Source organism: Sphingobacterium siyangense, from assembly GCF_007830445.1.
Taxonomy (GTDB): Bacteria; Bacteroidota; Bacteroidia; order Sphingobacteriales; family Sphingobacteriaceae; genus Sphingobacterium; species Sphingobacterium siyangense.
In genome coordinates, this window is the sequence record NZ_VLKR01000018.1 from 1 (window position 1) to 57,671 (window position 57,671).

Below are 57,671 nucleotides of genomic sequence, written 5' to 3' on the forward strand. Positions count from 1 at the left end.
CTTACATGATTGTGTTTTCTTAAAGAACTTTTGCCGCTTCAACTTCCGTATCCGCTTTATTCCGATAGGCATTGCGCCCCTCTTTATCGTTTTGTTTTTCCCTTCGTTTCCGTTGGGACTGCAAAGGTAGAAATCTTTTCTGAACTTCCAAAAACTTTTTGAAGTTTTTTTTTCTTTTCTCTTTTTTCGATTTCCGCGTTTAACTCTCGTTAAACCCTTCTTTTTTCAGGATTCCCTCTTTCGAGGTAACCGTCCCTCCCTTGCGGAGTGGTGCAAAGATAGGGAGTTTACTAACAAACTTCCAAGCCTTTTGTTCTTATTATTTTCATTTTATCCTTAACTGCCTGTAACGGTGCGAGATTCTTTTTGTAAAACAGGTGATCGGAAGGCTGAAATGGCTGATCCAGCCGCAAGATTGGGCCTTCGGAGAACCCCAGGTCATCATATAGCGTATGGAGGCAGGCTTCGCAATGGATCTATTACTAATTTCGTTCAACTTTTGTTAATAATTAATAGGGGTATTACAGGGGTATTACAGGGGGTTAACAGGGGGTTAGCGGGGGTATAACCTCTATTAACCCCCTGTTAAAACGGTGTTATAATGCTGTTAATTACAAATCAGTATACAATTTGAGCCTAAGCGGGGTAACAACAGACCTCCCCTTTTGTCAAAACTGCCGCTGAAACAAGCGAAAATAGCAATATGAAAAGCCAAATGGTCTTTGACAAACAATATGTAACTGAAACCGTATATTCGTAAATAGCAAATTAAAATCTTCCTTATTTTGAACGGACTTTTCAAAATTTACAAAGTTGACGCCGATGAGGCACTGCGCATACAACAATCCAAAAACGAAATACATCAACATGATTTCGAGGAATTGATTATTGGTGTGGCAGGAAAGCTCGAACATTTTATCGATTTTAAAACAAAAACCTACACCGCTCCATTTATAAGTTTTGTCACTCAGGGCAAAACCCACCGCGTCAAACCTCTTTTGCATAATAATAACATTGAATTTTGGGTCATTCGATTTAAAAGTGAATTTATCCCCGAAACGACTTTCCAGCTCTACGCCCACTTTCATGAAAATGCGACATTGACCTTCGCCAGCCCCAACTGCTTCGGGAGATTGATAGTCTTGTGTGAGCTAATGCAACAGGAATGCTTACAAACTAGCGTAGATTATGCGGTTATCAAGCAGCTATTGAGCACCATCTTTACTATGATTGAATCTGAACGAAAAAGGCAATTTCCAGACAGCCAACAGCAATTGAAAAATCAGAGTACAACGTTCACAAGCTTTCTATCTATACTGGAAGAGAACTACCGCCGTCCTGAAGGCGTTAATTTTTACGCGGAGAAGCTTTTTATGTCGACACGAAACCTAAATTTAATTTGTCAGAGCATATTACAACAAAGCGTTTCTGAGATTATCGAAACACGGAAACTTATTGAAGCAAAAAACCTCCTGTTGACAACGACTAAAACGATCTCGGAAATTGGTTTTGAACTCGGTTACCAAGATAAAGCCTACTTTACCAATGTCTTCAAAAAGAAAGCAGGCATGACGCCTTCGGAATTTAGAAATGAAATCCAAAAACTTATTTCCGAATAGCGTATAACAGATTTCCGAATAGTACAACAGATTGACAGGATAATGATACCGCCTAGCTAAGCCCATCCCCTACCTTTGTAATAAAAATTGACGCAGCCACATCATATCAAATGCGTAGAAAGGATTTTATTAAAATTATGGCAACATTACCATTAGCTGGAGTAGCTCATAAAGCAAACTCTTTATATAAATTTTCCGAGGAACTGGAGGCAACGGACAAATTTCCGGTCTTATTTTTAGGACATGGAAGTCCCATGAACGCCATAGAGGACAACGAATTTGTCCGGGGATTCAAAAAAATTGGCCAAACTTTCGAAAAACCGAAGGCGATTCTTGTTGTCTCGGCACACTGGGAAACACGTGGAACATTTGTCACAGCGATGGAGCATCCCGCCACCATTCATGACTTTGGCGGTTTTCCTCAGGCATTATTTGATGTCCAATACCCAGCTCCAGGCAGCCCGGCGCTCGCTTTAGAAACACAGCATATCGTCAGCAAAACAGAGGTTCATCTCGACGACAAATGGGGGCTGGACCATGGATCATGGTCTGTCGTCAAACATCTATACCCTGATGCAGACGTGCCTATTATTCAAATGAGCATCGATTACACACAATCTGCAGCATACCATTATGAAATTGCACAGCAATTAAACGCGCTAAGAAAAAAGGGGGTACTCATTATCGGTAGCGGCAATATGGTGCACAACTTACGGATGGTCGCCTGGGACAAACTCGATACGGCAGGCTATGCGTATGAGTGGGCTACTATAGCCAATGAAAAAATGAAGAAATTTATTCAGAATGGTAATCATCAGGCGCTCATAGATTTCAGAAAACAGGGCAAAGAGTTCGACTTGGCAATTCCAACTCCTGAACATTACCTCCCTTTAATCTATACCTTGGGTTTACAGGAGAAAAATGATGAGTTGTTTCTCTTCAACGACAATTCAGTGGCTGGATCACTGACCATGACCTCTTTGAAAATCGGTTAAGCCTCCAGCATACCTATCAGGAATATCCAACAATACCAGCCCATTCCATTAACCGAGAAAAAGGCCAATGGAATGGGCTTGTTGTATACAGTACTCCGCTGAGTCGGAAATAATCTCGAAATTTCCATGACAAAAAGCGTTAGGATTGCAGCGCTAGGATTGATAAATTTGTTTGAAACAAAACAACGTACTTGAACTTAACTCATGGCAACAAAACCTGTTATTGAAATTGAATATTGTCCAAAATGCAATTGGATGCTGCGCGCCGCCTATATGGCGCAGGAGGTACTGAGTTCGTTCACCGATGAGATCCATGGAGTGATGCTGGTCCCCAGCGAAATTGCAGGCCGTTATACAGTACGGGTAGCGGATAAGGAGATATTCGATCGAAAAAGAGCCGGTCGATTCCCCGAAATAAAAGAACTCAAACAACTGATCCGTGATCTGGTCGCACCAGATAAATCCTTAGGTCATTCGGACAAATCTCCTTCATCCAACATGTAATTTAGCATAAATCGGATTTTAAAGACTTCTTCTTATTAGCAACTTTGTATAAATTAAATGAACAATCATGACTATTCAACAAGAAGTAGATTTTCAACGTATCGCCAAGGCCATACATTTCTTACAGGAAAACTTTAAGTCTCAACCTACATTGGGTCAGATCGCTTCTCATGTTTACATGAGTGAAGCTCATTTTCAACGCATGTTTACCGCATGGGCAGGTACAAGTCCCAAGAAATTCTTACAGTACGTAAGTATAAATTATGCAAAATCATTGCTCAAGGAAAATAACATTGCTGAAACAACATTCCAGCTTGGCCTTTCCAGCAGCAGTAGACTTCATGAACTATTTATCAACATTGAGGGGATGACTCCCGCTGAATATAAAAATGAAGGCTCCAATTTATTGATTTCCTACGCGTATTATCAGAGCTTATTCGGCACAATGCTAATTGCATCCACCTCAAAAGGTATTTGTCATATTGCCTACGCGGATGATAACATAACAGCTTTTGACGCTCTTCAGCAACGATTTCCGAACGCAACATACCTACAACAGGGGAACAGCATGCATGAGAATGCACTCAGCGCATTAAATCCCCAAGATAAAGATATCCGTCAGGTAAAATTACATTTAAAAGGCACTGATTTTCAATTGAAAGTCTGGGAAGCTTTATTAAAAATCCCTATGGGTAACTTAAGCACTTACGGTGCTATCGCTTCTCAAATCGGAAACCCCAAGGCTTCCCGTGCTGTCGGCACAGCTGTTGGAAGCAATCCGATAGCTTACCTTATCCCCTGTCATCGTGTTATACAAAACAGCGGTATATTTGGTGGTTACCGATGGGATCCAATGCGGAAAACAGCGATGATCGGATGGGAGACTTTGCATACGGCTATTTAGTAAACACACACAATACGATAACATGGAACTTTTCGACAATCTCTTCGATGGCAATAGAAATCTACTCCCTTACGATGGGACTGTCAATTATTATGGTAAAATACTACCTCCACAGGAAGCAAACCACTATTTTGATAGACTCATGGACTCGATCGAATGGGTAAATGACCGTGCCATTATTTTTGGAAACGAAATCGTCACCAAACGAAAAGTGGCTTGGTATGGCGACCAGGCTTTCGAATATAGCTATTCCAACACCACTAAAAGGGCGCTTCCCTGGACAAAGGAACTTCTTGAACTGAAAAAGATTGCCGAACAACAAACACAGGAGACGTATAATTCCTGCCTGTTGAATCTTTATCACAATGGCGACGAAGGAATGGCCTGGCACAGTGACGGTGAAAAAGACCTCAAAAAAAATGGAGCAATTGCTTCTTTAAGCTTTGGTGCTGAACGAAAGTTTGCCTTTAAACATAAAACGAGCAAAGAAAAAATAGACATCATCTTGGGCCATGGAAGTTTATTGGTGATGAAAGGTCTTACACAAACGTATTGGTTGCATCGGCTTCCACCGACAAAAAAGGTGTTCAGTGCACGAATTAATCTGACATTTCGATGCATCGATCAGCTGTAATCTTACAGCCCCAGGGTAAGGCTTACAGGAATGGACACCTAGTTGTAGGCAGACTTCAACAGCATTCAGTCACCAATCGTGTCAACCTTTTCAAACATAAAGGCTGACACGATCGATCGGGTTATTTAATAACGTCCCAGCTGTTGTCCTTGGCTGTGTAATCCATAAAAATGCCACCGTCCAAGGTAATATTTTTCACCTTTTTAGTCGAAGTCCAAGTCAGGATTACCTGTTTTTCATTGTGTTGCCAAATTGACGGAGTTTGATGTTTTGTCTCCACCGATCCATCCGTATAGGTAATCAACACATCAAACGGAATTGCAAATCCCCCGATATTGGTGATCGTCAGTGTATTTTTACCAGCAAGCTGTTTAAAACCATTCACCTTAAGGTCAATGTAATTATTGGTGAAATACCAATTTTTCCAATACCAGTTTAAATTCTGCCCAGCTCCAGCATTGATGCTATAAAAGAAGTCCCAAGGCGTCGGATGTTTTCCATGCCATAGCTCCATGTAATGGTGTAGTGCTTTTTTAAACAGTTCATCACCCAGGTAATCCCGTAACGCAATATAAGACAATGCGGCCTTGATGTAGGCATTGTTGCCGTACCCTAAACCACTCAACTGAGAGGTCATGGTAATCAAGGGTTGGTCTTCTTCGGTAGAGGGGTCAAAGATATAGCGCTTTACACGGGCATCTTTGAAAAGTTCTTTATTTTTTTCGGCACCAATCTCCGCATTTCCAATCCAGAATTCCAATGCAGTAGCCCAGCCTTCATCCATATAACCGTATCGCGTCTCATTGATACCCATGTAAAAAGGGAAATAGGTATGTGCAATTTCATGGTCTGCTGTTTGCCGTGCATCCACGAGATTATCTGGGACACTCGAATCGTTAATCATCATCGGATATTCCATATCTGCAAACCCCTGAACGGCTGTCATTGTTGGGTACGGATAGGTGACACCAGGCCAATTTTTAGAAAACCAGTCAATGCAATATTGCTGCCAACCAATGTATTGTTCAAAATCTGCTGTTCCAGCGACATAGCTTGACTGCACACTCACGCGCTTACTTCCCAAATCTACACTCCCGCCATCCCAGATATAATTATCACTCACACTGAAACAAAAATCAGGCACATAGGTTGCTTTAAATTTCCACTTATTCCAGGCTTCTTGTGTTGTCACTTTCCCCGCTTTCATTTCGGCATCTGTCGCGATATGTATTGGCGTATCGCTGACTTTTGATTTTTCGAAACGGTCCAGAATAGGTTTCTGCAGTACATCAGCCGCATTTGTCAATTCACCTGTCGCCCAAACAACAAAGTTCTTCGGAACAGATATCTCAAATTGATAATCGTTGAAACCATTGTAGAATTCTTGTCGGCCATTATGTTCCAGAAGATCCCAACCATTATAATCGTCGTATACAGACACACGCGGATAAGCGTAAGCACAATAAAAGGTGGAAGCATTCAACAGCCCTTCACGGTCGCTTTCGACAGATAACGGATATTCCCAGCTAATGTCCAATGTTGCAGTCCTTCCCGGAAGGATTTTCTGCCCAAAATCACCTAACTTCACCGTTCCCCAGTCCTTGCTGTTTACGTCGTAAACTTGACCATTCAGTTTAAACGATTTAATCTTTAGGCCCGAAGTCAGGTAGTCGTCCGAAGCGTATGCAGCACGTACCGCATTAGGTTTGTGCACATTGTTCACAAATCGGATAGCCAAGCGTTTCAATGTATCGGGACTATTGTTTGTGTACAGAATAGTCTCTGTTCCACTCACCATCTTTGTAGCCGGATCCAATTGCACCCGCACATCATACTTACCAAAATTCTGCCAATAGTTTTTCCCTGGTAGACCCGTTTTGGTACGGGTTCCCTTCTCGATCGCTTGCTGAATATTTCTTGGGGTATACAGTTCTTGCGCATGAGCTACCCCTGTCAATAAAAGCAAAGTCAATCCATAATTAAATATAGTGCGTCCTATCATATCCTAGTTTAAATAATCAAACTAAGATAAATTTGCTGTGATTTGCAAGTTTAATTCTCCTGCTTCGCAAGAAAAATAAACTTCTTCAACACAATACCACATTTGCATTTGTTCAGAGATCAAAAAAAGACAGGCTCCGAGTACTTGAGAAAACATTTTATTTTTTTTGACGTTTAGTTTTAAGATAGACCCGAATGTATGCATCAACTTTTACGTTTTAACGATTTCTTCCGACATGCTTTTTTAGGAATACTTTTAATTTCAATCCCTACGCTGCTCGCTGCCCAAACCGATGCAAAAACAGACTCTCTTGCACAGTACAAACATCAGCGTGACTCGGCCTTGGCCAGTCAATACGATATATCGGATCTAATCGGAAGAATAATCCATCCCAAACGAAAAAAGGAACATGCGAGTAAACGCTCTCCCATCACCTTAATGCCCAACATTGCCTACAACCCAACCATTGGTGGTCAGATCGGAATCAAGGCTGTCGCGGGGAAAGTATTGGGTGACCCCAAAACAACGACCATGTCGATCGCAGCGACATCCGCCTCAATCACCACAAAAAACATCATGGTCTTCTATATTAGCCATAATATCTTTACCCCCAACAATAAACTAAATTTTCAGGGCGCTTTTGCACTTGTCAAAATGGTCGCTTTAGATGCGGGTTTGGGCATGACTCCCCATGGAAAATGGAACAATGCCGATGAAGAGATCCTTGCCAACCCCGACCATAAGAAATACGGAGCAAAATATAACGCGTTTACATTTAATGAAAAAGTCTATAAACGAATCGCCGACGGACTATTTGTTGGAGCCGGATTGGCGTTTGACTTACGACGAAAAATAACCAGCAGCGGCCCCAATGGCAACATTACTCCCAATACCATCTACACCGAAAAACATGGCTTCGAGCCCGACAGTTATAATTCCAATGGACTATTGCTCAATATGCAATACATGACAAGAGACAACCCCAATAGGCCTTACAAGGGTATCTATTCGGATATCGGTGTGCGATGGAACACAACGCTGTTGGGCAGTAGCAAAAGTGCTGTACAGCTTACCACCGACTTTCGAAAATACTTTAGTTTATCTCAGTCCGACCCGGCTCATGTACTTGCCTTCTGGTATTGGGGCTCCTATAAACTCGGTGGTACACTCCCCTATTTTGATCTCCCCGGAACGGGAAGAGACGTAGCCGTCAGAAGCGGCCGCGGTTACACCATTGGTTATTTCAAAGGAATTTCTTTCGGTTATGCCGAAACAGAATACCGCTTCCCAATTTTAAAGAATCGCTTTTTGAGCGGAGCTGCTTTTTTTAACCTACAGACTGCCAGCGACGAACTGGGCACCAAACTTTTTGAAAGGTGGCAACCTGGGGGTGGTGCCGGATTACGGGTACTCTTTAACAAAGCAACACGCACAAATCTATGTCTGGACTATGCCTTTGGAAAATATGGTTCCCGTGGTTTCTTTTTGGGGCTGAATGAAGCTTTCTAATTCCAGATTGCGACAGCTTTGTTTGCCATAAAATAACTAAATTAGCCGATGTTGTTGCTCTTTCTATTCACGAAGAGTGACTGAATTGGCATTGACGATATTTCATCATGAATTTAAAAACCTTTTTTCTATACATTGTATTATTATCAGCTCTTGTTTCCTGTCATCAGACAAAGACGTCAAAAACAACGAAAAATGACGAACAAAAGAAAGAACAGGTAGTCCCTCCTGCATCACCACCACTCCCATCGGATACTTCGAGCTACGATAGCCCGCGTTTTGCAGACAGAATAAAGGAACAAGCGCAGCAGTTAATGAAAATGAACGACGCCGGCCTCTTCGATAAACTGCACCAGAAGTTAACGACAACACTAAGTGCAGACCAGAAAGATTATTTTCTTGGGCATCCTAACTTGGCTGTTTTAGCGATCGCGAAAGGGAATATCTTCGAAAATGGCCCCGGTGACCTTGGGTATACGGTATACAACAAAGGTAATCATCCCATCGAGATCACCTTATTCGATCATAAAAGCAATACATACAACACACTGTATAAAGAGTTAAAAGTTGTCAATACCCTTCAAAATTTGGATTGTTCATCCAGCTTTGGATCGCTCGATTATCTCGTTGCTTCCGAACTGATTGATCAAGAGGATTATATTCGATTAAACAATTCAAATTACCTGATTGACGACAATTCCTTTGATGTGACCGATATTTCGACGAACAAAAACTTTGATTTGCAGCAGGGATGTCTGAACAAAAAATTCTCAAAAGAAGCCATGGCCAACAGTCTTTGTGTACCGACCAGCTCCGTATATGCGAATTTTCAATGCCTAAAATACAATAAGAAAAAGCAGATTTTTGAAATTTATTTCAGTCAGGAATTTGCAGACTAAGCCGACCAAACCTTAACGATGAAAAGATATTACCTACTTGCTACCCTTGGTTTATGTAGCAAATTATATGCGCAGGAAGTGGATACTACGACTAATCGGCTAGAACAAGTCGAAGTTAAAGCCTACTTCAATAAACAACCGCTATTGCGATTGACATCTTCTGCGGCTGTGTTAAGCAGCCAAATGATCCAATCCCAGCAGTCGCCCTCCTTTGTTTCAGCAATGAACAGGGTGCCGGGTTTACGCATGGAAGAACGTTCCCCTGGGAGTTACCGGCTAGCACTCCGTGGGAGTATGGTCCGTTCACCTTTTGGTGTTCGCAATGTCAAAATATATCTGGACGACTTTCCTTTTACTGACGCAGGCGGGAACACCTACCTTAACTTGATAGATCCATCCGCAATAGGGCAGATAAATGTATTGAAAGGTCCAGATGGATCGATCTATGGGGCCAATTCAGGCGGTGTACTCTCCTTTTATAGTAAAGGATTTGATCGATCTGACAAACCTGAAGTCAACCTCCAATTAACGGGGGGCTCCTACGGTCTTTTCCAGGAACAGTTCAATGCAATATTACCCATCAACCAGACTCAGCAACTTGCTATCAATCAAAGTTGGACAAGAAGTGACGGTTATCGCCAGAATTCAGCCTTAAACAAAAAGAATATCCAACTCAATTACAATTGGCAATATGCAAAAACATCCGAATTAAAATTCACCGGTTTCTATTCGGATCTCGGTTACCAAACTCCGGGAGGGCTCACCGCAGCACAAATGGAGAGCGACCGCAGGCAGGCCCGGCCTAAGGGCGGACCAAATCCTGGTGCTGCTGAACAAAAAGCAGCAATCTACGATAAAACATTCTTTGGTGGACTGAGCAACCAGACGCATCTCAGTTCTAAGATGACCTTATTCGCCAGTGTATTTGGCTCATCCAATCAGATCAAAAATCCCTTCATCACCAATTACGAGAAAAGAGATGAAAAGAATTTAGGAACGCGCCTGTATTTATCTTATGTGGATTTGTTGAGCCAAGATTTAAAATATGAAGTCCAACTGGGCTTGGAAGCGCAAAAGGGTTGGTATGCTATTGACAATTATGACAACGCCCAAGGTGTCGCTACCGATCCTCAGGCCAAGGACAAATTGGAAAACAGTCAGCAATCATTTTTTGCACGCACCCAACTGGAATGGCTAGAGCGTCTCCAGGTAGAGCTGTCGCTCGGATTAAATGAGAATAAAATTGGCTACCAGCAACGTTATCCTGTCGCACAAGAAAACAAAGAAAATATTGATTTCGGGAGTACATGGATGCCACGAGCAGCACTATCCTATTTGATCACTCCAATGCTTGCACTTAGAGCATCGATTTCTAAAGGTTTCTCTGCACCAACTGTTGCTGAAGTCCGTTCGTCAGACAATACAATTAATACGATGCTGAAACCAGAAACAGGTACAAACCATGAATTTGGGCTTCGTTGGCATTTGTGGAATCGCCGGATTATTTTAGATGCAGCGGCCTACACTTATCAAATGAACAATGCCATCATCCGACAGGTACGGGATAATGGTGCTGAATATTTTCAAAATGCGGGTAAAATAAACCAAAAGGGATTGGAAGCATCGCTATTCATGTATTTGATCAGGCCTCAAACAACCGGTACGGTCCGTAGCCTACAGCTGACCAGTAATTTTTCCCTCAATGACTACAGTTTCAAAACCTATCAGGTAGGCGACAAAAACTATAAGAACAATAAACTTCCTGCGGTTCCTAAAACGGTATGGGTAAATTCGTTGAATATACTTTTCCCGGATGAATTCCAGTTGGATCTTCTTTCCAATTTAACAGCAGCAATACCACTGGATGACGCAAACACTGTTTATGCCAAACGGTATCATCTTTTACAAGGCAAATTATCCTGGAGCAAATCTGTCTGTTCACAGCATAAAATTAGATTTTTTGTTGGGGCCGACAATCTACTCAATGAAAAATATAGTCTTGGAAACGATATCAATGCTTTTGGAGGACGGTATTTTAATCCTGCCCCTTTACGTAATTATTATGGCGGAATGAGTTTTAATTTTTAACCAAGCATTATGGACTTCCATCAGTATACATTGACCGATATCGATTTCACCAAGGTGAGCCGTTATTCTTATTTTCCTTGGATGGACCTGACACTGGCCCATTTTCAGGTCAATGCGATGGAAATGGAGGTCAATCAGGCAACTTTTCAGGTACTGGAGAATTATACCGATTTTGAAGTGATGATCATCCATACGTTGCCCACAACAGCCGTCTTTTGCAATTGTCCACAAACAGGATTCTGCCGTCATCAAAAGGCGGCTTTAGGTAAACTATTTACACAGGAGAATTGGTTGGCATTTTTTGATCACAACCGCTATCAGCATCTACTCAAGAAGGTTGCGGCACAATATGGACTGGAAAAGGAATCGTCTTTAGAAAACTATTTTTCAGCCCAGATCAAAGCAGGGAAGCTGGAGTTTCTATTAAAAGACAAACAGCTAACCTCCATTGATGACTTTGATCTAGTGGAGGAATCTCTTGCCCCAAAGGCCAAGACGACAGCCGAAAAGCAGCAGCATTTTGTGGTGTTAACGCGCAACCGGTATTACAAAAATCTACAAATACTCCTGTGCCAAGCTCCAATGACGAAATCCGGCCTACCTAAAAACCCGATTTCCGCCAGTGAGAGCCAGTCACGTATCTGGCAAAGCAGCTCGATTGAGGAAATGCAATTTTACACCGCTGTTTACCAATTTTCTCAAGCTGTACAACAGGATATCGAAATCAGCTCCAGTCTGAAGGCGGTTGCAAAAAACCCATTACACCTCGATTTTTATCTGCATGACTATGAAAAATCCGACAATATAACAGCCTCCACCTTATCGACTGTTCAATTTAACCTAAACAAAGGTGATATTAAGCTCTTTATTTCAAAAAAAGGTGCGTTTTATACCATTCAAGGAGAAATTCATATTCATACGATAGCCTACAATTTACAGGATTTAGTCGTTCTTTTGGACCATTTCATTCTCATCAAAAATCAGCTTTTTCTGATTGAAAATAGGTTTCACCTCAAGTTGATCCGTTTGTTTGGCAACAAAGGTGAGCAATTGTTGATCCATCAGCGTAAGTTCGAAGAATTCAACAGGTTGTTTTTGGAACAGATAGCACATTCCGTGGAGTTAAATTTTAAAGATATTCCCAAAGCAAGCAAGCCACAGTTGAAGGAAAATCTGTATTATCAGGACATGCAGCCACTTTTGTTTCTCGAAGAATCGGAAGATTTTGTCAACCTTATTCCTGTCATGCGTTATGGTGAGGTCGAAATTCCTATTTTAAGTAAGCGGAATATATTTGGTACAGACAGCAAGGGTACACAATTTTTGGTCGATCGGAAACGTGAAGCTGAAACAAAAGTTATTTCCCTGTTACTGAAGCAGCATCCCTATTTTCAGGAGCAAATGGATGAAGGAAGCTTTCAGCATTTTTATTTGCATCGCAAATACTTTCTGGACAGTAACTGGTTTCTGGATGCTTTTGAGGAGTGGCAACATCAGGGTATACAGATCATCGGATTTAATACGTTACGTGGAAATAAATTAAGCCGTTTTAAGGGAAAAATACATGTGGAGGTCCTCAGTGGACAAAATTGGTTCAACGCCAATATACAGGTCAAATTTGGCCCCAAAAGTGTCTCCCTAAAAAAACTTGAAAAGGCAGTACGGAACCGCTCGCAATTCATCACCTTGGATGACGGCACCCAGGGCATTTTACCGCAACAGTGGCTCGATAAATTTGAAGCCTATTTTAATGCAGCAGAATCGATAGCTGATGATTTCATTGAAATTCCAAAATACAAATTCAATGAAATCGATCAACTATTTGATCAGGCGGAGCTAGACCCTATCGTGTTGGCGGAGCTCAGCACGTTGAGAAAGCAGCTCGCTAATTTTTCTTCGCTATCCGAGGTCCAGATACCACCAACTTTTGTCGGAAACTTACGCCCTTATCAGCAACAAGGGCTACAATGGCTGCATTTCTTGGATGGGCTTAATTTTGGTGGCTGTCTTGCCGATGACATGGGACTTGGCAAAACGATCCAAATATTAGCCTTTCTGGCTACTCAAAAAGCAAAGGGACAATCTGCACCAACATTACTTGTACTTCCCACGACCTTAATTTTTAATTGGCGGCATGAAATCCAGCAATTCCTTCCATCTTTCCAAACGTTGGTTTTAGATGGTCCAAATAGAATAGAAAAAGGGATGCAGTTTGAACAATATGACCTTGTTTTAGTTTCTTATCACAACCTGCTGACGGATATTAATACGCTAAAAAAAATAACCTTCAATTATGTCATATTGGACGAATCGCAGCAAATCAAAAACCCGGATTCCCAGCGATACAAAACGGTAAATTTATTAAAATCAAGAAATCGCATTATTTTAACAGGAACTCCTATCGAGAATAATACGATGGATCTTTATGCCCAGCTTTCCTTTATTGTGCCGGGTCTACTAGGAAGCAAAAAATATTTCAAAGATGTCTATACGACTCCTATTGATGCTTTCCATGACCGCAAGAGAAAAAAAATGCTGAAAGAGAAAATAAAGCCTTTCATTCTCCGTAGAACAAAACAGGATGTATTACGTGATCTTCCTACAAAAAATGAACTGGTCCTTTACTGTGAGATGAAAACTGCCCAACGGCGAATTTATGATCTTTATGAAAAAGAGTTTCGAGATTTTATCTCTGCCAAAGATGGCGATGAAATCAAGAAAAGCCCCATGCATGTCCTAAAAGGTCTAACAAAATTGCGACAGATATGTAATTCAAGCAAACTGCTCCAAAATGAGGATCTGACTAGCGCTGCGGACTCTGCCAAAATTGAAATGCTTATCGAGCAAATTCAGCATAAAAAAGACCAGCACAAAATGATCGTGTTTTCACAGTTTGTCAGTATGCTCAACCTGATTAAAGAGGCTTTGGATAAACAGGGTATTCGCGCGTTAATGCTCACAGGCCAATCCAAAAATCGAGGTAAATTGGTTAGTGATTTTCAATCCGACAAGGATATCCCCGTTTTTCTGGTTAGTCTAAAAGCCGGTGGTACCGGACTTAATCTTACCGCAGCCGATGTCGTGTACCTGGTAGACCCCTGGTGGAATCCTGCTGTTGAACAACAGGCGATCGATAGGATCTATCGCATGGGGCAACAAAAGACGGTCACCGCAGTCCGATTAATCAGCCCTAACACGGTCGAAGATAAAATTCAGACCTTACAGCAACATAAAAAGGAGATTAGCAACAGTATTCTGGATGACGGCGGAAGTTTAGATGTCTTTTATCTCAACAAAAGCTATTTAATGAATTTGCTACGCTAAACTATTGAAATCAAAAAAGGGGACATCGATCGATGTCCCCTTTTTTGATATAATTCGTTTTCAGCTGCTCTTTACTTTTTGTCAGAAATGTACGTTTTATTACCATTTCCGTTGATATAATATTTGCCACCTTTTGGACCGAGATAAACTGTATGTTCATTATATTTTTCACTTTTTGGTTTATCAGCTGTAGCTACGGCATCCTTTTTCACAGCAGCGGCTTGTTTTTCAGCTTTAGCACTTTCTTTTTTCACGGCTTTTTCCTTCGCTTCCACTGGTGCTGCTGGCGCTGTTTTTGTATCAGCCACCTTTTTCGTCTGCGCTGACTTTTCCTTGACTGCAGCTTCCTTCTTCGCAGTAGCTTTCACCGGCACTGCCTTCGTTTTCGTTTCGGCCTCGTTGGCTTTAGTCTTTACTTCTTTTGCTTTTTGTTCAGACTTTTTGGCTTCTTTTTCCATTTTTTTAGGAGCCGTTTGTGCATAGGATTGTCCCAATCCCACTGCAGCGATCAAAGCTAATGCAGCTGTGATTTTTTTGAAACGATTTATTGCTCTCATAACTCAATTGTTATTTAAATAATTGTAAATAAAAGTACAATACAAATGCCGTATTTCGATTTAATTACCTGAAAAAATAATTTTAACAAATTTTTAACCTAGCCAAGGAATTATTCGACAACTTGTTTTCTAAATTTCGAATCAATTACATATTTTACCCCCTTCGCATCTATAAATACAGGCTTTCCATGGTAGTGCTCATTACTGCGTCGATCAATGGCAACACGATACCGGGTGGCGGAGCTAGTGGAGCTGTAGGTTATATTGCCAACCGATTCTCCAGGGCTCACGATTACTTCCGAACCTTCATATACGCGCTCACTCACCCTGCCGTTAAAACGCTGTTTTCCCGTTGACGTTTTTATTTTCTCCTGCTGCTCGGGCTCTTTATCGATCGGCGCAACGTCCAAGGTCATCACATCGACCTGTGGGCTTAAAGGGAAGAATGGATCTACCCACCGATATACAAAATGATAATCGGTTTCTAAGTTATTAAAAGCATGCATTTGCTGTGCCCTTACAACACTTATCCCACCTCCTAAAATCAGCAATGGCAGTAGGCAACGTCTAAAGAAGATTAATTCAACTCTTAACATATCTTTTTTTCCTTTCGTTTAAGTGCTTCCAAATAAAATGCCATCTCTCTCTAAAGCACTCATCTTTAACACATTTTTAACTAAAATAAATTAGTTTGATATTTAACTGTTTTATGTTTAACTTTGTGCTATGAAAAACGAATCCATGAATCCAGTAAAACCCTTAGTGGATAGTATCATTGCTTTGCGAACGAGCTTAAAACAATACTATATCCAGAAAATAAAGGAACAGCAATTGGATATCACCTATGAAATGTTACAAGTATTGGCAGCACTGTGGAAGAAGGAGCAAATGAATCAGCAAGATATAGCCACAGCAATACAGAAGAACAAAGCAAGTGTCACTCCGCTGATCGATAATCTTTGTAAACGGGATCTGGTTAGACGCGTAAGCGATCCCAATGACAGACGAAATAATTTAATCGAATTAACGGTAAAGGGAGACGAATATAGGACATTATTAGATCCTGTCCAGCAAGACCTCTACCGTGTGATCCTGCAGGAGATATCAGAAAAAAAAGTATTGGAAATTACAGAAACTCTCGAAAAATTGACCGCAATTATTGATAAGCAATCGTATCGGGAGCCTTGATTTTCAGAAAAAAAGAAGATAAGTAATTGAGTCATGAGCAATTCAACATTAAGTGAGAAAGAAATAAAACGAAGGCGGAAGATATGGATCATCAACATCCTATCTGCAGTCGTCATTGTGGTTACAATTATCTGGGGTATCTTAGTCTTTTTCCACATCAACGAATCTGTTTATACAGATGATGCCCAGGTAGATGCCCATATTACCCCTATAAATTCGCGTATCAGCGGTTATATCAAAACAATTCGATTTGATGAGCATCAAAAAGTTCACAAAGGCGATACACTCGTCATTATTGATGATGCTGAGTACAGAATTTTATTACAAAATGCACAAGCCACTCTTGCCGATGCCAAAGCAAGTAAAACAATATCGCAATCTGGAATTGCCATTGCCGGCAACAGTACTGCGATAGCAAATGCCAATATCGATGAGATGAGAGCCCGGCTAGATAATATGGAATTGAATTATAGGCGTTACGAGAGTCTCGTGAAAGATGAAGCAGTAACGCAATATCAATTCGATCAGGTAAAAGCAGATTATGAGGCCATGTTAGCCAAATATAAGGCACTTTTGGCGCAAGAGCGTGTATCGAAACTTAACACACATGAGTCTGAACAGAAGCTGTCAATCAATGATGCCTCATTACTAAAGGCCGAATCTGCGATTGATCTAGCCAAGTTAAACCTTTCGTATACGGTTATCACTGCACCGTACGACGGTGTATTGGGACGGCGGACGATTGAAGAGGGTCAATTGGTGCAAAACGGTACGCCATTGGTCAATATTGTACGTGATGAGCAGAAATGGATTACCGCAAATTATACCGAAAGTCAACTAAAAAATATTGCTCTCGGGGCAAAAGTCAACATTGAAATTGATGCATTGGCCGGGAAGACATTTGAAGGTGAAGTAGCCGCCATATCCGAAGCAACAGGATCTAAGTATTCTGCTGTTCCGGTTGACAATTCTACGGGGAACTTCGTTAAGGTACAACAGCGCATTCCGGTTAGAATTAATTTTACAGCATCCAATACCCCAAAAGATCTCGCCATGCTTCGCGTAGGTATGAATGCTATCATACGTATTAAATAATCATGAAAGATCGTATATTCAGAGATTGGTTGAGTTCAGGTTGGGAATTGTTCTTTCTGTTTCTACTCAATATTTTATTTTCGTTCAATAATGGAATCCCAACTTCCATTAACACGTATGTCATGAATGGATACGCCGGTATCACCGCAGATTTGAGTATGGCTACATATTGTTATTATGCGGGAATGGTATGTGCCATACCACTGGTATTTAGGTTGTTGAAATTATTTTCCAAAAAGACGATATTAATTGTATCTATCTTCATTATCCTCGCTTCCAATGCGGTTTTGGAACATGCCAATAATGGTGTCAACATCTGTATGGCCACATTTTTTATTGGGAGTGCCAAGATTATTGTCACGATGGCTATCATTGGGGAAATGATCCCTTTTCTCATGCCACGTGGAGAACGATATCAATTATATGCAGTCTACTACCCCATGACAATGATCATTCCTGCCTTGGCAAGTTATGTATCTGTTCTATTTGCAACGCGTTTCTATTGGGAAACTGTCTTTTTATTTCAAAATATACTACTTGCAGTAGCGTTGTTAATCTGCATCATCTTTATGAAATCGTCAGATTTTAAAAAGGTACCTCTTTATCAATATGACTGGTTTGGAAGTATTTTACTTTGTATTTCATTATTGAATTTTGCCTATTTCAGCACATATGGTCTGACACAAAATTGGTTTCATTCCAGGTTTATTTTGGTCACCGGAATCGCATCGCTCTGTTTTTTTATACTTTTTATAAATAGAAGTGTACTAATCCGAAAATCACTCTTAAATTTTGAAGCCTTTTCAACACGGATTCTGCCTATCTCCATTGGAACAATTTTTATTTTCGGCATTTTTTATAGCTCGACCTCGCTGTACTCCTCCCTTTTGGGAATTACGCTTGGTACAAACCCCTTGGAAGTCGCCGAAATAAATACCTATGTAATTCCTGGTTATATGATCGGCGCAGTAATCGCTTATATTTATTTCAAAATAACAAAAAAATGCAAGTTCATTTTGGCATTCTCCGCAGCGTGTTATGCCCTATCTTGCTTTTTCTTTGCAAGGATTATCGACCAACAAACAAACACGGCTTTGTTCTATCTCCCTTTGACATTAAGAGGAATGGGCGTGATCACTTCCTACATTGGAATAGGCGTATATATGGCCGGTAATATTCCCAGCAAATATTACCTCTCTGGCTTAGTATTTTTGATTCTTACACGTTCATTTTTGGTGCCTGTAGTCTGGTCAAACATCATTACTAATTGGTATTACCACCTACAGATCCTTAATGCCAATAATCTTGCTGGTATAATCGATCGAACAAATAGCTTGGTGCTACAAAGAGGAAATATAATGAAATCGGTCCAAGTCCAAGCCTCGCTACTATCCATACGCGACGCCTACTCCGGGCTATTTATTATCGGGGTAATCCTAACGTTATTCATCTTAATCTTCCCTTTTCATTCTTCGCCTATACGAAGAGTTTTCGACTGGAAGAGAAAAAATGCAACGAAAGAAGCTTTGCAAATTCCCATTTCTTAGTTAACTGATATAAATTTCGGTTATATACTTGAATACGATACGCTCAGAGATTGCGTACTTATCGAAAAGTGTACGGAGATCGTCATAGAGCGTTTTGTTTTCAGCCTGCTCTTTGGGAAAATAAGATGATGAACGTACTCTTCCCAAAAACGACCGAAGGTCCAATATCTGTTGATTTGGTAAGGTTACCTTGGTCATTGAACGTGATCCAAAAAATTGTTTGAGATCATCATCACTGATATTTTTGTGACTGACAGATTGATAACTTGGTATATGACTGAGCAGAAAATCTTCGTACTCCTGTTGAAAAGCATCGCCGGGATCACGCTGGTTCCAGACCAGTACAATACGTCCATTTTCTGTGAGAATGCGAGCGAACTCCCTCTTACATGCTTCCCGGTCAAACCAATGAAACGATTGCCCTGCAAAAATGAGATCTACGCATCCAGACTCAATAGATGTATCTTCGGCAGTCGCATTCAGCGCGATTAAATTCCGATAGGTTTTAAAATGATGCAGTAAAGATTCACGCATTTCCCGATTGGGTTCAACAGCAAAAACGTCATTCCCATTTTCGAGAAAAAGTTGCGTAGATAGCCCTGTACCACTACCGATATCGGCAACCAACCATTTTTTATCCAGCCCTATTTGTTCTTTAAGCACCTGAATAATCTCTTTTGGGTAACATGGTCTAAATTTCTCGTAATCGACAACCCTGTCCGTGAATCTATCAATACTGTTTTTGTTCATAATAAGAATTGCTGTAACTAGTCGATTATACCTTCATCTTTAAAACTATAATATCCGTTATCGGTAAAGATTAAATGATCGGCAACTCTAATATCCATAATTTTAGAGGCTTCAACAATTTTTTGCGTCAGAATTTTGTCAGCATTGCTTGGATACAAGGTGCCCGAGGGATGGTTATGAACTAATATAATTGCATGTGCTTTAAGGCTAAGTGCAGATCGTAATATAATCCTGACATCAACTGGCGTAAAATCATTACCGCCGCGTCCGATCAGTTGTTTGTCTAATATTTTATACCCCGTATTGAGATACAGCGTCCAAAACTCTTCATGGGGCAGATCCTGAAGTATGGGTTTCATAAAGTTGTAAACGAAGCGGCTGCTATTTACGAGCTTACGCTGTTCTACGGGCAGGTCGTTTTTCCGGCGTGCGAGCTCCAATGCGGCAAGAATAGCGATAGCTTTTGCCTCGCCTATCCCTTTATACATGCTCAGTTCTGAAACCTCCATCATCGAAAGCGTCTGCAGGTTGTTATTGACATCGGCCAATATGCGCCGGCATAATTCAACAGCACTTTCATTTTTGGAACCAGACCCGATTAAAATAGCCAGTAATTCGGCGTCGGTAAGCGCCCTACGGCCCTGGCTCAATAGTTTCTCTCTCGGACGATCGGCCTCTGCCCACTCCCGAATGACTAGTTTGTACGGATTTGACATCTACAGTTAATTATAATTGGCTAGCGTACATAAATATACAAAAATACTGTTACTTAATATCCTGAGAAATACACAATCTATCAATTAAAAAAAATTGGCAATCGGGATTTACTTCACATTTCACTCTGAAACGTTATCTTTGTATTTCATAAAAATTTTTGAATATGAGTAAAGCGATTATTAAAACAGAAAAAGGCGACATGACTGTGGAGTTCTACACAGCTGATGCTCCAAATACAGTAGCCAATTTTATCAAACTTGCTAAATCAGGATATTATGATGGATTGGCATTTCACCGTGTAATCCCTGATTTCGTTATCCAAGGTGGATGTCCAAATTCACGTGAAGGAGCTGCAGGAATCCCTGGAACGGGTGGCCCTGGTTATAAAATTGACTGTGAATTAACAGGCGAAAACCAATACCACGATAGAGGTGTATTGTCTATGGCTCATGCAGGCCGTAATACTGGTGGTTCTCAATTTTTCATCTGTCATAGCCGTAACAACACTGCTCACTTAGATCGTAACCATACTTGTTTTGGAAAAGTTATCGAAAACGTAGACATTGTTGACGATATCAGACAAGGTGACCGTATTTTATCAATTGAAGTTATCGAAGATTAATTCTTGGAGATTTAAATAGTATTAAAATGAATTTAAGAGCATTAGTATCCGTAACTGGTAAACCAGGATTGTTCAAATTGGTTGGACAAAATAAAGGTGGTTTTATTTTAGAAACCCTTGATCAGGCAAAAATTAAAACGGTAGTAAGTTTATCTTCTACAAAAATGGCGACTTTGGAAGATATCACCATCTATGGTGAAGAAGAAGAAATTCGTCTATTGAATATTTTTGAAACAATCAAAGAGAAAGGCATCGCTCTGCCAGATACAAAATCTGATGGCGCAACATTAAGAGATTTCTTCCGTGAAGTAGCTCCTGGCCATGATGAATCACGTGTTTATTCTTCGGATATTAAAAAGGTTATCACATGGTATAACATTATCAAGGAATTCCCTTTATTTGAAGAAGAAGCACCTGCTCCTTTAATGTAAACTTTTACATATATCCCAAATAAAAAAGGAGTTGATCATGTGATCAACTCCTTTTTTATGGTGTTTTCTAATGAAACACGACATCAAGTACATTTTTTTCGATGCTGTTTTGATCTTTGGCCGCGTCAAGTTTAGCATGGGCTTTTGTAACCTCAAATTCTTTGGGTTCAAATTGCTTTTCGACGACAGCTGTGGTTGTAAAGCGCAATAGGGAATTTTCATCTTCATTGAGATAGGCATCAATTTCAAGAATCCCTTCGTTTTCATCAAACACATAGGGGTGCAGCAGATTGATTCCCTTCGGGATCCGTGGGCTCTTCCAAACGACAAATTTAGGGAGCGTTTTATCCATTGCATCAATTTTATTGTAAATGGCCTGCTGACAGGTAATTCCGGCAATTACTTTTGTTTTTCCGGTCTTATCGATCATATACTCTTTGGGATTTATTCGTATCTGCACTTTCGCCAATCCATTAAGTTTCCCTTCTGGATAGTTCAGTCCTACATTGATAGTCTCGTTGCCACTATTTGCTAAAAAAGCCTCGCCTGAACCTTTGCTATAATTCACATAATTTTCCAGGCGGTACGTCAGGCCCGCAGCATCAGATTTCGCTTGTTGTTGATCAAATTTAATTTCCATCTTACGTAAAGGGGCAAGCATCAGCTCCATACGCTGCAGGGGATTTTCAATATCAAAGCTATCTTTCTTCATTTGTTCCGCCTGGGGTAGCGTGGATATTGCCTTCCACAATGCAGCAGGTGAACTATCTTTGGTCAGATTCATCAACCTGATTAGTTCAGCAAAAGGCATATTGGGAAAAGTAACTTTTTGTACGATTACCGCAGCATTGATCCGTTTAGAAGAGCGGATATCCGTTGTTGTATTTGATTCTTCATGTAGTTTAACCTCTTTGGGTGTAGAGGATTGACAATTGTGAAAAAGAAGTACTATGCCTAATAATGGGAAAATTAAGGCGTACTTTTTTAGATATTTTTTCATATCTATAGTTGTTTAAATGTAGTATAGACAAATTTACCTTATTTGATGCAGATATCACAAAAAAAGCCCCAGAATTTATATCCGGAGCTTCTTTTATCTTACGCTAGCACATAGGCTATTCGCATTAATTAATGACCTTTTGGTTCGGCATCGATACGTTTAATATCTGCTCCTAATTTACGCAAGCGTTCTTCGATATCTTGATAGCCACGTTCAATCTGTTCGATATTGTGGATCACAGATTTTCCTTTGGCAGATAGCGCTGCAATCAATAAAGACACCCCGGCACGAATATCTGGCGAAGTCATCTCAATACCTCTCAGGTGGTGTGATTTATTCAGTCCAATAACGGTTGCGCGGTGCGGATCGCACAAGATAATCTGCGCCCCCATATCGATCAATTTGTCGACGAAGAACAAACGGCTCTCGAACATTTTTTGGTGGATCAATACGTTTCCTTTTGCCTGAGTCGCCACAACAAGTACTATACTTAATAGATCGGGCGTAAAACCTGGCCAAGGTGCATCTGAAATTGTCAGGATAGATCCATCGATAAATGTATCGATTTCATACGATTCTTGCGCCGGAATAAAAATATCATCACCACGTAATTCAAACTTGATGCCTAAGCGCGAAAATACAGATGGAATAACGCCAAGTTCTTCGAAACAGACATCTTTAATGGTGATTTCTGAACCTGTCATTGCTGCAAGTCCGATGAAAGAACCTATTTCAATCATATCAGGCAACATGCGGTGTGAAGTTCCCCCCAGACGCTCTACTCCTTCGATGGTCAACAAATTAGATCCAATACCGGATATTTTAGCCCCCATGCGATTCAACATCTTACATAGTTGTTGTAAATACGGCTCACAAGCAGCGTTGTATATCGTTGTTGTCCCTTTTGCCAATACAGCAGCCATCACGATATTCGCCGTACCCGTTACAGAAGCTTCGTCCAAAAGGATATAACTTCCTTTTAACTCCGTTGCATCAACGTTAAAAAAATGGGTAGTCGCATCGTACACAAACTTAGCACCCAATTTTTCAAAACCCAAAAAGTGTGTATCTAATCGTCTACGGCCGATTTTATCACCCCCCGGTTTCGGAATAGCGGCTTTTCCGAATCGAGCCAACAAAGGACCGACAATCATGATAGAGCCACGCAATCCACCACCTTTTTCTTTAAATTCAGGTGACTGGAAATAGTCTATATTTATATCTTTAGCTTCAAAAACGTATGTGTCCTTATCTATGCGATCAATTTTAACACCTAAAGCAGCCAATAGATCGATCAACTTATTGACATCCTTAATATCTGGGATATTACTGATGGTCATAGGTTCTTCTGTCAGTAAAACTGCAGAAAGAATCTGTAAGGCCTCATTTTTTGCTCCTTGAGGAATAATCTCTCCCTTTAACGGTTTTCCACCGATTATTTCAAATGCGTTCATTTATATATAAGTGATATCTTCTTAGTATCTTATCCCGGTTCTTGTATTAGCCTTGGGATATTTAGCCTTCCGCCTAACATACCGGGATCGGAGACCAAAGAACCTTGTTTTTTTATAAAACAGCGCGATTCTTAAAAAAAGAAGGCAATTGTAAAGAAATCTGTTAATCACTTCGCAATTGCCTGCTTCTTTAAACAAAATCTTTAAGAACTAGCCTCGTTTATTATTATAATTACCCTGCGGCTTTCTGTTTCTGTTATTGTTGTTATTGTTGTCCCTACCGTAGCTGTTGTTATTATTATCCCTACTGTAGCTGTTATTATTGCTTCCGTAGTTATTGCGCTTCGTATTATTGTTGTTGTTACTTGTCATACGAGGCTTGCCTCCACCTTTCGACTGGTGACCGGAATTATTATTATTGTTATTGTTATTATTTCCGCCTGAGTTACTGTTAGCCGGACCTTTAACGCGATTTCCCGGAGGCGGAGTTTTAAAGTCAAGTTTGGTCAATACAGTACCTTCTGGTAAGGTCAATTGATAACCTGACAACTCTTTGAGATCCTGGATGATCAACTCGTCCGAAACAGAATCCTTATTCCAGGTCAGGTAAGCCATTTTCATAAAATTGGCGATACCGATAACCATCTGCTCTCTTTTAGCCTCGTCATTAGCCAATAAAGCCTTTTCAATCATTTTCTCTACGGTAAAACCATAGTGCTTGAATCTAATGGAATGCTGCGGATAGCCCAAATGCTCAACTTCGTGTTTCACACTTTTCGCTGTAGCAATTGGATAAGGTGAGTCAATATCCAATTTAAAATCAGAGATAATCTGTAGGTGATCCCACAGTTTATGTTTAAAATCAGACACGTCTCTCAAATGTGGGTTCAATACCCCCATCATATCGATTACAATCTGCGCATGTTTATTTCTTTCTTCCTTTGTGGGTAAAGTACAGATGTAATCTACCATATTTTGCACATTGCGACCATATTCTGCAAGGATCAATTTTGGTCTAGTGCTGTTGTAGTCAAAGTTCATATAGCTAATATAAGTACCTAATTAAACGATCAAGATGCCGTTTTGGTATTTTATTATTGAATTATTCTAAGTTTTGCAAATTTAAGCAACAATTGTTTCTGTCCCAACTCTTTAAAGAAAATAGTTGCTTTTATATCTCCTTTGTTTCCTTCGAGATTAACAACTTTCCCAAATCCAAAACGTTCATGTTCAACTTCCATGCCGACTTGAAGATTTGATGTATCTGAAGGAGCAAAACCCGCAGTAGGTTTGTGGGCTTTCGGTAGTATTGATGTCGTTTTAACCATCGGCTTAGGCTTAGGTTTAGAAAACGTATCATCACTATCCTTTTGTTGCCATGCAATTCGTTCGCCTTGAAAACTTCCGGCTGAGGCAGAAGTTTGTCGTGGTTTAAAATCCAATGCAAGACATGCCGGATTCAATTCATCCAAGAAGCGACTGGGTTCGCAGTTATTCAGCGTTCCCCAACGATATCGCGAAGTAGCATACGAAAGTAGTAATTTTTTTTCAGCTCTCGTAACAGCGACATAAAAAAGTCTTCGTTCCTCTTCCAATTCCGACCTGGAATTCAACGACAACTGGGAAGGAAATAGGTTTTCTTCTAAGCCTACAATGAAAACAATCGGAAATTCCAATCCTTTGGAAGAGTGGATGGTCATCAATGATACAGTATCAGCATTTGGATCTTTATCATTATCGTCGTTTGTCAACAGGGCGATATCCTGCATATAGACATCAAGTCCACGCTCTTCGATATCTTCCCGTTCCGAAAATTCCTTGATACCATTGAGGAGTTCCTGGATATTTTCGTAACGCGCCAGCCCCTCTACCGATTTGTCTTCATACAATTCTTTCAGAATACCACAGTGCTGCGCAATATGCATTGCCGTATCAAATGCGTTATTGTTTTTGGCAAGAGCCTGAAAACTCTGTATCATCTGTGCAAAACCACCGACAGAAGTTGCACTGCGTCCGTCTAGAAACTGGGCTGCATTTGCAACAACATCCCATATACGGTATTGATTCTGATCTGCAGCGATCATGATCTTCTCTATCGTCGTATCCCCTATCCCTCTACGTGGATAATTGATAACACGCTTTAGTGCTTCCTCATCATTTGGGTTGAAGGTGAGTCTGAAATACGCGATCAGATCTTTAATTTCTTTCCGTTGATAGAAAGAAGTACCACCGTATATTTTATAGGGGATATTAATTTTGCGCAAGGCCTCCTCCATTGCCCTGGATTGGGCGTTGGTACGATACAGAATAGCAAAATCTTTATAATTAAGTCCTTTTAACGATTTCTCTTCGATAATCTGGTCAGCAACGATCTTACCTTCCTCATTGTCAGAGAAAGCACGTGAAACCTTGATCTTTTCGCCCTCTTCATTATCCGAGAAAACATTTTTTTCCAATTGATTCTGATTATTCGCAATCACCGAATTGGCCGCATTTACGATCATCTTAGTCGATCGATAATTCTGCTCCAGTTTAAAGATCTTCACATCAGGATAATCCTTTTGGAAATTCAGGATATTCTGAATATTTGCACCACGAAATGCATAGATCGATTGTGCATCATCCCCAACCACGCAGATATTTTCGTTGACTGCTGCCAGGCGTTTGACAATAAGGTATTGGGAGAAGTTGGTATCCTGGTACTCATCGACCATCAGATAGCGAAATTGATGCTGATATTTATGCAATACCTCTGGATGCTTGTTTAACAAGACATTTGTTTTAAACAAGAGGTCATCAAAATCCATTGCTCCAGCACGGTAACAGCGTTGTGCATAGGTCATATAAATCTGCCCCAATTGACCACGACCATTGGAAATATCTTCGGCCAGTATGGCTTCATTCTTATTATATTCCTGCGGTGAGATCAAGTTGTTTTTTGCCTGTGAGATACGTCCATACACATGATTGACATTATACAGCTTATCATCGAGATTCATTTCCTTTAAAATGGCACGCAACAAACTTTTGGTATCGTCCGTATCGTAGATGGTAAAGTTTCTGGGATAACCGATCAATTCTGCTTCGACACGGAGTATCTTTGCGAATACCGAGTGGAATGTTCCCATCCAAATATTTTTCGCTTCGCTTCCAACAACAGAAACGATACGTGCGCGCATCTCTTTGGCAGCCTTGTTGGTAAATGTTAATACCAAGATATTGAATGGATCAACACCTTTTCGAATCAAGTGTGCTACACGATAGGTAATTACCCGTGTTTTTCCTGAACCAGCTCCTGCAACAATCATCACAGGACCTTCTGTTTGCTCTACGGCTCCTCGTTGTGAAGGGTTTAAACCCGCTAAATAATCCAAATTAACTCCTTAAATTTTAAAACCTGAGAATAGGGTATAAAAGTACAAATTTCCTATTGATCACTGGGGCTATCTTGCTAATATTTTTACACAAAAAAAACCGATAATCAAGATTATCGGTTTTTATATCATCCAAGCAACATCTAGCCTCTGCTGTTATAATTTGGTGCTTCCTTCGTAATGGAAATATTATGTGGATGGGACTCTCTCAACCCTGCTCCTGTAATGCGGACAAATTGTGCTTCCTGTAATTTTTCAATTGTTGCAGCACCACAGTATCCCATAGAAGCGCGTAATCCGCCAATATATTGATAAACGACCTCAGCTAATGTACCTTTGTAAGGAACACGCCCAACAATACCTTCAGGAACCAATTTTTTGATATCATCTTCTACGTCTTGGAAATAACGATCTTTAGATCCTTTTTCCATGGCTTCGATTGAGCCCATACCGCGGTAAGATTTAAACTTACGTCCCTCATAGATAATTGTTTCACCTGGAGCTTCTTCCACACCGGCGAATAAAGAGCCAGCCATAATTGTGCTTGCTCCGGCTGCAATTGCTTTTGCAATATCACCAGTTTGTTTGATACCACCATCTGCGATCAAAGGCACGCCAGTTCCTTTAAGTGCTTTGGCAACTTCATATACAGCATAAAGCTGAGGAACACCAACACCAGCAATAATACGGGTTGTACAAATTGAGCCCGGTCCGATACCTACTTTTACGGCATCTGCACCTGCTTCAGCCAAAGCTGTTGCTGCTGCACCGGTCGCAATATTTCCAACGATTACCTGTAGCTCAGGAAACTGCGATTTCACCAATTTCAACTTATCGATTACACCTTTAGAATGCCCGTGTGCCGTATCGATTGTAACCACATCCACACCTGCTTTCACCAAAGCCTCAACGCGATCAAGGGTATCTGGTGTAACACCTACTGCCGCACCAACCAATAAACGGCCATGGCTATCTTTGGCAGCATTGGGATAATGTTTATATTTTTGGATATCTTTAAAGGTAATCAAGCCTTTCAAAATACCTTCTTCATTAACGACAGGAAGTTTTTCGATTTTTTCGTTTTGAAGAATCTCTTCCGCTTTCACCAAATCCGTTCCTTCGGGAGCAACAACAAGATTTTCCTTAGTCATCAATTCGTTGATTGGACGACTCATATCTTTTTGGAAACGAAGATCACGATTCGTTACAATACCAACCAATTGGCCTTTTTCGTTCACAACAGGAATTCCACCGATTTTGTGCTCCTTCATAATATTGAAGGCATCACCCACAGTTGCTGTTGCCAATAACGTTACTGGATCCTGAATCATACCGCTCTCCGAACGTTTTACTTTGCGTACTTCAGCAGCTTGTTCTGCAATCGTCATGTTCTTATGTAACATACCAATACCGCCAGCTTGAGCAATCGCAATCGCCAAATCAGCACCGGTTACCGTATCCATTGCTGCAGAAACCAATGGAATATTTAATTTGATTTTTTTTGTTAGCGAAGTGCTCGTATCAACGTCACGGGGTAAAATTTCAGAATAAGCTGGAATTAATAAGACGTCGTCGTAAGTGAGACCTTCTGCTACGAATTTTTGTGGATCTAATTGCATGGCAAATATGTATTGGGTTTTCTATTTGCCAGGCAAATTTAAGAAAAATAAGCAATAATAAAAAATAAAAGATACAAATTACAATCGGAAGACAAATTAGAAACGTTATGAATTAAGCATTCATCTAGGGTACGTCCCAGCCTTTATCATTTTTTGGCAGGCTATTTGCTTTTGGTAACACGAAAAGTTATTTTAATTAATGAAAATATAAAGATAAGATAATTATGAAAAAGACATTACTCTCATTAGCTGCCGTCGCAGCATTAGCATTTGGCGCACAGGAAGCGAAAGCTCAGTCTCCTCAACGTGCAGCAATTGGTGTTGTGTTTGATGGCACTAAGCACGCTGATCTTTGGGGTGTTCAATATAAACAATCAATCGGAGGAGCTAACAACGGTCAAGCACAGGTGATGTTTGACGACCATGTTGTAGCAATAGGAGCTGACTGGCAACATGCTAGACCTTTCCGTGGAGCAGCTGGATTAGGATGGTATGCAGGTATTGGTGCACAGGCTACTTTCTTTGATATTGGAGATAATTATACAGCGATAAGCTTAAGACCACAATTAGGCTTGGAATTTAAAATTCCTTCAGCACCAATTGGATTTCACGCTGACTGGAAGCCAGATTGGCAATTAAACCATGGAAGTGATTTCCATGCGTCAACATTCTCGTTTGGTATCAAATACACATTGAGATAATATAAAACAACTAAACAGTATAAAAGGTCCTTCTCTATGTTGAGCAGGGCCTTTTTTTATAAATAAAATCAATAAATATTTCTTTTTTTCTTCAATTCTCCTATTTTTATGCCGTTGACCTGATTGGCGTAAATAAAACTTTTCATTCTACAAAAATTTTATACCTTTGCCATTCTTGGTAAAATGTGATTAAACGAGAACTAATTATCAATTACATAAACAGTATTTAACATTAAAATTAATACAATTATAACAGACGATGCAAGGTAAAGGGCTGATTAAACTTTTAGTGATAGTGGTGTCATTAGCGTGTCTATACTCCCTATCATTTACTTGGGTGACCCGCAATGTGGAACGAGATGCTGAGAATTTTGCCAAAGGAGACTTGGCGAAAGAGAAAAGCTACCTCGACTCAATGGCCGGTGAAGTAGTGTACAATTTAGGTTTTGCAAAATACACCTATCGGGAAGCCAAAGCAAATGAACTCGCTTTGGGATTGGATTTGAAAGGTGGTATGAACGTGACCATGGAAATCTCATTGGACGAATTGATCCGCAATTTGGCGAATAATCCAAAAGATGAGAAATTCAACAAAGCGTTGGAGCAAGCAGTAGCAAAAAGCAAAACGAGTGCAAAAACAGTCGTTGCTTTATTTATGGAAGAGTACAAATCCATCGGTGCTACAACTCCACTTTCGACATTCTTTTCAACAAAAGATAACGCTGCTCTAATTAAACCTGGTGATTCAGACTCCAAAGTTGAATCATTCCTTCAAAAAGAAGCAGACAATGCCATCCAAAACTCATACAAAGTACTTCGTACACGTATCGATAAATTTGGCGTTGCATCTCCAAACATTCAAATTCAACAAGGTACAAACCGTATTTTGATCGAATTACCTGGTGTGAAAGATGAAAGCCGTGTTCGTAACCTATTACAAGGTTCGGCTAAATTGGAATTCTACGAAACATATACAAACCAGGAAGTTTATCCAATACTGGAAAATATCGACAAAACTTTAGCATCAACGTTAAAAGCTGCTCCAGCTGCTACAACAAATACTGCCGCAGATACAAGCAAAAAATCAGATGATTTATTGTCTAATCTAACCGGTGGTAAAAAAGATGCTAAGAAAGACAGTGCTGCTGTAAATCTAGGTCAGAAAAATCCATTATTTGAAGTATTACGTCCAGCTGTTTACATGGGCGAAAACCAACAAATGGCACTTATGCCAGGTTCAATGGTCGGTATTGCTTCATTAAAAGATACGGCAAAAGTAAATGCTTACTTGCAACGTCCTGAGGTGAAATCAATACTTCCTGGAAACTTAAAGCTTTTATGGTCTGTTAAACCAGAGCAAAAAACACCTGAGCAACTATCATTATACGCCATTAAAGGGTCTGGACAGGACAATGGTGCTGTATTGACGGGTGATGTGATCACTGACGCAACAGCAAACTTTGATGAGAAAAATCAACCTGTGGTTGGTATGCAAATGAACAGTGAAGGTGCTCATCAATGGAAGAAAATTACAGCAAAAGCAGCTCAAAACAGAGATGCGATTGCTATCGTTCTTGATAATGTAGTTTATTCTGCTCCTTCTGTAAACGGTGAAATTCCAAATGGTAGCTCATCAATCTCTGGATCCTTTACGGTAGAAGATACCAAAGATTTGGCGAACGTATTGAAGGCAGGTCGTCTTCCTACAACGGCTAAAATCGTTGAAGAAGCTGTTGTGGGTCCTACTTTGGGTCAGGCTGCCATCGATGCCGGTGTAAATTCTGCTGTTATCGGTATTATCGTGGTAATGATCTTTATGATCGCTTACTACAATACGGCGGGTATCGTAGCAAACATCGCGGTATTGTTAAACGTATTTATCATTATGGGGGTATTGGCATCCTTAAATGCTGTACTGACCCTACCTGGTATTGCCGGTATCGTATTGACAATGGGTACTGCTGTCGATGCAAACGTTTTGATTTATGAACGTATCCGTGAAGAACTGGGCTTAGGAAAATCGATCCGTCAGGCTGTTGCCGATGGTTACAAACATGCTTTACCTTCCATCCTGGATTCGCAGATCACAACCTTCTTAATTGGTATTATCCTATTTTTATTTGGTAGTGGTCCGATCTTAGGTTTCGCAACAACGTTAATGGTGGGTATTATTACTTCATTGTTTACTGCGATCTTAGTTACACGTGTTATCTTTGAATGGATGTTAGCGAAAGATTTCAAAATCAAAGTCTCTTTCCCTTGGTCTGCAAACACTTTGCATAACGCAAACTTCAAATTCGTGCAGAAACGTAAAATCTTTTACGCGATTTCAATCGTTGCTGTGTTAATTTCTGCTGCATCAATTTTCACAAAAGGATTCAGTTTAGGCGTGGATTTCCAAGGTGGACGTACTTATACTGTTCGCTATGATAAACCTGTGGACTTAGAAGCTGTACGTACAAACTTGGACGATATCTTCAAGAAAACAACAGAGGTAAAAGTATTCGGTGCAGCCAATCAATTGCGTATTACAACAACTTACCATATTGAAGAAACTTCGGACACTGCTGATAAAGAAGTATTGGACAAATTAAACCAAGGTCTATCGAAAGTAGATGCTTCTAATAAACATGAGATTCTTTCGTCTCAAAAAGTTGGACCAAGTATCGCTACCGATATCAAATCTAGAGCAACCAGCTCAGCAATTTTCTCTATCATCATTGTTGCAGCTTACATCTTGATCCGTTTCCATAAATGGGAATATTCAGTTGGAGCAGCTATTGCAACAATTCACGATGCGATCATTTTATTGGGATTATTCTCTATCTTGGATGGTATCGTACCATTCTCACTTGATATTGACCAACACTTTGTAGCAGCAATATTAACCGTAATTGCTTACTCGGTGAATGATACAGTGGTTGTATTTGACCGTTTACGTGAATTCGTATCGAAACCAAATGCACATAATGAAGATCTTGGCGATGTCGTAAACCATGCGATCAACTCGACATTAAGTAGAACAATTATTACCTCATTGACAATCGTGTTTGTTCTTGCTGTATTGTTTATCTTTGGTGGTGAAGTTATCCGTGGATTCTCATTCGCGATCTTAATCGGTGTTATCGTAGGTACATATTCATCTATTATCTTAGCTGCACCTTCAGTATATGACTTACGTAAAGGAAAGCATTTGGCAGAAGGTAATACTGCTAAAAAAGCTGAAGTCGTAAGACCTTAATAGCTGATATCGATAAAATAAAAAAGGGCGTTCGAATGAACGCCCTTTTTTATTGCATTCAAATTACTTGTCACACTAAATATTTTAAATATATTTGTTGTACTAAATATTTGTATGCTAAACGAAAAATTTGACCGCTACTCCTTCATCTTGGACCAAACAGCCAAGAAAGTAAAACAGTTCGCCCAATCTTCTTTTGCCGAGAAAGGATTTGATATTACTGTAGACCAATGGACCGTTTTAAAGGCTTTATACGAAACAGATCAACTTTCACAAAAAGAACTGGCCAAGCGCTGCGGAAAAGACCAGCCCACACTGACACGGATCGTAGATATCCTTCTTAAAAAGAATCTGGCTGAGCGGATCACTGACGAAACAGACCGTCGGAGTCTATACCTCCATTTGACAGAAGAAGGAAAATTGAAAGTAGCATCGCTTACGCCAATTGTTACGGAGATTCGTATGAAGGCCTGGGAAAATCTAGCGGACGAAGATTTCGAAGCTTTCACAAGAATTTTGAATACAATATATAACAATTTAAATATAGAATAGCTATGATAAATACGGATATCTGTATCATCGGAGCAGGACCTGTTGGCCTATTCGCAGTTTTTGAAGCTGGGCTTTTAAAAATGCGCTGCCATTTGATTGATGTGTTACCCCAAGTGGGCGGTCAACTTTCGGAGATTTACCCCCATAAGCCTATCTACGACATTCCTGGTTATCCAAGTATCACTGCGCAGGAGTTGATCGATAAACAGCTTGAACAGATTAAACCCTTTGACCCCACATTCACCTTAGGCGAGCGCGTGGAACATATAACAAAACAGGACGACGGTTCTTTTATTATAGAAACCAATGATCATACGGTGGTTCATACACAGGTCATTGTCATCGCTGGGGGCTTAGGTTGCTTTGAACCACGCAAGCCCGAAATTCCAAATCTTCACCTCTTTGAAGGAAAAGGCGTAGATTATATGGTAAAAGACCCCACCAAGTACCGGGATAAAAAAATCGTCATTGCCGGTGGCGGTGATTCCGCGCTCGATTGGACCTTCCATCTCGCAGATATTGCGCAACAGGTCACTTTAATCCACCGAAGTGACTCCTTCAGAGGCGCTCCGGACTCGGCTGAAAAGGTTTTCAAATTGGCCCAACAAGGTAAGATCAACTTATTATTGTCCCACAATCTGACCAATATTCATGGCAATGACTACTTGTCTCATGTTGAAACAACAAATAAAGAAAAAGAAGTCACAGCAACAGATGCAGACTATTTTATTCCTTTATACGGTCTTACGCCGAAGCTTGGTCCAATCGCAGATTGGGGATTAAATATCGATAAAAATGCGATAGAGGTCAATACGCTTGATTACTCAACCAATATCGAACGGATCTATGCTATAGGAGACATCAACACCTATCCAGGCAAACTGAAACTCATTCTCTGTGGATACCATGAGGCTGCCCTGATGTGTCAAAGTGCCTTTAAATTTGTCTATCCCGATCAAAAATTGACATTCAAATACACCACTGTAAACGGTATAAATACTTTCTAGCCATGGACGATAATTTAATTCAAGTCACTGTTATTGATCGGGATGGGACCGAAAATATCCTGGAAGTTCCTACCGATATCAATCTTTCACTCATGGAGATTTTAAAGGCATCCGAATATGAAATTCTGGCCACTTGTGGTGGTATGGCGCTGTGCGCTACCTGCCATGTCGAAGTTGTCGAAGGCCTGCATACACTTCCCGAAGCGAGTGATCAGGAGCTCGACATGCTGGACACACTTCCGGATGCCGATGATCAAAGTCGACTTGCCTGTCAGCTGCATTTACAGAATACCAATAACGGCATGAAAATCAAGATCAAAGGCGCGCTACAATAGTGTCATCATTGTGTATAAAATACACAATGATGACACTATACATCTTTTTTTTTCAAAGGGTACAATGTACACTATAAAGAGCTAAAAATCAAACAACTACAAAACATATTATTGAAAGAATTAGCCTCTTTACAATAAAATTCACAACATATCAGCATAATAAATAAATATTTTTTAGCTTTTTGAGCCAAAATTTAAGATATTTGCAGCTTAATTCGATTGTACCGAATTTTTACAACAAACTATTAAAAATATGCCAAGCAATAGTTCAAATAGAAAATTCCCAAGAGTAATCATTATTGGTGCTGGATTTGGAGGAATTGAAGTTGCTAAAAAGCTTAAAAATAAGGAAGTTGAAGTTCTGTTGCTGGACAGAAATAACTTTCATACTTTTCAACCATTGATGTACCAAGTTGCCACGGGCACTCTTTCAGCGGACTCCATCTCCTTCCCTGTTCGCAAAATGTTCAAAGGCCAAGACAACTTTCATTTTAGACTTGCTGACGTAAAAAGCGTAGACAATGAGGCTAAGATTGTAAGAACAGATGTTGGTGATTTTGACTACGATTATTTAATTGTTGCGACAGGTGCTACCACGAACTTCTTCGGAAATCAGCAAATCACGAAATATGCTTTGCCGATGAAAAATATACAAGAAGCATTAAATATTCGAAGCTATGTTTTACAGAACCTCGAAGAAGCAGTACGAATAGAAAACCCTGCTGATCGTAAAGCTAATTTGAACTTTGTTATTGTTGGGGGTGGTCCAACAGGTGTAGAACTTTCGGGGGCAATCGCAGAGATCAAAAACAATGTTCTTGAGAAAGATTATCCAGAATTGAAAAAATCTGAGATGTCGGTTTACCTGGTTGAAGGACTTCCAAAAGTATTGGCCAACTTATCTGAAAAATCTTCTAAAGATTCAGAAAAGTACCTCAAAGATTTGGGTGTAGAAGTATTATTGAATGTTCAGGTAACTGGATATGATGGCAATTCAATTACTTTCGCCGATGGCAGAAGTATCGAAACAAAAACTGTTATCTGGGGAGCAGGTGTAGCTGGGCAGTATCCGAATGGTTTCAAAAAGGAGATTATCCAACGTGGTAACCGTATACAGACAGATGATCAATGTCGTGTTATCGATATGCCAGGTGTTTATGCCATTGGTGATGTTTCGGCATTTATCACAGATGACCTTCCTCGCGGCCTACCAGGTGTTGCACCGGTGGCTCAGCAACAGGGAGCTTATGTTGCCAAACACATTCTTCAAACAATGTCCAATCAACCAACTGAGAAATTCAACTATTTCGACAAAGGGTCCATGGCTACGGTAGGTCGTAATAAAGCTGTCGTTGACATGGGAAAAATCCATTTCAATGGATTCTTTGGCTGGATGACCTGGATGTTTGTCCACTTGATGTCCATCTATGGATTCAGAAATAAATTGATCACATTCGTAAACTGGTCGATCAAATTTTTCACCAAAAACAGTGGTGTGCGTTTGATCTTCCACAAATATGATGAGCCGACTCCGGAAGAACAACAGGCTGAAACAGCCCAATAACTTTCAATTGGAGTTTAGATAAACTATTTCAATACCCCGACAGCGCCATTATCCCAAACGATAATGGCGCTGTTTTTTACCTCTATTTTACCTGTTTAATCCATTCGCTAAAAACATATAACAACAGCGTGTAGGAACCCTTCGAAACAACAGCCCTCTCCAGATAGTTGTCAAAACCACCTTTTCCCGATTGGATTCTTTCTTCTCGCGGTCAATGATTTCAAAAACACCGGCTTAATTCTTTTTTAACACCGCATCCAATTAAAAATAACTTCACCTAGGACGTAAGAATTACAGATTATATTCGTTAAATTTAAAGACAGTTTTTTCCAGATAGAATTTACTTTCAGAATGTAGTTTTTTTTGATGTATAACCTCAAAAAGATTAATTTTTTTTGTGTAGGTTTGCATATTATTTTAAAATAGCTTAAGGATTAGCAGATGGGCTTATTTAATTGGTTTACGCAAGAAGTTGCGATTGACTTGGGTACTGCAAATACCCTAATAATTCATAATGACAAAGTAGTAGTGGATGAACCTTCTATTGTTGCATTTGACCGCACCACAAACAAAGTGATCGCCATTGGTCGCCAGGCCATGCAAATGGAGGGTAAAACACACGACAATATAAAGACAGTACGTCCTTTACGTGATGGAGTAATCGCTGATTTTACGGCAGCTGAACACCTGATCAGAGGTATGGTAAAATTGGTAAACAATGGTAAGAGCTGGTTTTTCCCTTCCCTACGTATGGTTGTTTGTATTCCTTCCGGTATTACGGAAGTAGAGAAACGAGCTGTGCGTGATTCAGCAGAAATTGCGGGTGCCAAAGAAGTCTATTTAATTCACGAACCCATGGCTGCTGCTGTAGGAATCGGAATTGACGTGGAAGAACCAATGGGTAATATGATTATCGATATCGGTGGTGGTACCACTGAAATTGCTGTCATCGCTTTATCGGGTATTGTATGTGACCAGTCCATTCGTGTTGCTGGTGATAACTTCGACTCTGACATCGTTCAATACATCAGAAGACAACATAACATCATGATCGGTGAACGTACGGCTGAAAAAATCAAAATTGAAGTGGGTGCTGCTCTACCTGAATTGCAGGAACCACCGGCAGATTTCGCTGTTCAAGGCCGTGATTTGATGACAGGTGTTCCTAAGCAAATTACTGTTTCTTACACCGAAATAGCGCATTGTCTAGATAAGTCCATTTCAAAAATTGAAGAGGCGATCTTAAAAGCACTTGAAATTACCCCACCAGAATTATCAGCGGATATTTATCAAACAGGTATTTATCTTACCGGTGGTGGTGCATTATTGCGCGGTTTGGACCGTCGTATACAAGCGAAAACTAAACTTCCAGTACATATTGCCGAAGATCCATTACGTGCTGTCGTAAGAGGAACTGGTATTGCACTTAAAAATATTGGACGATTTAAATTCTTGATGCAATCATAACGTTCGATAATTAATAACAATATTTTATTAAAGAGCGATATAATATGCAAAACTATTATATCGCTTGCTTATTAAATACCCACATTAAAAAATGAGAAACCTTTGGTTATTCCTGAGACGATACAATGCATTCTTCTGGTTTATCCTATTTTTTGGATTCTCGTTATTTTTGGTGATCACCAACAATTCTTTCCAACGTAATTCTGTTTTAAATTCTTCAAATAGTATCATCGGAGGCCTGTATGCAAAGGTCAATTCCTGGAAAAGCTATCTGCACCTCGGGGAGACTAATGATGCACTTGCAAAGGAAAATGCACAATTAAGAAAGGACTTACAAGCCTATCGATCAACTGACAGCATCAAGATTGGTCCTGTCCCAGCAATCGATAGCAGTGAGTTTGGGCGTTACGAATTTATTATTGCGAATGTCATCAACAATAGCATTCACCAAAAGGCAAATACGATTACACTCGATAAAGGCAGTAAAGATGGTATAGAGCGAGGTATGGGTGTTATCGCTCCCAACGGGGTAGTTGGTATTGTATTGAATGTTTCCCCTAACTTCTCTACCGTTCAATCCCTATTGCATCCAGATACGCGTATATCCGTTACACTGGGCCACACCGAGGTCTTTGGCTCGTTGGTATGGGGCAATAGCATGGATTACCGCGCGGCAATGGTCAAGGAAATTCCAAACCACATCAAAGTCAACAAAGGAGATAAAGTGTATACCTCCGGATATTCAGGACATTTTCCAAAAGGAATTTTTGTCGGAACGGTCATTCAGACAGGTATTTCTTCAGGAGATGCTTTTTTGGATCTTAGATTATTGTTGAGCACCAATTTCTCCAATTTGCAACATGTCTACGTTGTAAAAGACCTGTTAAATAAAGAATTAAAGACACTAGAAGAATCGACAAAGGACAATGGCTAGGATTTTAATATTTAATATTATTCGATTTATCGTTTTGATAGGCATGCAAGTTTTCCTATTTCAAAATATCGGTTATTACAATCTGGTCGCTGCATTTCCTTATATCTTATTTATTTTTTTACTTCCGACAGGAACACCTAATTTCCTGGTGTATTTGATCGCATTTCTTACGGGACTTACCGTAGATTCATTTTATGATACCCTTGGTGTCAATACCGCAGCCTGTGTTGCATTGGCAGCCTTCCGTATTTTCTTCATGAAAATTACGCTCGAAGTTGAAGAACGCGAATCTTTTTTTACCCCGATGTTGGGCTTCATGAATATTCGCTGGTTCTTTTCCTACATCTTTTTCGGAACATTGATCCATCATACATTTTTGTATCTCTTGGAATCTTTTTCCTTCCAGCACATCCAATACACCTTATTGAGTATAGTTTTAAGTTGTATATTTACAGTAATTATCATGCTATTATTTAGCATATTATTCTACAAAAAGAAAGATCGGTTGTAGTAGATCGATGGATAGAAATTCATTTCTATGAACAGTTTTTTTGCGCGTAAGTACGTCGTTTCGGGAATCTTTATTGCCATCACATTGACCTTGGTGGCTCGCTTATTCTATTTACAGATCATAGACGATTCCTATATACATTCCGCAAACAGCAATGTCATGCGCAAGGTCATTGTGTACCCGGCCAGAGGGGTTATATTGGACCGAAAGGGAAAGGTATTAGTTCAAAACGAACCGGTATATGACCTTATGGTTACTCCACGTGAGGTGAAAGAAATCGACACCGCTTTGTTCTGCAAATTGATAGACATTGACAAGGAAGGCTTTATTAAACGGATGGAAAAGGCAAGAGTACACTCCCCTTACCGTGCATCCATTTTTGAAAAACAGCTTTCTGTACGAACATGGGCCCAATATCAGGAATACCAATATCAATTTCGTGGTTTCTATGTCCAAAAAAGAACAATCCGAAGTTATCCCGACAGCATAGCTGCTCAATTTTTGGGTTATGTGAGTGAGGTAAATGATAAAGATATTGAACGCTCCAACGGGTTTTATCGTAGTGGTGACTATATTGGTCGCAGTGGGGTAGAACGTTCTTATGAAGACCTTATTCGCGGAAAACGTGGTGTCAACAACTTAATGGTTGATGCGCTGAACCGCCCGAAAGGGGTATTTATGGAGGGGAAATACGATACACTTGCTGTTGCAGGGGAAGGACTGGTTTCCTCTTTGGATAAGGACCTCCAGATTCTAGGGGAAAACCTCATGAAAAATAAATTGGGGTCCATTGTCGCTATTGAACCTGCAACAGGTGAAATATTAGCGTATGTAAGTAGTCCGAGTTACAATCCAAACATGATGGTTGGAAGACAGTCTGGCAATAATTATATGAAATTATTGAAAGACGACACCAAACCGCTTTTTAACCGTCCTATTCAAGCCTCTTACCCCCCAGGCTCTGTATTTAAGGTTGTTTCAGCACTGACTGCGCAGCAGGCCGGTGTTATTGATCGCAATACGGTATTTTTCTGCCCGCATGGATATAGCTATGGTGGTGGACGCGGCTGGATGGGCTGTACGCACTATCATGGATCAACTACATTACAGCGATCTGTAGCTGTATCATGTAACACCTACTATGGATTTACCTATGCTAAGATGATCGACGGACGTGGGCTTTCGGGACCTAAGGCTTACGATCTATGGCGCAATGCAGTAACACAGTTTGGAATTGGCCATAAACTAGGCATTGATCTGCCGGGTGAAAAACCAGGTTTACTACCTACGTCAGATTTTTATACCAAACGCTATGGAAACGATAAATGGCGTTCAAGTTTCAACATCTCCTTATCTATTGGACAAGGGGAAATGGGTATAACCCCCTTGCAAATGGCCAATATTATGGCTATCGTTGCCAACAAAGGTTTTTATTATAGACCCCATCTGATTAAAGGTATTGGCGCACAGAAAATTGCCAAGAAGGAATTCACCGAAAAAGTCAGTGCCGGCGTGGATGAGCGGTATTATCCGGTTGTTATCCAAGGGATGAGTGATGCTGTCAATACGCCCGAAGGTACCGCATGGGCCAATCGTATCCCAGGCATCGAAATGTGCGGAAAAACGGGTACAGCACAAAACCCACACGGAGAAAACCATGCCGTTTTCTTTGCTTTTGCGCCTCGAGAAAACCCTAAAATTGCCATTGCTGTCTTTGTTGAAAATGCTGGTTACGGTGGAACCTGGGCAGGACCTATCGCAAGTATGATGGTTGAGAAATACCTCAAAGACACGATAACTGCACCAAAATATATTCAGGACCGCATTTATAAAGCGAATTTTCTTCCTGCACCAAAAAAGGTTGTCGATCCAAAGGCCAAAGAAGTAAAGAAAACGGACTCAGTCAAATCGAAAACCGACACTTTAAAATCGAAACGTCAGCTGGCGGCCTTAACAAAACCAAAGGAAACAATTGTTCACCATAGCGAGATAAAGAGAAGATATGAATAATCAAAAAACTAGTTTCTTTGGAAAGATAGACTGGCTAACCATCACTCTTTGGCTTGCGCTATGCTTAATTGGCTTATTCAATATCCGTGCGGCTGTATTTAATCCTGAACTACCCAATTTCTTTACCTTAGGAACCAATTATGGAAAACAATCTTTATATCTTGTTTCTGCAATTATTCTAGGAGTATCCATTCTGATCATAGACGCGAAATTTTTCAGTTCCGCCTCACCGATATTTTATGGTATAACAGCTGTCCTGCTTGTCATCGTGCTCGTTGTAGGACGAAATGTCGGCGGAAATCAGGCATGGATTGACTTAGGCTTTTTCCGCTTGCAACCTTCTGAGTTTGCAAAACTTTCAACCTGTCTGCTCTTGGCTAACTTTTTAAGTTCTCAAAGTAATAAAGCTCCGACTATGCAGACACTGGCAATGGGAGCCGGTATTGTCTTATTCCCTGTATTTTTGGTGATGTTACAACCCGATACGGGATCTGCCCTTGCGTTCTTTTCGTTGATTTTTGTCTTTTACCGTGAGGGCTACGTAAATAATGAGCTACTTATATTTGGCGGTCTTTGCATTTTACTTTTTGTCCTTGCTTTATTGGTCAAGCCATGGATACTTATCTTGATTTTAGCATTACTCATTGGCCTTGTCATGTGGAACTACCGCAAGAGAAGGAAATACATTATTAATCTAAGTATACTTTTTGCAGCCTGTGCTGTATTTGTTCTCTGTGTAGACTTGGTCTATGAACATGTCCTACAACCCCATCAACGCGACCGTATTGACATTATCCTAGGCAAAATGGAAGACCCTAAAGGTAAAGGATATAATTTGAATCAGTCGAAGATTGCAATTGGATCGGGGCAGCTTCTAGGCAAAGGTTACTTACAGGGAACCCAAACGAAATACAATTTTGTGCCTGAGCAGAGTACGGACTTTATTTTCTGTACCGTTGGAGAAGAGTGGGGATTTGTTGGATCGGTTACCTTATTACTTATCTATCTCACCTTACTGCTACGCATTATTCATATCGCCGAACGACAGCGTTCAGCCTTCGCCAGGATATATGCATACGGTGTAGCGTCCATCCTCTTTTTTCACTTATTTATCAATATCGGTATGACAATAGGTATTGTTCCGGTTATCGGAATTCCGCTGCCTTTTATCAGTTACGGTGGTTCATCCTTATGGAGTTTCACCATTTTACTGTTTATCATGCTTAAATTTGATTCAAATAGAAAAGGAGTTGTCTAAAAACAACTCCTTTCCTATTTGTAGCCTTATTTAGTTTTTCTCAACTCTTTTACTGCATCAATTGAGAAAAAAAAAGTCTCCCTTGCCTGCACAGACAAACGGTTAAATACGCTCCAAAACGAGCTGTATAGCTTTATCCACAACTTCTTCAGGTGCGGAAGAAAACCGGCCATCTACCCGACTTGCCAAAATTGCATTGATGGATAAAGCCTGATGTCCAAACATGTTAGCCAATGCATAAATACCAGCTGTTTCCATTTCCAGGTTGGTGAAACGCTGATCTTTATATTGAAAGGAGCTGATCAAGTTTATAAAATTGGGAATCGTATTAGTTGATCGGACAGTCCTTCCCTGCGGAGCATAAAATCCGGGCGCAGTCAAGGTTACTCCCTTCGGTAAATCAAAGGCTATTCGATCCAGAAGGCTTGCGCCAGCTTTTGCAACGTAGGGCTTTAAGTTTAATGCGGAAAAATATTCGGCTAGCTCAACCTGAAGCGCCTGCTCCTCGCCATCGTAAGATCCCTGATAATAGTTCATCAATGCATCAAGACCTATTCCATATGCAGAGGCCAAAATAGTTCCCATCTCAACATCTTGTTGTACCGCTCCAGAAGTTCCAATGCGAATAATATCCAATGAAGTCAGCGAAGTCTTTACGGTTCTATTGGCAAAATCAATATTCGCCAGCGCATCCAGTTCATTCAACACAATATCTATATTATCAGTACCTATACCTGTTGAGATTACCGTCAACCGTTTATTTCCCAGATAGCCAGTATGCGTAATAAACTCACGCTTCCCTTTTTTGAGTTCAATACGATCAAAGTGTTTCGAGACTTTCGCTACACGGTCTGGATCACCGACCGTAATTACTGTACTTGCCAGATCTTCCGGCAACAAATTCAGATGATATATACTGCCATCTGCGTTTAAAATCAATTCCGATTCGTTGATCATATCGTATATAAATAAGTTAACTGACAACCTTCTATTTTGGAAAACCGATCAACAACTCGATTGACTTGCATTTTTCGGACTTCAAACTCCAAATAACACTGATTATCAAATTCCTGCTTTTCAACTTCGACGCCCTCTTCCTTTATGATCCGCATAATATCATTCATATGGAGGTAATCGAAGGTAATACCATAATGGTCATTCACTGTACGCTTGATAATTTCTGCTTGGGTCAAAGCATCTTGGGTTGCTGATTTGTAGGCATTAATCAAGCCTGGGACACCCAATAATGTACCACCGAAATAGCGAACGACAATCACGATAACATTGGTTACATCCATCGACAGGAGAACGTTCAAAATTGGGCGTCCTGCTGTCCCCGACGGTTCTCCATCATCATTCACACGAAAAACAGCACGATCTGGCGTGAGACGATAAGCCCAACAATGGTGTCTAGCTTTCGGATGAATCGCTTTCACTTCCAAGATCAGATCTTTTAATTGGTCTTCGGATTTAAATGGAAAAGCATAAGCAATAAATTTACTGCCCTTATCCCTAAAAATTCCCTCGTATTTTGCATCAATAGTCCGGTAAGTATCTTCAAATAAACTCATAGATATGCTATGATTAAAACTGAAACAATAGAAAGCGCTATGCCTAAATAATTCAATAATGATAACCTTTCTTTAAAAAATAAGACGCCAATTAGAGCGCCCAATGAGATCACACCAATATTCATCCCAGTAAATACGACTGATGGATTGTCTGGTAGGGCACGATGCGCTTTCATATAGAATAGGATATTACAGAAGTTAAATACTCCCAAAACCAATCCATATCCCACAGCTTGCCTTGAAAAACGTTGCTTTTCCACAAAAAGGAAATACAGCAATAGCACCATTGCAATAAACATCGCCATCACAAAGATAATAAACATGGAACTGATATAAGGTATAATAACATGCAAGGCGACCTGTTTGAAGAGGATATCAATTATACCCATACCGATAAATACCAATAATGGATAAAGTGCTTTATAACGACTATCAGCCATCGAGCTATTGTGCTGATTTTTTTGCCAGCCAATAGAACATAAGATGGCTAATAAACCAAGGGCTATTCCGAGCATCTTATGTCCCTCCATTTTTTCATGAAAGAAGAAAAATGATGCAAGCAGGGGAATAAACAACGATAGGCGTTGTGCAATCTCTGTCTTGACCAAACCACTATAGCGAATGGACAAAGCTATAAAAACAAACATCCCTGGAAGTAGTATCGCCAGACTCGTATACAACGTAACCGGCATAGCATCCCATACGAGCGATTTTAGATCCGGTTGCAATACAAAATAGGTCAGCGCAACCGCCATGGGGTAATTCCAAACAATAACTTGTTTAGTTTCGACTCCATTTTGTTTTGCCAATTTTAATAAAACAGCAACGGTTACGCTGCAGATGACACTTAATAAAACAAAAATCATGATTCAAAATTCATTTATTTCCAAAGGCCACGTTTCTCCTGACGAGCCTGACGTTCCAATTTTACAAATAAATCTGCATATTGTACATTTGGTGCTAGTGTATAGGATACTGCATACCCCTGTTCAACCAAATCCCGATTGACGAATTTCTTTCCAATATACACATAGGCAAGAAGTCTTCCATACCGATCCCGTTTTCCAACGTCAAAGACTAACTTTACACTTTTTCCATTCAGCATTGCCGTTAAATACTGCTTTGCTTCTTGACCATAGTAACCGATTTCCTTGCGTGCTGTCCGTCTCGTTTCCGGGGCATCTACCCCTATCAACCTAACTTTCTCCCCTTTTGAGGTTCCATTTTCAATGACAAAGGTATCACCATCGATAACACGCTTTACCCTCGCTTCTTTTTCCTCTCCTTTAAAAGTAAAACCTGTCAATAAAAAACAGATCATACATCCACATACATAAAAATTACTTCGTTTTAGCATAAAATCCAGCGTTTGCCCAAAGGTAGTAAAATACTTTTTCAACAAAACAGTCAAAAAAAACGGAAATATTAATATTAAAAACACATAAATTTAATGCAAAAAAAACAGTAAAAAATCACATAAAAACACAATTATTTTCAATATAAAAAATAACACTAAAACATAATTTACTATAAAAAAAAACAACAAAACAAAAACTTAAGCAACTAAACAACAATACAATATCAACATTAAAGCAAAATAAACACTTTAAAAACATCACAAATAAATCACTAAAAATTAATCAAAAAAAACCACATAAAAACACATAAAAAAATCATTAAATTAACTCAATATTTATAATAAAAAATTATTTTTTTTCTTTGATATTTCAAAAACATTCGTACATTTGAAATGTCAAACAACAACAGGATGAACAGAACGTATACATATTTCTATTTTAACTTCTTTTATTTTAAAAATAAGAGCCGGGATTAGATTGTGTATAAATCATAAAAAATACAAACAAGAAGAGTCCCGGTTCAAATGATCGGGACTCTTTTTTTTGGAGACAACATAGCGAACAAAAAAACAATGAGTTTAAAAATTGCAATACAGGGAGCAAAGGCTTCATTTCATGAAGAGGCCGCATTTAAATTTTTCGGAAGAGAAGTTGAAATTGTAGAATGTGATTCATTTAAAAAAACTTGTGAATTGCTGAAGCAAAGAAAAGTCGACTATATCGTTATGGCGATCGAAAATTCAATTGCGGGAAGTCTATTACCGAATTATAATTTATTGAGAGATTACAAGTTCCATATCACTGGGGAAGTTTACCTAAACATTCAACAGAATCTCATGGTACTGCCAGGCGTTAAGTTAAAGGATATTAAACACATCGAATCGCATCCAATTGCCATTCGCCAATGTGAGGAATTTCTTTCTGAACTTGAAGGTGTACGTATAACCGAGGGATCTGATACCGCTGCAACTGCGAAAATGATTGCGGAGCGAAAATTAACGGATACTGCTGCAATTGCTGGGACATTGGCTGCTGAAATCTATGGTCTTGAAATATTAGAAAAGAGAATCGAAACCAATAAAAAGAACGCAACGCGTTTCCTCGTATTATCTAATGAAGTTGTCGAACATAAGAATGCCAATAAAGCATCATTATCATTCCAAACAGGAAATACAGTAGGATCCCTGGCGACTATTTTACAATGCTTTGCCGAACAGAATATCAATTTGAGCAAAATTCAGTCAATGCCGGTAATCGGAAAACGCAATGAATATGATTTTTTCGTTGACGTAGAATGGAAAAAACAAACAGACTACGAAGCAGCAATACGTAAAGTACTCAAACATAGTGTCAATTTCAATATTATGGGCGAGTATGTCAAAAACGAAAAACTATAATTAACAATTTACGCATACAATATTAAAATAGATAATCAAACTTAACATGAAAAATACATTAGACATCACTCCTTTAAAATCTTGGTTGGACACAGGAGACAAACCTTTAATTATCGCAGGTCCTTGTAGTGCTGAAACAGAAGAGCAGCTGGTATCGACAGCACATTTGTTGGCAAATACCGGAAAAGTAAATATTTTACGTGCTGGTATCTGGAAGCCACGTACTCGTCCGGGAGAATTTGAAGGTATCGGTTCAATTGGTTTGGAGTGGTTGAAAAGAGCGAAAGAAGAAACAGGTTTATTAACAGCTACTGAAGTTGCTACTGCAAAACACGTGGAAGAAGCTTTGGCTGCTGGTGTGGATGTACTATGGGTAGGTGCACGTTCAACTGCCAATCCATTTACCGTGCAAGAAATTGCTGATGCTTTACAAGGTGTAGATATTCCAGTATTTGTTAAAAACCCTGTAAACCCAGATTTATCGTTGTGGATCGGTGCATTGGAACGTATCAACCGTGCTGGAATCAAAAAATTAGGTGCTATTCATAGAGGTTTCTCTTCTTACGAGAAAACAGCATTCCGTAATGAACCGATGTGGGATTTAGCGATTCAGTTAAAAACTGCTTGTCCTAATCTACCGATTATCAACGACCCAAGTCACATTTGTGGAAACCGCGAATTGTTACCATACATCGCACAAAAAGCAATGGATATGGATATGCAAGGATTGATTATCGAATCACATATTGATCCATCTGTCGCTTGGACTGACGCAAAACAACAAGTAACGCCAGCTGCATTGGCCGAGTTGATCGACCACTTGACGTTACGTAAAGCAGCTTCTGACAATCCTTCATTCGAAGATAAATTAGCAGAATTGCGTAGCAACATCGACAAATTAGATGATTTGATCATCCAAAAAATTGGTGAACGCATGAAAATAGCTGAGAAAATCGGGGAATACAAACGCGATAACAACGTGACAATTTTGCAAGTTAACCGTTGGGATGAAATTGTTCAAAAACGCACAAAATTAGCGGAAGCGCTTTCTTTGGGTAGCGAATTTGCGACGAAATTCCTGGAATTAATTCACAACGAATCTATCCGCAAACAAAATGCGGTCATGAATACTCAGGAGCAACCAACAGCAGAAGCATAATGAATCAACAAGTCATCACGCTGACGCATCCTTCAAAAAAGATACAGGGCACGGTCCAACTCACAGGTTCAAAATCTGAGAGCAACCGTGCTCTTATTATCCAATCGTTAAGTAAAGGACAAGTTGAAATAGCCAACCTCTCTGAGGCTGCAGATACAGTTACCCTAAACCGCGTATTGCAAATCGCATCAGAACCGCAACCCGGTTATAATACGATTGACATAGGTCCTGCGGGAACGGCAATGCGCTTCCTTACAGCTTACCTCAACCTTGTTAAAGGCAATTTCATCCTGACGGGGACAGAGCGTATGCAACAGCGTCCAATCGGAATATTGGTTGATGCCATGAAAGAAATTGGCGCCGAAATCCATTATGAAAAAAAGGCAGGGTACCCTCCTTTGAAGATTGAAGGTGGATTATTTCAAGGAAAAGACCGTGTTAAGATCAAAGGAAATATCAGCAGTCAATACATATCGGCCTTGCTATTAATTGCTCCGGCATTAAAAAAGGGACTTACGTTAGAGATTGAAGGCGAATTAACTTCCAGACCTTATGTATCCATGACCTTAGATATGCTTAAAAGTGTCGGGATCCAACATGAATGGACGGAGAATGCGATTAAAATTGCACCGCAAGAATTCGAAAAGCAAACCATATATGTCGAGCCAGATTGGAGCGCAGCATCCTACTGGTATGCTATTGTAGCACTAGCCGACGCAACTGCATCGATTGTATTGCCCGGACTAAGACAACATAGTTTACAGGGCGATATTGCCATCACAGACATTATGGAGCATTTTGGTGTTTATTCGAGCTTTGAATCGGATGGATTGCATTTAAATAAAAAAGAAATCAATTCAGACAAAACGTTGTTCGACTTTAAAGAATGTCCTGATCTCGCGCAAACAGTAGTCGTTGTCGCAGCAGCTTTAAAACGTGATGTTTCCTTTACAGGTCTAGAAACCTTAAAGATTAAGGAGACCGACCGTATCGCTGCGTTACAGACCGAAATCGCAAAGTTCGGTGCTGAATTGATCGAAGATGGTGATACTTATCACCTGAAAACAGCACAGGTATATCAGCCTGAAGATGTGACCTTCGACACTTACGAGGATCACCGTATGGCGATGGCATTTGCGCCGCTGGCTTTAGTTTTTGACCAAATCAAGATTGCTGAACCTCAAGTTGTAGAAAAATCATATCCTGATTTTTGGAAACATTTACAAGCGCAAGCTTTTGTAATTGACTAACATATTAAAAACAGGGATTAACATTAACATTAATCTCTGTTTTATTATTCAATCTCCCAGATAGCCTTTAGCCTGGGACAGAAAATTGTGATGTAATCTATTAGGCCATATACGAGTTACAGATCCATAAATTTGTAGTCAGTCTGGTGCTTTAGAATTGCATTTAAAGGCAAATTTATCTAAGTTTATTGAAATTTAATTTTTATGGCAGGAAATTCATTTGGCGATTTATTCAGAATTAGCACTTTTGGCGAATCACACGGCAAAGCTATAGGTGTAATTATTGATGGTTGCCCTTCAAATATAACAATAGACGAGGAATTTATCCAGTCTGAGCTCGATAAACGTAAACCAGGTCAATCTAAGATCACGACACAAAGAAAAGAAAGTGATACCGCACAGATTTTATCTGGCGTATTCGAGGGGAAATCAACGGGAACACCAATAGCAATTGTTATTCCAAATGAAGACCAGCGTTCGAAAGATTACACACATATCAAAGATATCTTCAGACCTTCCCATGCTGATTTCACCTATCAGATGAAATATGGTATCCGTGACTATCGAGGTGGTGGACGGTCTTCGGCGAGGGAAACCGCTGCCCGTGTTGCTGCAGGTGCAGTAGCAAAAAGCTTCCTGAATCAATTTGGCATAGAAATCTTTGCCCACGTTTCGGGGGTAGGCACCATCGAGGCACCAAATGTAGATACCAAAGATCTAAAAGCTTTGCTTGAATTACGGGAAGCTAACATTGCACGTTGTGCAGATCCAGCAACAGCAAATGAAATGGTTGAGTTTATCGACTCGGTCAGAAAAGCGGGTGACACGGTTGGCGGACGTATTTCGGCTGTCATCAGACATGTCCCTGTTGGTTTAGGCGACCCGGTCTTTGATAAGCTCCATGCAGACCTTGCAAAAGCAATGATGAGCATCAATGCTGTACATGGTTTTGAATATGGTTCAGGTTTTGCAGGTTCGGAGTTGCGAGGTTCCGAACATAATGATATATTTGTAGCAGATGACCATGATTTAAATCGAGTGCACACACATACCAACTTCTCTGGAGGGATTCAGGGAGGGATTTCAAATGGTATGGATATTACTTTTAAAGTAGCATTTAAGCCTGTTGCCACTATCATGAGAGATCAAGAAACAGTGGATATCCATGGCAACCCTGCTATTGCAAGTGGCAAGGGAAGACATGACCCTTGTGTTGTTTCGAGAGCAGTAATTATTGTGGAAGCTATGGCAGCACTTGTAATCGCGGATCATCTACTTAAAAATCAAAGTTACAAACATGCTGCAAGATAATTATGTCGTAGGTGTTGATATTGGAGGCACACATATTTCTGCCTGTATCATTGACACAAAACAATGGAATATATACTTAGAAAACGTGGCCAGAAACCACGTTTTTTCTCAAGGAGATGCTAAAACGATTTTACAAACCTGGGAATCAGCTATACGCGATATCATCGCCACTTCTCCTGCTCCAATTCAGTTCATCGGCATTGCTATGCCGGGCCCCTTTGATTACGAAAATGGAATATCTAAAATACAGGGACAAAGCAAGTACGACAATCTTTACAATAAAGATGTCAAAACTCTTTTAGCTGAAGAATTGGGACTTTCGCCTACGTCTATTCACTTTATCAATGACGCAGCAGCCTTCCTACAAGGTGAAATATTCGTACAGAACTTGCAAACAAACAACCGGATATTAGGAATTACGTTGGGTACTGGACTTGGATCTGCGGTATGGAATAAAGGTGAGAAGGCCTTTGATGCCGCCCTATGGAACAGCCCTTATGAAGATTGTATTTTCGAAGAATTTCTTGTCACACGGTGGTTCGTCAAACGTTTCAAAGAAGTAGCAGGAAAAGATGTTACGGGACTTAAGGAGATTTTAGATAATCATCGGGAAACTGAGGAATTTCAAGTCATCAAAGATGAGTATGCTAAACATCTCTTTGATTTTATGCAGTTCTTCGCAGAGAAACATTCTTCTGAAATATTTATAATCGGTGGCAATATCGCTAAGGCGCTACCTATTTTCATTGGTGACCGAAAAGAATTTGAAAGATTTCAAATTTACACCGCAATACTTGGTGAAAAAGCAGCTATGATTGGTGCTGCGAGTATATTCAATTAAGAAAAGAATCATCCCACCCGTTGGAATATTTAGCTTAGTCAAGCAAAAAAGTATCCATCTATTAAAACATAGATGGATATTTTTCTGGATTAGCTTCATGCATAATTGCATACACTGTCTCGACAACATCGTCAGAAGATGGCTTCGAGAAATAATCCCCGTCGGAACCATATGGTGGGCGATGTGCTTTTGCAGTCAGTGTTCTCGGCTGACTATCCAATAGATAGTAGCCATTTTGTTTCTCTAAGATCTCTTGTAAGATGAAAGCTGAAGCCCCACCAGGTACATCCTCATCTACAATAAGTAGTTTATTTGTTTTCTTCAGCGATTCGGCGCAAAGTTTTCCTTTGTCAAAAGGCTGCAATGTCTGTGCATCAATAATTTCGATGAATATCCCCAAGCGCTCCAGTTCCACAGCCGCTTCTTCAACAACACGTAACGTTGAACCATAGGATACTACAGTAATATCGCTTCCCTCTTTAACACATTCGGCATAACCGATTGGTACCGTAAATTCACCGACGTTTTCTGGTAGACGCTCTTTTAGACGATACCCATTCAGACATTCGACAACAATAGCCGGTTCGTCAGAGCGGAACAACGTATTATACATGCCTGCTGCCTGTGTCATATTACGCGGCACACATACATGCAAACCTCTCAAGGATCCTAAAATTACCGACATAGGTGAGCCCGAATGCCATATACCTTCCAATCGATGGCCACGTGTACGAATAATTAATGGTGCTTTCTGACCAGCAAAGGTGCGGTAACTTAAACTTGCCAAATCATCACTTGCTACCGTAATTCCATAGATTAGGTAATCCAGGTATTGGATCTCAGCAATTGGACGAAGTCCACGGATTGCCAAACCCAATCCTTTTCCTATAATTGAATTCTCCCGAATACCGGTATCAAACACGCGATGCACACCAAGCTTTTCTTGTAAACCTGCAAAACCTTGATTCACATCTCCAATCTTACCGACATCCTCTCCAAATGCTAATAGTCTTTCGTCACGTCTAAAGTTCTCTTCAAAACATAGATTCAAAACCTCACGTCCATCGACCACTTTAGCTTCTTCACTATAGACTGCAGGTACGACCGTCACATGAGCAGGTGAATCTACACCATCTGTAAATAATTTCGAATTATAACGTTTCTCATTCAGTTCCTGCTTCTCTTTATACCAATTTAACAATTGCTGGCGCCCATCACTATGCTGACCTTTAAGCTCGTGCAATACCTTGCGAACCTGGCCGTAAACCTCTTTCAAAGAAGGCTCAACCATCGATTGTAATTTCTTTGACGCAAAATCAGCCCGCTCATTTGGAATACCCTGAAGTAAATCAATGGCTTCCCTAGCTTCAATACTCAACGTTTTAATATAATCGGCCCAAGCCCGTTTTTGTTCTTGACGAACATGGTCTTTGGCATGTTGATCCAATTGATCCAATTCCTCTATGGTAGCAATACCAGAACTTAAGATCCATTCTTTCATTTTCGCTAGACAATCGAAGTCAGTTTCCCATTGTAATCTATCTTGCGATTTATACCGTTCGTGTGAACCTGAAGAAGAATGTCCTTGAGGCTGCGTCAATTCGGTCACATGAATCAAACATGGAATATGTTTCTCGCGCGCAATATGGGCAGCCTGTTCGTACGTTTCACATAAACCCGCATAATCCCATCCTCTCACTTTGAATATCTCAATTCCGTTTGTCAGTTCTTCCTTCTGAAAACCTTTGAGGACTTCTGAGATATCTCCCTTTGTTGTCTGAATTTCATTGGGCACAGATATCCCATATCCATCATCCCAAATAGAAATCACTGTTGGAATCTGGTGAACACCTACGGCATTAATAACTTCAAAAAATACACCTTCAGAAGTCGCTGCATTTCCGATAGTGCAGAATGCAACTTCATTTCCTCTATTTGAAAAATAAGATAGGTAGTCTAAATTTCTATTCTGCTTATACAACTTAGAAGCCAAGCCCAAGCCCAGCAATCTTGCCATCTGACCACCGGTGGTCGAAATATCTGAAAACGAGTTTTTCTGAACCATTTGATCCAACCAGTTCCCTTGGTCGTCCACAACACGAGTCGAAAAATGGCAGTTCATTTGCCTTCCTGCAGAAGAAGGATCTGCCTCGACATCGGGATGGGCATATAATTGAGAGAAAAAATGGTAGACATCACTGATGCCAGAAGCAAATATAAATGTTTGGTCACGGTAATATCCCGACCGCCAGTCCCCATTTCTGAAAACTTTAGCCATCGCGATTTGTGCCAATTCTTTTCCATCGCCAAAAATACCAAACTTAGCCTTACCTGTAAGCACTTCTTTACGTCCCAATAAACTCACGTAACGACTTTCTAAGGCAGTTCGATAATCATTCACAATAATCTTTTTGAACTCGTCAAAGCTCAAAGTGGAAATAGATTCATTGTTTTGGTCAAATGCAGTATCAAACATATTCTTTTTTGTTTCAACAAATTTAACAAAAATATTATTCTATATAATTGGTGTTTATCAAATAAATTGATAATCAATAACTCAGATTTGAAATAGAATATTCTAATTTCTCAAATTAGTACTTTTTGACAAAAAATCCTAATTTTTACAGATTTTTAATTCCTATAAGCAGGCAAAAACACCATTGTCCTTTTAAATTTTTATTTTTGGGTTTTACATTCATTATTTTGAATTTTTCAGCACTTAAACTCGATAAAATCCTTGTCGCTAATCTTGAAAAACAAAAGCTTTCTTCGCTTACACCTATTCAAGAAATAGCTATCCCTGCCATTTTGGATGGTAGAGACTGTTTGGCGATTGCCCCAACCGGCACGGGTAAAACGGAGGCTTTCGCCATCCCTATTATTCAGCGCTTACGAACCAAGATTACCGCAGACCACTTATCGGTCCTTATACTCCTTCCTACACGGGAACTCTGTATACAGACCAAACAGCGCATATCAGGCCTTATCGATGGTATGGATTTGACTATCGCTAGTTTCTATGGTGGGGGAACTTATGAAAGTCAACTTGAAGTTTATCCGAAAGCCCAGATGATCCTCGCTACTCCAGGACGCTTGTTGGATTTTATTGAACAAGGTATTATCGATCTAAAAACGATAGATACATTGGTGATCGACGAATTCGATCAATTGTTGGATCTCGGTTTCACGAAAGAACTCAATAAAATTATCGGCACATTGCCCGCTGAGAGACAAACCATTTTCAGTTCGGCAACGAAAACCCTTGAAATCGAAAAAATTGTTCGAAAGAGATTAAGTAACCCTGTCGAGATCAACCTAGAAGCAAAGACCAAAAAAGGCCAAATAGAAGAATCTGTACTCTATGTCGATAAAAATGATAAAAAGAATCTTCTCCGTTATCTCCTTGAGAACCGTGTCTCGTGGCAGGTAATTGTTTTCACGCGAACAGTTCATGCAGTAGAACGGATCGCAACAGATCTAGATCGACACGGCATTTCTTGCTCGGCATTATATGGCGATAAATCACAGCAAAAACGAGAAGAGATTATTGATAAGTTCAGACAAAAAGAGATACGTGTATTAATTGCGACGGACCTCTTGGCTCGAGGTGTAGATTTTCCAGACCTAGAGGCTATCATAAACTACGAGATTCCGGATAGCCCTGAGCTCTATACGCATCGAATTGGGCGAACAGGCCGTTCGGAAGCGACGGGAAAGGCGTTTACCTTTTGCGATGCAGAGGACAATGAAAAGTGGATAAAATTACAGTTATCCTTAAAACGGCAAATTAAAATTGATGATCAACATCCTTATTTATTGAGCTGGGAGAAAATGCTTTCCAGTAGCCAAAACAATCAACGAAAAGGTGCCTCGAAATCTAGAAAACGTCGTTAATTAATAAATATTCTTTTACTTTTACCAGCAAATCAAAAAATCACAATCCGAGATGAATACAATACATTTATTTGACGATAGCAACAATGCGAATGATAATCGATTGGGAGACCTTGAAAAAACGATTATAATAAATAGCCTGATGGAAGTTCCCTTTGAAGAGCGGAATGAAGAGTGGCGTGATATATTTCTGGCTAATATTGCTGAATGTACCTTAAAATTAGCAGAAACAGAAGTGGTTGTTGGGCCTGACGGATTTCCCTATTTTCAACTTGAAAGTGTTCCGAAGGATCAGAACTTTCAGGCTTTTGTCATTAAAAATCGGCTAAAGGATTTCGTGTTGCCAAAAGGTTTTGGTATTGCTATCAATACACAAAATGAAAACCCAGATTGGGTATTCACCTATGGCGACTTAGTTAACTACTTTTTAAACGGAGAGTTTTATACAGATGATAGTGTTTTCTCTAAGAAAAATGAACAGACGATTATCGGCAAAGATGAAGAAATATTAGTGGGGCAACCTGCCGAGACAATTCTTCCACAGGCTGTCCGCACCCAATTACGTGAATTTTTGGATTATTATGGCGTAAAGAACACAAAGGTTATGCTCCTAGCCCGTAATTATAAAGATGAAGAAAATGCTTCACAAGATTTGGCATTCAATATCGTTGCAAATCAATTCAGGACTGAAAAAGAATTTACCAATATCATGGAAGCAATAGGCTGGTTTCTTCCCAGACATTATTCCTATATCGGATTGGATGAATTTGCAGTAGACAATGGTTTTATGCCACTGTAAAAAAACAGAAACTAAATATATACAAACATAATTAACCCATGTTTCCATTTAACGTAAGAGTGTACGGAATATTGATCAATGAAAATCAAGAGGTATTGATCAGCGACGAAAGAACGGAAAATGTTTCATTTACCAAATTCCCTGGTGGGGGCTTAGAATACGGGGAAGGCTTATTGGATGCTTTGATCCGGGAGTATCAGGAAGAATGTGACTTTGACATTGCTGTGGTTAAACATATTTATACCACAGACTTTTATGAGAAATCAAGCTTTAACGATAGCCAAATCATATCGATTTACTATCAGGTAAAGAATACCTCAGCTATTCAGATCAGAACGACTACCAAAGCTTTTGATTTCGATCCTGATCAGAGACCTGAAGATAATAAGCTCCAATCTTTTCGATGGGTACCAATTGAATCGGTTTTAACGGCAGATTTGACCTTCAAAACAGATCAAATCGCCTGGGAAGAATTCTTAAAAACAGTCAAATAATAATAATTTTTCAATTTTCATCATTTTTATTTGTATTTAAAAAATAAAGACATATCTTTACGTAAACCAATGGAAATACTTGATTTTTTTAAAGTATTGACCTTAATAATTACATTTTATTATTTATTTGACATCTCGCATGTGACGAGGAATAAAAGTAGAGAAGCGTGGGATGGATACATACATTGGTTTATTGAATTTGTAAATTCCTAGTCCTATAGGTTTTTTAATAGTTAGTGTGATTTTATGGCGATACTCCCCGTATCGCCTTATTTATTTGACACTCGTTTTCCAGCCCCTATTTGAATCCCATATAAGAAGCAAAACAAAGATTTTTGTGTAGAACATCAACATTTTTAAAGCCAACTTGTGTCAATAAGTTTAGTTGATAGATCAGCGATCTTGGTGTATCCTCGTGTTCGATATAGTCAAAAACATGATCACGATACTGCTCATCCTTAAGGTTAGTTAAGTATTCACCATATTTTTCCCTGTAAATTAATTTTTGAAGCTGTTCATTATTTTGCTCAATCAAATCAAAAATCCACAGACTTCCTCCGGTTCTTAATAAGCGGAACAGCTTGCTAAACGCATTTTCCCAATCTTTATCATCTCGAAGATGATGTAAAACAGATGTTGCGATAATGACATCAAATTTGTTTTCCTCTAAAGCTGCGGCACGAAAGTCGCCTTTAATCAACTGAATTTCTCCCTTGGTTAATTTTCCAACGCGTTCCCTTGCTCTATTTAACATTGGCTGGCTCAGGTCCAACAGACTAACATTTGGATTAGACTCCAATTTTTGCAATAGTTTTACGTCGTAATTGCCAGCTCCGCATCCAATGTCCAATATATTTTGAGCGTTTGGATAAAGACTGACAATGGCATCCGTAATAAGCTCCATGTTCCATACCGCATCCAATGTGGTTGCTTGACCTGTTTCTAAATTTGAGAACCGCTCGACATCGTTGTCAAACCGTGTTTCAATCTCTTGTAGCGTCGCTTTGTTCATCTGTAAATTGTTTATTCTCTAAAGTTCAGATAGATTCCCCCGCACAGCAGTATCTTAAACTGTCTGATCGGCGGTATTTCATCCATTAATTTTTAATAATTTAAAGGTAGGACTAACTGGAATTCATTAAAAATATTTATTTTGTCATCAATTCATACCAAAAAAGTATCGAT

The 57,671-nt window shown here is 39.9% G+C and carries 51 protein-coding genes (1 of these 51 running past the window's edge); 34 read left to right on the plus strand and 17 right to left on the minus strand.

Going from position 1 to position 57,671, the window contains the following annotated elements; all coding sequences use genetic code 11:
- Positions 1–19: 19 nt before the first annotated feature.
- A complete protein-coding gene (locus tag IQ31_RS28080) occupies positions 20–151 on the minus strand; it encodes a hypothetical protein (RefSeq protein WP_262507971.1) in 132 nt (43 codons plus the stop codon).
- Between the two features lie 634 nt (positions 152–785).
- Between IQ31_RS28080 and IQ31_RS16080 the strand changes: the two genes are divergently transcribed.
- The 5 genes from IQ31_RS16080 (at position 786) to IQ31_RS16100 (ending at position 4,656) form a co-directional block, all read left to right on the plus strand.
- The gene (locus tag IQ31_RS16080; RefSeq protein ID WP_088162746.1) at positions 786–1,619 is read left to right on the plus strand and encodes a helix-turn-helix transcriptional regulator; all 834 of its coding nucleotides are present in this window, start codon (positions 786–788) and stop codon (positions 1,617–1,619) included.
- A gap of 137 nt (positions 1,620–1,756) precedes the next feature.
- On the plus strand, positions 1,757–2,614 hold the full coding sequence (ygiD, locus tag IQ31_RS16085) for a 4,5-DOPA-extradiol-dioxygenase (RefSeq protein ID WP_198385980.1): 858 nt from the start codon (positions 1,757–1,759) through the stop codon (positions 2,612–2,614).
- 204 nt (positions 2,615–2,818) lie between these two features.
- The gene (locus tag IQ31_RS16090) at positions 2,819–3,118 is read left to right on the plus strand and encodes an Rdx family protein (RefSeq protein ID WP_075993960.1); all 300 of its coding nucleotides are present in this window, start codon (positions 2,819–2,821) and stop codon (positions 3,116–3,118) included.
- A gap of 67 nt (positions 3,119–3,185) precedes the next feature.
- Positions 3,186–4,022 carry a methylated-DNA--[protein]-cysteine S-methyltransferase gene (locus tag IQ31_RS16095; protein ID WP_167512264.1) on the plus strand — a complete coding sequence of 279 codons (837 nt, stop codon included), beginning with the start codon at positions 3,186–3,188 and terminating at the stop codon, positions 4,020–4,022.
- Between the two features lie 22 nt (positions 4,023–4,044).
- Positions 4,045–4,656 carry an alpha-ketoglutarate-dependent dioxygenase AlkB family protein gene (locus IQ31_RS16100; protein ID WP_075993961.1) on the plus strand — a complete coding sequence of 204 codons (612 nt, stop codon included), beginning with the start codon at positions 4,045–4,047 and terminating at the stop codon, positions 4,654–4,656.
- Positions 4,657–4,777: 121 nt separating this feature from the next.
- On the opposite strand, the gene IQ31_RS16105 is transcribed toward IQ31_RS16100, so the two are convergent.
- Positions 4,778–6,658, minus strand: coding sequence for a M1 family metallopeptidase (locus tag IQ31_RS16105; RefSeq protein ID WP_088162748.1), 1,881 nt, complete (start codon positions 6,656–6,658; stop codon positions 4,778–4,780).
- 198 nt (positions 6,659–6,856) lie between these two features.
- Here IQ31_RS16105 and IQ31_RS16110 point away from each other — a divergent pair, with 198 nt between their 5' ends.
- From IQ31_RS16110 to IQ31_RS16125, 4 genes are all read left to right on the plus strand, one after another.
- Positions 6,857–8,167 carry a BamA/TamA family outer membrane protein gene (locus tag IQ31_RS16110; protein ID WP_088162749.1) on the plus strand — a complete coding sequence of 437 codons (1,311 nt, stop codon included), beginning with the start codon at positions 6,857–6,859 and terminating at the stop codon, positions 8,165–8,167.
- A gap of 107 nt (positions 8,168–8,274) precedes the next feature.
- Complete coding sequence (locus tag IQ31_RS16115; protein ID WP_088162750.1) at positions 8,275–9,066, plus strand: hypothetical protein; 792 nt, start codon at positions 8,275–8,277, stop codon at positions 9,064–9,066.
- Between the two features lie 18 nt (positions 9,067–9,084).
- Positions 9,085–11,154, plus strand: a complete 2,070-nt coding sequence (locus tag IQ31_RS16120) for a TonB-dependent receptor (RefSeq protein ID WP_088162751.1) — start codon at positions 9,085–9,087, stop codon at positions 11,152–11,154.
- Between the two features lie 9 nt (positions 11,155–11,163).
- Entirely contained in the window at positions 11,164–14,478 is a 3,315-nt protein-coding gene (locus IQ31_RS16125) for a DEAD/DEAH box helicase (protein WP_088162752.1), read from the plus strand.
- A 71-nt stretch (positions 14,479–14,549) separates the two neighbouring features.
- On the opposite strand, the gene IQ31_RS16130 is transcribed toward IQ31_RS16125, so the two are convergent.
- Positions 14,550–15,035: a hypothetical protein gene (locus tag IQ31_RS16130; protein WP_145328684.1), complete on the minus strand. Its 486-nt coding sequence runs from the start codon at positions 15,033–15,035 to the stop codon at positions 14,550–14,552.
- A gap of 110 nt (positions 15,036–15,145) precedes the next feature.
- A complete protein-coding gene (locus tag IQ31_RS16135) occupies positions 15,146–15,631 on the minus strand; it encodes a hypothetical protein (RefSeq protein ID WP_145328686.1) in 486 nt (161 codons plus the stop codon).
- 130 nt (positions 15,632–15,761) lie between these two features.
- On the opposite strand from IQ31_RS16135, the gene IQ31_RS16140 reads away from it, so the two are divergent.
- Genes IQ31_RS16140 through IQ31_RS16150 form a run of 3 tightly spaced genes read left to right on the plus strand, consistent with a single transcriptional unit; the run spans position 15,762 to position 18,865 of the window.
- Complete coding sequence (locus tag IQ31_RS16140) at positions 15,762–16,223, plus strand: MarR family winged helix-turn-helix transcriptional regulator (RefSeq protein WP_145328688.1); 462 nt, start codon at positions 15,762–15,764, stop codon at positions 16,221–16,223.
- Between the two features lie 33 nt (positions 16,224–16,256).
- A complete protein-coding gene (locus IQ31_RS16145) occupies positions 16,257–17,318 on the plus strand; it encodes an HlyD family secretion protein (protein ID WP_075993967.1) in 1,062 nt (353 codons plus the stop codon).
- 2 nt (positions 17,319–17,320) lie between these two features.
- Positions 17,321–18,865: an MFS transporter gene (locus tag IQ31_RS16150; protein ID WP_145328690.1), complete on the plus strand. Its 1,545-nt coding sequence runs from the start codon at positions 17,321–17,323 to the stop codon at positions 18,863–18,865.
- Here the strand turns inward: IQ31_RS16150 and IQ31_RS16155 are convergent, their stop codons facing one another.
- Both IQ31_RS16155 and radC read right to left on the minus strand, forming a co-directional pair.
- Positions 18,866–19,615: a class I SAM-dependent methyltransferase gene (locus IQ31_RS16155; protein ID WP_088162758.1), complete on the minus strand. Its 750-nt coding sequence runs from the start codon at positions 19,613–19,615 to the stop codon at positions 18,866–18,868.
- Positions 19,616–19,632: 17 nt separating this feature from the next.
- Complete coding sequence (radC, locus tag IQ31_RS16160; protein ID WP_075993971.1) at positions 19,633–20,331, minus strand: RadC family protein; 699 nt, start codon at positions 20,329–20,331, stop codon at positions 19,633–19,635.
- A 164-nt stretch (positions 20,332–20,495) separates the two neighbouring features.
- On the opposite strand from radC, the gene IQ31_RS16165 reads away from it, so the two are divergent.
- Together IQ31_RS16165 and IQ31_RS16170 are read left to right on the plus strand one after the other, a co-directional pair.
- Complete coding sequence (locus IQ31_RS16165) at positions 20,496–20,954, plus strand: peptidylprolyl isomerase (protein WP_046671802.1); 459 nt, start codon at positions 20,496–20,498, stop codon at positions 20,952–20,954.
- Positions 20,955–20,980: 26 nt separating this feature from the next.
- Positions 20,981–21,385 carry a DUF5606 family protein gene (locus tag IQ31_RS16170; RefSeq protein ID WP_075993972.1) on the plus strand — a complete coding sequence of 135 codons (405 nt, stop codon included), beginning with the start codon at positions 20,981–20,983 and terminating at the stop codon, positions 21,383–21,385.
- A gap of 67 nt (positions 21,386–21,452) precedes the next feature.
- Here the strand turns inward: IQ31_RS16170 and IQ31_RS16175 are convergent, their stop codons facing one another.
- The 5 genes from IQ31_RS16175 to guaB form a co-directional block, all read right to left on the minus strand.
- Positions 21,453–22,385, minus strand: a complete 933-nt coding sequence (locus IQ31_RS16175) for a hypothetical protein (protein WP_075993973.1) — start codon at positions 22,383–22,385, stop codon at positions 21,453–21,455.
- Positions 22,386–22,513: 128 nt separating this feature from the next.
- The gene (gene murA / locus IQ31_RS16180) at positions 22,514–23,839 is read right to left on the minus strand and encodes a UDP-N-acetylglucosamine 1-carboxyvinyltransferase (RefSeq protein ID WP_070565984.1); all 1,326 of its coding nucleotides are present in this window, start codon (positions 23,837–23,839) and stop codon (positions 22,514–22,516) included.
- 210 nt (positions 23,840–24,049) lie between these two features.
- Positions 24,050–24,880: a DUF4290 domain-containing protein gene (locus IQ31_RS16185; protein WP_070565986.1), complete on the minus strand. Its 831-nt coding sequence runs from the start codon at positions 24,878–24,880 to the stop codon at positions 24,050–24,052.
- 53 nt (positions 24,881–24,933) lie between these two features.
- Positions 24,934–27,213, minus strand: coding sequence for an ATP-dependent helicase (locus IQ31_RS16190; RefSeq protein WP_070565989.1), 2,280 nt, complete (start codon positions 27,211–27,213; stop codon positions 24,934–24,936).
- A 143-nt stretch (positions 27,214–27,356) separates the two neighbouring features.
- The gene (gene guaB, locus IQ31_RS16195; RefSeq protein WP_075993975.1) at positions 27,357–28,832 is read right to left on the minus strand and encodes an IMP dehydrogenase; all 1,476 of its coding nucleotides are present in this window, start codon (positions 28,830–28,832) and stop codon (positions 27,357–27,359) included.
- A gap of 224 nt (positions 28,833–29,056) precedes the next feature.
- Here guaB and IQ31_RS16200 point away from each other — a divergent pair, with 224 nt between their 5' ends.
- The 11 genes from IQ31_RS16200 (at position 29,057) to rodA (ending at position 42,412) form a co-directional block, all read left to right on the plus strand.
- The gene (locus IQ31_RS16200) at positions 29,057–29,533 is read left to right on the plus strand and encodes a hypothetical protein (protein WP_120333382.1); all 477 of its coding nucleotides are present in this window, start codon (positions 29,057–29,059) and stop codon (positions 29,531–29,533) included.
- Between the two features lie 259 nt (positions 29,534–29,792).
- Entirely contained in the window at positions 29,793–32,774 is a 2,982-nt protein-coding gene (secDF, locus tag IQ31_RS16205; RefSeq protein ID WP_075993976.1) for a protein translocase subunit SecDF, read from the plus strand.
- A 114-nt stretch (positions 32,775–32,888) separates the two neighbouring features.
- Complete coding sequence (locus IQ31_RS16210) at positions 32,889–33,326, plus strand: MarR family winged helix-turn-helix transcriptional regulator (protein ID WP_075993977.1); 438 nt, start codon at positions 32,889–32,891, stop codon at positions 33,324–33,326.
- Positions 33,327–33,328: 2 nt separating this feature from the next.
- Complete coding sequence (locus IQ31_RS16215) at positions 33,329–34,333, plus strand: NAD(P)/FAD-dependent oxidoreductase (RefSeq protein ID WP_145328692.1); 1,005 nt, start codon at positions 33,329–33,331, stop codon at positions 34,331–34,333.
- Positions 34,334–34,335: 2 nt separating this feature from the next.
- The gene (locus IQ31_RS16220) at positions 34,336–34,668 is read left to right on the plus strand and encodes a 2Fe-2S iron-sulfur cluster-binding protein (protein ID WP_075993979.1); all 333 of its coding nucleotides are present in this window, start codon (positions 34,336–34,338) and stop codon (positions 34,666–34,668) included.
- A gap of 253 nt (positions 34,669–34,921) precedes the next feature.
- Complete coding sequence (locus IQ31_RS16225; protein ID WP_075993980.1) at positions 34,922–36,232, plus strand: NAD(P)/FAD-dependent oxidoreductase; 1,311 nt, start codon at positions 34,922–34,924, stop codon at positions 36,230–36,232.
- Positions 36,233–36,673: 441 nt separating this feature from the next.
- Complete coding sequence (locus tag IQ31_RS16230) at positions 36,674–37,699, plus strand: rod shape-determining protein (RefSeq protein WP_046671815.1); 1,026 nt, start codon at positions 36,674–36,676, stop codon at positions 37,697–37,699.
- A 91-nt stretch (positions 37,700–37,790) separates the two neighbouring features.
- Positions 37,791–38,633 carry a rod shape-determining protein MreC gene (mreC, locus tag IQ31_RS16235; RefSeq protein ID WP_075993981.1) on the plus strand — a complete coding sequence of 281 codons (843 nt, stop codon included), beginning with the start codon at positions 37,791–37,793 and terminating at the stop codon, positions 38,631–38,633.
- Positions 38,626–39,144 carry a hypothetical protein gene (locus IQ31_RS16240; RefSeq protein WP_046671817.1) on the plus strand — a complete coding sequence of 173 codons (519 nt, stop codon included), beginning with the start codon at positions 38,626–38,628 and terminating at the stop codon, positions 39,142–39,144. Before mreC ends, IQ31_RS16240 begins: the two co-directional genes overlap by 8 nt.
- Before the next feature lie 27 nt (positions 39,145–39,171).
- The gene (gene mrdA, locus IQ31_RS16245; protein ID WP_120333379.1) at positions 39,172–41,154 is read left to right on the plus strand and encodes a penicillin-binding protein 2; all 1,983 of its coding nucleotides are present in this window, start codon (positions 39,172–39,174) and stop codon (positions 41,152–41,154) included.
- Complete coding sequence (rodA, locus tag IQ31_RS16250) at positions 41,147–42,412, plus strand: rod shape-determining protein RodA (RefSeq protein ID WP_145328694.1); 1,266 nt, start codon at positions 41,147–41,149, stop codon at positions 42,410–42,412. Before mrdA ends, rodA begins: the two co-directional genes overlap by 8 nt.
- Before the next feature lie 102 nt (positions 42,413–42,514).
- Here the strand turns inward: rodA and IQ31_RS16255 are convergent, their stop codons facing one another.
- From IQ31_RS16255 to IQ31_RS16270, 4 genes are read right to left on the minus strand one after another with little or no spacing between them, the layout of a single operon-like run.
- Positions 42,515–43,369: a nucleoside phosphorylase gene (locus tag IQ31_RS16255; protein WP_145328696.1), complete on the minus strand. Its 855-nt coding sequence runs from the start codon at positions 43,367–43,369 to the stop codon at positions 42,515–42,517.
- On the minus strand, positions 43,366–43,983 hold the full coding sequence (locus IQ31_RS16260) for an IMPACT family protein (RefSeq protein ID WP_145328698.1): 618 nt from the start codon (positions 43,981–43,983) through the stop codon (positions 43,366–43,368). Before IQ31_RS16260 ends, IQ31_RS16255 begins: the two co-directional genes overlap by 4 nt.
- Positions 43,980–44,849 carry an EamA family transporter gene (locus IQ31_RS16265; protein WP_145328700.1) on the minus strand — a complete coding sequence of 290 codons (870 nt, stop codon included), beginning with the start codon at positions 44,847–44,849 and terminating at the stop codon, positions 43,980–43,982. The genes IQ31_RS16260 and IQ31_RS16265 overlap by 4 nt, the downstream gene beginning before the upstream one ends.
- A gap of 14 nt (positions 44,850–44,863) precedes the next feature.
- Positions 44,864–45,382 carry a thermonuclease family protein gene (locus tag IQ31_RS16270; protein ID WP_244294513.1) on the minus strand — a complete coding sequence of 173 codons (519 nt, stop codon included), beginning with the start codon at positions 45,380–45,382 and terminating at the stop codon, positions 44,864–44,866.
- A 531-nt stretch (positions 45,383–45,913) separates the two neighbouring features.
- On the opposite strand from IQ31_RS16270, the gene IQ31_RS16275 reads away from it, so the two are divergent.
- The 5 genes from IQ31_RS16275 to IQ31_RS16295 all read left to right on the plus strand — a co-directional run bounded on the left by IQ31_RS16275 (position 45,914) and on the right by IQ31_RS16295 (position 51,299).
- A complete protein-coding gene (locus tag IQ31_RS16275; RefSeq protein ID WP_046671823.1) occupies positions 45,914–46,738 on the plus strand; it encodes a prephenate dehydratase in 825 nt (274 codons plus the stop codon).
- 46 nt (positions 46,739–46,784) lie between these two features.
- On the plus strand, positions 46,785–47,897 hold the full coding sequence (locus IQ31_RS16280; RefSeq protein WP_046671824.1) for a chorismate mutase: 1,113 nt from the start codon (positions 46,785–46,787) through the stop codon (positions 47,895–47,897).
- Positions 47,897–49,147: a 3-phosphoshikimate 1-carboxyvinyltransferase gene (aroA, locus tag IQ31_RS16285; protein ID WP_145328702.1), complete on the plus strand. Its 1,251-nt coding sequence runs from the start codon at positions 47,897–47,899 to the stop codon at positions 49,145–49,147. The genes IQ31_RS16280 and aroA overlap by 1 nt, the downstream gene beginning before the upstream one ends.
- A 204-nt stretch (positions 49,148–49,351) precedes the next feature.
- Positions 49,352–50,458 (plus strand): chorismate synthase, encoded by a 1,107-nt coding sequence (aroC, locus tag IQ31_RS16290; RefSeq protein ID WP_075993987.1) that lies wholly within the window; start codon positions 49,352–49,354, stop codon positions 50,456–50,458.
- Positions 50,445–51,299 (plus strand): ROK family protein, encoded by an 855-nt coding sequence (locus tag IQ31_RS16295; protein ID WP_145328704.1) that lies wholly within the window; start codon positions 50,445–50,447, stop codon positions 51,297–51,299. The genes aroC and IQ31_RS16295 overlap by 14 nt, the downstream gene beginning before the upstream one ends.
- 61 nt (positions 51,300–51,360) lie before the next feature.
- Here the strand turns inward: IQ31_RS16295 and IQ31_RS16300 are convergent, their stop codons facing one another.
- Positions 51,361–53,775 carry an alpha-ketoacid dehydrogenase subunit alpha/beta gene (locus IQ31_RS16300; RefSeq protein WP_088162773.1) on the minus strand — a complete coding sequence of 805 codons (2,415 nt, stop codon included), beginning with the start codon at positions 53,773–53,775 and terminating at the stop codon, positions 51,361–51,363.
- 206 nt (positions 53,776–53,981) lie between these two features.
- On the opposite strand from IQ31_RS16300, the gene IQ31_RS16305 reads away from it, so the two are divergent.
- Genes IQ31_RS16305 through IQ31_RS16315 form a run of 3 tightly spaced genes read left to right on the plus strand, consistent with a single transcriptional unit; the run spans position 53,982 to position 56,486 of the window.
- Positions 53,982–55,193: a DEAD/DEAH box helicase gene (locus IQ31_RS16305; RefSeq protein WP_198385981.1), complete on the plus strand. Its 1,212-nt coding sequence runs from the start codon at positions 53,982–53,984 to the stop codon at positions 55,191–55,193.
- A 52-nt stretch (positions 55,194–55,245) separates the two neighbouring features.
- Entirely contained in the window at positions 55,246–55,992 is a 747-nt protein-coding gene (locus tag IQ31_RS16310) for a hypothetical protein (RefSeq protein ID WP_088162775.1), read from the plus strand.
- Between the two features lie 38 nt (positions 55,993–56,030).
- Entirely contained in the window at positions 56,031–56,486 is a 456-nt protein-coding gene (locus IQ31_RS16315; protein ID WP_075993991.1) for an NUDIX domain-containing protein, read from the plus strand.
- A 298-nt stretch (positions 56,487–56,784) separates the two neighbouring features.
- Here the strand turns inward: IQ31_RS16315 and IQ31_RS16320 are convergent, their stop codons facing one another.
- On the minus strand, positions 56,785–57,498 hold the full coding sequence (locus IQ31_RS16320) for a class I SAM-dependent methyltransferase (RefSeq protein ID WP_075993992.1): 714 nt from the start codon (positions 57,496–57,498) through the stop codon (positions 56,785–56,787).
- A 141-nt stretch (positions 57,499–57,639) separates the two neighbouring features.
- Between IQ31_RS16320 and IQ31_RS16325 the strand changes: the two genes are divergently transcribed.
- A protein-coding gene (locus IQ31_RS16325) for a LysR family transcriptional regulator (RefSeq protein WP_232475603.1) crosses the window boundary here: on the plus strand, positions 57,640–57,671 show its beginning. 880 nt of this gene lie beyond the right edge of the window; the window shows 32 of its 912 coding nt (coding positions 1–32); it begins with the start codon at positions 57,640–57,642; the stop codon falls past the right edge of the window.

Coding starts and splice junctions, on each gene's coding strand:
- IQ31_RS16215 (WP_145328692.1), top strand. CDS start 33,329: ATGATAAATACGGATATCTGTATCATCGGAGCAGGACCTGTTGGCCTA.
- mreC (WP_075993981.1), top strand. CDS start 37,791: ATGAGAAACCTTTGGTTATTCCTGAGACGATACAATGCATTCTTCTGG.
- IQ31_RS16310 (WP_088162775.1), top strand. CDS start 55,246: ATGAATACAATACATTTATTTGACGATAGCAACAATGCGAATGATAAT.
- IQ31_RS16125 (WP_088162752.1), top strand. CDS start 11,164: ATGGACTTCCATCAGTATACATTGACCGATATCGATTTCACCAAGGTG.
- aroC (WP_075993987.1), top strand. CDS start 49,352: ATGGCAGGAAATTCATTTGGCGATTTATTCAGAATTAGCACTTTTGGC.
- IQ31_RS16130 (WP_145328684.1), bottom strand. CDS start 15,035: ATGAGAGCAATAAATCGTTTCAAAAAAATCACAGCTGCATTAGCTTTG.
- IQ31_RS16135 (WP_145328686.1), bottom strand. CDS start 15,631: ATGTTAAGAGTTGAATTAATCTTCTTTAGACGTTGCCTACTGCCATTG.
- IQ31_RS16225 (WP_075993980.1), top strand. CDS start 34,922: ATGCCAAGCAATAGTTCAAATAGAAAATTCCCAAGAGTAATCATTATT.
- IQ31_RS16110 (WP_088162749.1), top strand. CDS start 6,857: ATGCATCAACTTTTACGTTTTAACGATTTCTTCCGACATGCTTTTTTA.
- IQ31_RS16255 (WP_145328696.1), bottom strand. CDS start 43,369: ATGATCAACGAATCGGAATTGATTTTAAACGCAGATGGCAGTATATAT.
- guaB (WP_075993975.1), bottom strand. CDS start 28,832: ATGCAATTAGATCCACAAAAATTCGTAGCAGAAGGTCTCACTTACGAC.
- radC (WP_075993971.1), bottom strand. CDS start 20,331: ATGTCAAATCCGTACAAACTAGTCATTCGGGAGTGGGCAGAGGCCGAT.
- IQ31_RS16230 (WP_046671815.1), top strand. CDS start 36,674: ATGGGCTTATTTAATTGGTTTACGCAAGAAGTTGCGATTGACTTGGGT.
- IQ31_RS16320 (WP_075993992.1), bottom strand. CDS start 57,498: ATGAACAAAGCGACGCTACAAGAGATTGAAACACGGTTTGACAACGAT.
- IQ31_RS16165 (WP_046671802.1), top strand. CDS start 20,496: ATGAGTAAAGCGATTATTAAAACAGAAAAAGGCGACATGACTGTGGAG.
- IQ31_RS16200 (WP_120333382.1), top strand. CDS start 29,057: ATGAAAAAGACATTACTCTCATTAGCTGCCGTCGCAGCATTAGCATTT.
- IQ31_RS16265 (WP_145328700.1), bottom strand. CDS start 44,849: ATGATTTTTGTTTTATTAAGTGTCATCTGCAGCGTAACCGTTGCTGTT.
- IQ31_RS16275 (WP_046671823.1), top strand. CDS start 45,914: ATGAGTTTAAAAATTGCAATACAGGGAGCAAAGGCTTCATTTCATGAA.
- IQ31_RS16115 (WP_088162750.1), top strand. CDS start 8,275: ATGAATTTAAAAACCTTTTTTCTATACATTGTATTATTATCAGCTCTT.
- IQ31_RS16280 (WP_046671824.1), top strand. CDS start 46,785: ATGAAAAATACATTAGACATCACTCCTTTAAAATCTTGGTTGGACACA.
- mrdA (WP_120333379.1), top strand. CDS start 39,172: ATGAACAGTTTTTTTGCGCGTAAGTACGTCGTTTCGGGAATCTTTATT.
- IQ31_RS16120 (WP_088162751.1), top strand. CDS start 9,085: ATGAAAAGATATTACCTACTTGCTACCCTTGGTTTATGTAGCAAATTA.
- IQ31_RS16295 (WP_145328704.1), top strand. CDS start 50,445: ATGCTGCAAGATAATTATGTCGTAGGTGTTGATATTGGAGGCACACAT.
- IQ31_RS16185 (WP_070565986.1), bottom strand. CDS start 24,880: ATGAACTTTGACTACAACAGCACTAGACCAAAATTGATCCTTGCAGAA.
- IQ31_RS16240 (WP_046671817.1), top strand. CDS start 38,626: ATGGCTAGGATTTTAATATTTAATATTATTCGATTTATCGTTTTGATA.
- IQ31_RS16095 (WP_167512264.1), top strand. CDS start 3,186: ATGACTATTCAACAAGAAGTAGATTTTCAACGTATCGCCAAGGCCATA.
- IQ31_RS16300 (WP_088162773.1), bottom strand. CDS start 53,775: ATGTTTGATACTGCATTTGACCAAAACAATGAATCTATTTCCACTTTG.
- murA (WP_070565984.1), bottom strand. CDS start 23,839: ATGAACGCATTTGAAATAATCGGTGGAAAACCGTTAAAGGGAGAGATT.
- IQ31_RS16150 (WP_145328690.1), top strand. CDS start 17,321: ATGAAAGATCGTATATTCAGAGATTGGTTGAGTTCAGGTTGGGAATTG.
- IQ31_RS16145 (WP_075993967.1), top strand. CDS start 16,257: ATGAGCAATTCAACATTAAGTGAGAAAGAAATAAAACGAAGGCGGAAG.
- aroA (WP_145328702.1), top strand. CDS start 47,897: ATGAATCAACAAGTCATCACGCTGACGCATCCTTCAAAAAAGATACAG.
- IQ31_RS16105 (WP_088162748.1), bottom strand. CDS start 6,658: ATGATAGGACGCACTATATTTAATTATGGATTGACTTTGCTTTTATTG.
- IQ31_RS16260 (WP_145328698.1), bottom strand. CDS start 43,983: ATGAGTTTATTTGAAGATACTTACCGGACTATTGATGCAAAATACGAG.
- IQ31_RS16315 (WP_075993991.1), top strand. CDS start 56,031: ATGTTTCCATTTAACGTAAGAGTGTACGGAATATTGATCAATGAAAAT.
- ygiD (WP_198385980.1), top strand. CDS start 1,757: ATGGCAACATTACCATTAGCTGGAGTAGCTCATAAAGCAAACTCTTTA.
- secDF (WP_075993976.1), top strand. CDS start 29,793: ATGCAAGGTAAAGGGCTGATTAAACTTTTAGTGATAGTGGTGTCATTA.
- rodA (WP_145328694.1), top strand. CDS start 41,147: ATGAATAATCAAAAAACTAGTTTCTTTGGAAAGATAGACTGGCTAACC.
- IQ31_RS16140 (WP_145328688.1), top strand. CDS start 15,762: ATGAAAAACGAATCCATGAATCCAGTAAAACCCTTAGTGGATAGTATC.
- IQ31_RS16090 (WP_075993960.1), top strand. CDS start 2,819: ATGGCAACAAAACCTGTTATTGAAATTGAATATTGTCCAAAATGCAAT.
- IQ31_RS16170 (WP_075993972.1), top strand. CDS start 20,981: ATGAATTTAAGAGCATTAGTATCCGTAACTGGTAAACCAGGATTGTTC.
- IQ31_RS16155 (WP_088162758.1), bottom strand. CDS start 19,615: ATGAACAAAAACAGTATTGATAGATTCACGGACAGGGTTGTCGATTAC.
- IQ31_RS16175 (WP_075993973.1), bottom strand. CDS start 22,385: ATGAAAAAATATCTAAAAAAGTACGCCTTAATTTTCCCATTATTAGGC.
- IQ31_RS16210 (WP_075993977.1), top strand. CDS start 32,889: ATGCTAAACGAAAAATTTGACCGCTACTCCTTCATCTTGGACCAAACA.
- IQ31_RS16220 (WP_075993979.1), top strand. CDS start 34,336: ATGGACGATAATTTAATTCAAGTCACTGTTATTGATCGGGATGGGACC.
- IQ31_RS16100 (WP_075993961.1), top strand. CDS start 4,045: ATGGAACTTTTCGACAATCTCTTCGATGGCAATAGAAATCTACTCCCT.